56 protein-coding genes (1 of these 56 only partly in view) are annotated in these 56,252 nt (G+C 63.3%); 34 read left to right on the top strand and 22 right to left on the bottom strand.

Annotation, left to right across the window (positions count from 1 at the left end; translation table 11 throughout):
• Positions 1–157 precede the first annotated feature (157 nt).
• Positions 158–655 (bottom strand): MarR family transcriptional regulator, encoded by a 498-nt coding sequence (locus tag AAC014_RS04705; RefSeq protein WP_339704732.1) that lies wholly within the window; start codon positions 653–655, stop codon positions 158–160.
• 205 nt (positions 656–860) lie between these two features.
• Here AAC014_RS04705 and ectA point away from each other — a divergent pair, with 205 nt between their 5' ends.
• From ectA to AAC014_RS04650, 11 genes are all read left to right on the top strand, one after another.
• The gene (ectA, locus tag AAC014_RS04700) at positions 861–1,457 is read left to right on the top strand and encodes a diaminobutyrate acetyltransferase (protein WP_339705348.1); all 597 of its coding nucleotides are present in this window, start codon (positions 861–863) and stop codon (positions 1,455–1,457) included.
• Complete coding sequence (gene ectB, locus AAC014_RS04695; RefSeq protein ID WP_339704729.1) at positions 1,454–2,764, top strand: diaminobutyrate--2-oxoglutarate transaminase; 1,311 nt, start codon at positions 1,454–1,456, stop codon at positions 2,762–2,764. Before ectA ends, ectB begins: the two co-directional genes overlap by 4 nt.
• A gap of 21 nt (positions 2,765–2,785) precedes the next feature.
• Positions 2,786–3,199, top strand: coding sequence for an ectoine synthase (locus tag AAC014_RS04690; protein WP_339704726.1), 414 nt, complete (start codon positions 2,786–2,788; stop codon positions 3,197–3,199).
• Between the two features lie 21 nt (positions 3,200–3,220).
• Positions 3,221–4,135 (top strand): ectoine hydroxylase, encoded by a 915-nt coding sequence (thpD, locus tag AAC014_RS04685; protein WP_339704723.1) that lies wholly within the window; start codon positions 3,221–3,223, stop codon positions 4,133–4,135.
• Positions 4,132–5,568, top strand: coding sequence for an aspartate kinase (locus AAC014_RS04680; protein WP_339704720.1), 1,437 nt, complete (start codon positions 4,132–4,134; stop codon positions 5,566–5,568). Before thpD ends, AAC014_RS04680 begins: the two co-directional genes overlap by 4 nt.
• A gap of 17 nt (positions 5,569–5,585) precedes the next feature.
• Positions 5,586–6,809: an MFS transporter gene (locus AAC014_RS04675; protein ID WP_339704717.1), complete on the top strand. Its 1,224-nt coding sequence runs from the start codon at positions 5,586–5,588 to the stop codon at positions 6,807–6,809.
• Positions 6,727–8,184 carry an MFS transporter gene (locus AAC014_RS04670; RefSeq protein ID WP_339704715.1) on the top strand — a complete coding sequence of 486 codons (1,458 nt, stop codon included), beginning with the start codon at positions 6,727–6,729 and terminating at the stop codon, positions 8,182–8,184. Before AAC014_RS04675 ends, AAC014_RS04670 begins: the two co-directional genes overlap by 83 nt.
• Positions 8,185–8,818: 634 nt before the next feature.
• Complete coding sequence (locus tag AAC014_RS04665) at positions 8,819–10,807, top strand: NAD(P)/FAD-dependent oxidoreductase (RefSeq protein ID WP_339704712.1); 1,989 nt, start codon at positions 8,819–8,821, stop codon at positions 10,805–10,807.
• Positions 10,808–11,034: 227 nt separating this feature from the next.
• Positions 11,035–13,299 (top strand): TonB-dependent receptor, encoded by a 2,265-nt coding sequence (locus AAC014_RS04660; protein WP_339704709.1) that lies wholly within the window; start codon positions 11,035–11,037, stop codon positions 13,297–13,299.
• A gap of 72 nt (positions 13,300–13,371) precedes the next feature.
• Positions 13,372–14,277 (top strand): MBL fold metallo-hydrolase, encoded by a 906-nt coding sequence (locus AAC014_RS04655; protein WP_339704706.1) that lies wholly within the window; start codon positions 13,372–13,374, stop codon positions 14,275–14,277.
• Positions 14,277–15,527: a cytochrome P450 gene (locus AAC014_RS04650; RefSeq protein WP_339704703.1), complete on the top strand. Its 1,251-nt coding sequence runs from the start codon at positions 14,277–14,279 to the stop codon at positions 15,525–15,527. The genes AAC014_RS04655 and AAC014_RS04650 overlap by 1 nt, the downstream gene beginning before the upstream one ends.
• Positions 15,528–15,541: 14 nt before the next feature.
• Here the strand turns inward: AAC014_RS04650 and AAC014_RS04645 are convergent, their stop codons facing one another.
• Positions 15,542–16,714 (bottom strand): CaiB/BaiF CoA-transferase family protein, encoded by a 1,173-nt coding sequence (locus AAC014_RS04645; protein WP_339704700.1) that lies wholly within the window; start codon positions 16,712–16,714, stop codon positions 15,542–15,544.
• A gap of 160 nt (positions 16,715–16,874) precedes the next feature.
• Here AAC014_RS04645 and AAC014_RS04640 point away from each other — a divergent pair, with 160 nt between their 5' ends.
• The 6 genes from AAC014_RS04640 to AAC014_RS04615 all read left to right on the top strand — a co-directional run bounded on the left by AAC014_RS04640 (position 16,875) and on the right by AAC014_RS04615 (position 23,295).
• Positions 16,875–18,044, top strand: a complete 1,170-nt coding sequence (locus AAC014_RS04640) for an iron-containing alcohol dehydrogenase (protein ID WP_339704697.1) — start codon at positions 16,875–16,877, stop codon at positions 18,042–18,044.
• Between the two features lie 77 nt (positions 18,045–18,121).
• On the top strand, positions 18,122–18,709 hold the full coding sequence (locus tag AAC014_RS04635; RefSeq protein WP_121047984.1) for a TetR/AcrR family transcriptional regulator: 588 nt from the start codon (positions 18,122–18,124) through the stop codon (positions 18,707–18,709).
• Positions 18,710–18,790: 81 nt separating this feature from the next.
• Positions 18,791–20,428, top strand: a complete 1,638-nt coding sequence (locus AAC014_RS04630) for an AMP-binding protein (RefSeq protein ID WP_339704692.1) — start codon at positions 18,791–18,793, stop codon at positions 20,426–20,428.
• Positions 20,425–21,543: an LLM class flavin-dependent oxidoreductase gene (locus AAC014_RS04625; protein WP_339704689.1), complete on the top strand. Its 1,119-nt coding sequence runs from the start codon at positions 20,425–20,427 to the stop codon at positions 21,541–21,543. The genes AAC014_RS04630 and AAC014_RS04625 overlap by 4 nt, the downstream gene beginning before the upstream one ends.
• Before the next feature lie 448 nt (positions 21,544–21,991).
• On the top strand, positions 21,992–22,603 hold the full coding sequence (locus AAC014_RS04620; RefSeq protein WP_339704686.1) for a TetR/AcrR family transcriptional regulator: 612 nt from the start codon (positions 21,992–21,994) through the stop codon (positions 22,601–22,603).
• 155 nt (positions 22,604–22,758) lie between these two features.
• Positions 22,759–23,295: a TetR family transcriptional regulator C-terminal domain-containing protein gene (locus AAC014_RS04615; protein WP_339704683.1), complete on the top strand. Its 537-nt coding sequence runs from the start codon at positions 22,759–22,761 to the stop codon at positions 23,293–23,295.
• Here the strand turns inward: AAC014_RS04615 and AAC014_RS04610 are convergent.
• The 6 genes from AAC014_RS04610 to AAC014_RS04585 all read right to left on the bottom strand — a co-directional run bounded on the left by AAC014_RS04610 (position 23,292) and on the right by AAC014_RS04585 (position 30,184).
• Positions 23,292–25,163: an ABC-F family ATP-binding cassette domain-containing protein gene (locus AAC014_RS04610; protein ID WP_339704680.1), complete on the bottom strand. Its 1,872-nt coding sequence runs from the start codon at positions 25,161–25,163 to the stop codon at positions 23,292–23,294. The genes AAC014_RS04615 and AAC014_RS04610 overlap by 4 nt on opposite strands.
• Before the next feature lie 58 nt (positions 25,164–25,221).
• A complete protein-coding gene (locus AAC014_RS04605) occupies positions 25,222–27,321 on the bottom strand; it encodes a HAMP domain-containing methyl-accepting chemotaxis protein (protein WP_339704677.1) in 2,100 nt (699 codons plus the stop codon).
• Positions 27,322–27,442: 121 nt separating this feature from the next.
• Positions 27,443–27,877, bottom strand: a complete 435-nt coding sequence (locus tag AAC014_RS04600) for an HIT family protein (RefSeq protein WP_339704674.1) — start codon at positions 27,875–27,877, stop codon at positions 27,443–27,445.
• The gene (locus AAC014_RS04595) at positions 27,874–28,929 is read right to left on the bottom strand and encodes a CDP-alcohol phosphatidyltransferase family protein (protein ID WP_339705345.1); all 1,056 of its coding nucleotides are present in this window, start codon (positions 28,927–28,929) and stop codon (positions 27,874–27,876) included. Before AAC014_RS04595 ends, AAC014_RS04600 begins: the two co-directional genes overlap by 4 nt.
• Before the next feature lie 64 nt (positions 28,930–28,993).
• Positions 28,994–29,650, bottom strand: coding sequence for a sugar-transfer associated ATP-grasp domain-containing protein (locus AAC014_RS04590; RefSeq protein WP_339705342.1), 657 nt, complete (start codon positions 29,648–29,650; stop codon positions 28,994–28,996).
• Positions 29,651–29,698: 48 nt separating this feature from the next.
• Entirely contained in the window at positions 29,699–30,184 is a 486-nt protein-coding gene (locus AAC014_RS04585; RefSeq protein WP_339704671.1) for a hypothetical protein, read from the bottom strand.
• Positions 30,185–30,314: 130 nt separating this feature from the next.
• Between AAC014_RS04585 and AAC014_RS04580 the strand changes: the two genes are divergently transcribed.
• Together AAC014_RS04580 and AAC014_RS04575 are read left to right on the top strand one after the other, a co-directional pair.
• On the top strand, positions 30,315–31,100 hold the full coding sequence (locus AAC014_RS04580; protein ID WP_339704668.1) for a succinate dehydrogenase iron-sulfur subunit: 786 nt from the start codon (positions 30,315–30,317) through the stop codon (positions 31,098–31,100).
• Between the two features lie 84 nt (positions 31,101–31,184).
• Positions 31,185–31,526 (top strand): TonB family protein, encoded by a 342-nt coding sequence (locus AAC014_RS04575; RefSeq protein WP_339704665.1) that lies wholly within the window; start codon positions 31,185–31,187, stop codon positions 31,524–31,526.
• 174 nt (positions 31,527–31,700) lie between these two features.
• Here the strand turns inward: AAC014_RS04575 and fliN are convergent, their stop codons facing one another.
• From fliN to AAC014_RS04555, 4 genes are all read right to left on the bottom strand, one after another.
• Positions 31,701–32,030, bottom strand: coding sequence for a flagellar motor switch protein FliN (fliN, locus tag AAC014_RS04570; protein WP_339704662.1), 330 nt, complete (start codon positions 32,028–32,030; stop codon positions 31,701–31,703).
• Between the two features lie 29 nt (positions 32,031–32,059).
• Entirely contained in the window at positions 32,060–33,043 is a 984-nt protein-coding gene (locus tag AAC014_RS04565; protein ID WP_339704659.1) for a flagellar motor switch protein FliG, read from the bottom strand.
• Positions 33,040–33,864 carry a flagellar M-ring protein FliF C-terminal domain-containing protein gene (locus tag AAC014_RS04560; RefSeq protein ID WP_339704656.1) on the bottom strand — a complete coding sequence of 275 codons (825 nt, stop codon included), beginning with the start codon at positions 33,862–33,864 and terminating at the stop codon, positions 33,040–33,042. The genes AAC014_RS04565 and AAC014_RS04560 overlap by 4 nt, the downstream gene beginning before the upstream one ends.
• Before the next feature lie 207 nt (positions 33,865–34,071).
• Positions 34,072–34,368, bottom strand: coding sequence for a DUF1153 domain-containing protein (locus AAC014_RS04555; protein WP_121047996.1), 297 nt, complete (start codon positions 34,366–34,368; stop codon positions 34,072–34,074).
• 253 nt (positions 34,369–34,621) lie between these two features.
• Here AAC014_RS04555 and mnmA point away from each other — a divergent pair, with 253 nt between their 5' ends.
• Positions 34,622–35,731, top strand: coding sequence for a tRNA 2-thiouridine(34) synthase MnmA (gene mnmA / locus AAC014_RS04550; RefSeq protein ID WP_339704651.1), 1,110 nt, complete (start codon positions 34,622–34,624; stop codon positions 35,729–35,731).
• 3 nt (positions 35,732–35,734) lie between these two features.
• Here the strand turns inward: mnmA and AAC014_RS04545 are convergent, their stop codons facing one another.
• From AAC014_RS04545 to pdxH, 4 genes are read right to left on the bottom strand one after another with little or no spacing between them, the layout of a single operon-like run.
• Positions 35,735–36,436: an endonuclease/exonuclease/phosphatase family protein gene (locus AAC014_RS04545; RefSeq protein ID WP_339704648.1), complete on the bottom strand. Its 702-nt coding sequence runs from the start codon at positions 36,434–36,436 to the stop codon at positions 35,735–35,737.
• Between the two features lie 31 nt (positions 36,437–36,467).
• Positions 36,468–37,271: a PhzF family phenazine biosynthesis protein gene (locus tag AAC014_RS04540; RefSeq protein WP_339704645.1), complete on the bottom strand. Its 804-nt coding sequence runs from the start codon at positions 37,269–37,271 to the stop codon at positions 36,468–36,470.
• Positions 37,261–38,184 (bottom strand): cation diffusion facilitator family transporter, encoded by a 924-nt coding sequence (locus AAC014_RS04535; RefSeq protein WP_339704642.1) that lies wholly within the window; start codon positions 38,182–38,184, stop codon positions 37,261–37,263. Before AAC014_RS04535 ends, AAC014_RS04540 begins: the two co-directional genes overlap by 11 nt.
• The gene (pdxH, locus tag AAC014_RS04530) at positions 38,184–38,771 is read right to left on the bottom strand and encodes a pyridoxamine 5'-phosphate oxidase (protein WP_339704639.1); all 588 of its coding nucleotides are present in this window, start codon (positions 38,769–38,771) and stop codon (positions 38,184–38,186) included. Before pdxH ends, AAC014_RS04535 begins: the two co-directional genes overlap by 1 nt.
• A gap of 129 nt (positions 38,772–38,900) precedes the next feature.
• Between pdxH and AAC014_RS04525 the strand changes: the two genes are divergently transcribed.
• The 9 genes from AAC014_RS04525 to AAC014_RS04485 all read left to right on the top strand — a co-directional run bounded on the left by AAC014_RS04525 (position 38,901) and on the right by AAC014_RS04485 (position 45,316).
• Positions 38,901–39,242, top strand: coding sequence for a metalloregulator ArsR/SmtB family transcription factor (locus AAC014_RS04525; protein ID WP_339704636.1), 342 nt, complete (start codon positions 38,901–38,903; stop codon positions 39,240–39,242).
• A 3-nt stretch (positions 39,243–39,245) separates the two neighbouring features.
• Positions 39,246–39,686: an ArsI/CadI family heavy metal resistance metalloenzyme gene (locus tag AAC014_RS04520; RefSeq protein WP_339704633.1), complete on the top strand. Its 441-nt coding sequence runs from the start codon at positions 39,246–39,248 to the stop codon at positions 39,684–39,686.
• A 4-nt stretch (positions 39,687–39,690) separates the two neighbouring features.
• Positions 39,691–40,188 carry an arsenate reductase ArsC gene (locus tag AAC014_RS04515; RefSeq protein WP_339704629.1) on the top strand — a complete coding sequence of 166 codons (498 nt, stop codon included), beginning with the start codon at positions 39,691–39,693 and terminating at the stop codon, positions 40,186–40,188.
• On the top strand, positions 40,185–41,210 hold the full coding sequence (arsB, locus tag AAC014_RS04510; RefSeq protein ID WP_339704626.1) for an ACR3 family arsenite efflux transporter: 1,026 nt from the start codon (positions 40,185–40,187) through the stop codon (positions 41,208–41,210). The genes AAC014_RS04515 and arsB overlap by 4 nt, the downstream gene beginning before the upstream one ends.
• Before the next feature lie 96 nt (positions 41,211–41,306).
• Positions 41,307–42,269, top strand: a complete 963-nt coding sequence (locus tag AAC014_RS04505; RefSeq protein WP_339704623.1) for a DnaJ C-terminal domain-containing protein — start codon at positions 41,307–41,309, stop codon at positions 42,267–42,269.
• Positions 42,266–43,156 carry a YihY/virulence factor BrkB family protein gene (locus AAC014_RS04500; protein ID WP_339704620.1) on the top strand — a complete coding sequence of 297 codons (891 nt, stop codon included), beginning with the start codon at positions 42,266–42,268 and terminating at the stop codon, positions 43,154–43,156. Before AAC014_RS04505 ends, AAC014_RS04500 begins: the two co-directional genes overlap by 4 nt.
• Before the next feature lie 8 nt (positions 43,157–43,164).
• Positions 43,165–43,968, top strand: coding sequence for an enoyl-ACP reductase FabI (gene fabI / locus AAC014_RS04495; protein WP_293781128.1), 804 nt, complete (start codon positions 43,165–43,167; stop codon positions 43,966–43,968).
• Positions 43,965–45,035, top strand: a complete 1,071-nt coding sequence (gene aroC / locus AAC014_RS04490) for a chorismate synthase (RefSeq protein ID WP_339705339.1) — start codon at positions 43,965–43,967, stop codon at positions 45,033–45,035. Before fabI ends, aroC begins: the two co-directional genes overlap by 4 nt.
• On the top strand, positions 45,032–45,316 hold the full coding sequence (locus tag AAC014_RS04485; protein ID WP_339704617.1) for an acylphosphatase: 285 nt from the start codon (positions 45,032–45,034) through the stop codon (positions 45,314–45,316). Before aroC ends, AAC014_RS04485 begins: the two co-directional genes overlap by 4 nt.
• Here the strand turns inward: AAC014_RS04485 and AAC014_RS04480 are convergent.
• Entirely contained in the window at positions 45,313–46,053 is a 741-nt protein-coding gene (locus AAC014_RS04480; protein ID WP_339704614.1) for a class I SAM-dependent methyltransferase, read from the bottom strand. The genes AAC014_RS04485 and AAC014_RS04480 overlap by 4 nt on opposite strands.
• 11 nt (positions 46,054–46,064) lie before the next feature.
• Entirely contained in the window at positions 46,065–47,354 is a 1,290-nt protein-coding gene (locus AAC014_RS04475) for an adenylosuccinate synthase (RefSeq protein ID WP_339704611.1), read from the bottom strand.
• A 139-nt stretch (positions 47,355–47,493) separates the two neighbouring features.
• Between AAC014_RS04475 and AAC014_RS04470 the strand changes: the two genes are divergently transcribed.
• Entirely contained in the window at positions 47,494–48,507 is a 1,014-nt protein-coding gene (locus tag AAC014_RS04470) for an alpha/beta hydrolase (protein ID WP_339704608.1), read from the top strand.
• A 24-nt stretch (positions 48,508–48,531) separates the two neighbouring features.
• Here the strand turns inward: AAC014_RS04470 and AAC014_RS04465 are convergent, their stop codons facing one another.
• From AAC014_RS04465 to AAC014_RS04455, 3 genes are all read right to left on the bottom strand, one after another.
• On the bottom strand, positions 48,532–49,647 hold the full coding sequence (locus AAC014_RS04465; protein WP_339704605.1) for an ATP phosphoribosyltransferase regulatory subunit: 1,116 nt from the start codon (positions 49,645–49,647) through the stop codon (positions 48,532–48,534).
• A 133-nt stretch (positions 49,648–49,780) separates the two neighbouring features.
• Complete coding sequence (gene serA, locus AAC014_RS04460; protein WP_339704602.1) at positions 49,781–51,358, bottom strand: phosphoglycerate dehydrogenase; 1,578 nt, start codon at positions 51,356–51,358, stop codon at positions 49,781–49,783.
• 95 nt (positions 51,359–51,453) lie between these two features.
• Entirely contained in the window at positions 51,454–52,590 is a 1,137-nt protein-coding gene (locus AAC014_RS04455) for a phosphoserine transaminase (protein ID WP_339704599.1), read from the bottom strand.
• A gap of 148 nt (positions 52,591–52,738) precedes the next feature.
• Here AAC014_RS04455 and AAC014_RS04450 point away from each other — a divergent pair, with 148 nt between their 5' ends.
• On the top strand, positions 52,739–53,887 hold the full coding sequence (locus AAC014_RS04450; RefSeq protein WP_339704596.1) for an alpha-hydroxy acid oxidase: 1,149 nt from the start codon (positions 52,739–52,741) through the stop codon (positions 53,885–53,887).
• On the opposite strand, the gene AAC014_RS04445 is transcribed toward AAC014_RS04450, so the two are convergent.
• Positions 53,884–54,609: a GGDEF domain-containing protein gene (locus AAC014_RS04445; RefSeq protein ID WP_339704594.1), complete on the bottom strand. Its 726-nt coding sequence runs from the start codon at positions 54,607–54,609 to the stop codon at positions 53,884–53,886. The two genes, AAC014_RS04450 and AAC014_RS04445, sit on opposite strands and share 4 nt — an antisense overlap.
• On the opposite strand from AAC014_RS04445, the gene AAC014_RS04440 reads away from it, so the two are divergent.
• From AAC014_RS04440 to AAC014_RS04430, 3 genes are all read left to right on the top strand, one after another.
• A complete protein-coding gene (locus tag AAC014_RS04440; RefSeq protein ID WP_339704592.1) occupies positions 54,592–55,119 on the top strand; it encodes a hypothetical protein in 528 nt (175 codons plus the stop codon). The two genes, AAC014_RS04445 and AAC014_RS04440, sit on opposite strands and share 18 nt — an antisense overlap.
• A 75-nt stretch (positions 55,120–55,194) precedes the next feature.
• Positions 55,195–55,827, top strand: coding sequence for an extensin family protein (locus AAC014_RS04435; protein WP_339704589.1), 633 nt, complete (start codon positions 55,195–55,197; stop codon positions 55,825–55,827).
• A gap of 32 nt (positions 55,828–55,859) precedes the next feature.
• Positions 55,860–56,252: the 5' portion of an LOG family protein gene (locus AAC014_RS04430; protein ID WP_339704586.1), read on the top strand. 486 nt of this gene lie beyond the right edge of the window; the window shows 393 of its 879 coding nt (coding positions 1–393); it begins with the start codon at positions 55,860–55,862; its stop codon lies beyond the right edge, outside the window.

Here is a 56,252-nt window from a genome sequence, read left to right as displayed (position 1 = left end):
GGGCGGAACGCGGTCTCGCCGTGTTACGGAGAAAGCGGTATCGGGTTCTCGAAATCCACCATTTGCGCCTCGGCCTAGACTGAATCCCCACACACCCTAAACAGCCCAAGCCATTGCCCGATGTGATTGTCCGGTCGGACAAGGGCGATCCAAAAGGCTAACGGTTTTCCTGTGGTCGATCGCGGTCGATGGCGCCGGTATCGATCAGCGGTGCTGCATCAATGGCGCTGGCACCGAGAACGTCGCCGAGACGCTCCAGGGCGGCGAGGATCATCGCCTGCTCCCATATGGGCAGTTTCATGAAACCCGCGTTGAAACGCGACTGAAGCATGTCTGGCGCAGCCGCCAGCGCCGACGTGCCGGCCTCCGTGATGCTTACAAGGACCTGACGCTTGTCCTGCTCGCCCCGCCGACGGGCCACCAGTCCACTCGCAGTCAGGCGATCGAGAATGTTGGTGACGGTCGCATGGCCGAATTGAAGCGTCGATGCGATCGTGCCCGGTGTCACGTCCTCGCGACGCGCAATTTCCTGAAGAACGAGCATCTGGGAGGGGGTGAGCCCGGTTTCGGCGGCGAGCCGGCGTCCGCCAAGTTCACTCGCTCGCAGGATGCGTCGCAAAGCACGCAGGGTTTGGTTGGGTACACTGGCGCTCATAACGCTTGGCTAGCGCGACCATGCCGTATGGGCCAGCGCTATTATATTTCGGAACGTTAAATATAATTTTCATGCCTTTTTCATAGGATGGAAACCACATCCCCTCCTGAAAGGTTGATAATTCGAAGGTTTGTGCCTATATTTCCGCTCGAACCGGGTGAGAACATGATCACGTCGGATTAAAAGTATTTCGGGAGAATAAACAATTCAACCTCAAGAAAGCAGCGCGTTAACCGCGCCACGGCTGTCGACGACCGTTGCAAACGACCCCCGGCCGGACAAAGACATCAGCTTCCGGCCACCCGTTCCGGCGGATGCCGCACGGATTTCGGCTCTGATCGCCGACTGCCCACCGCTCGATACGAACTCCGTCTATTGCAACCTGCTCCAGTGTTCGGATTTTGCGGACACGTGCATCGTTGCGGAGCGGAGCGGCACGATCGTGGGCTGGATATCCGGCTACCGGCCGCCAGCTAAGCAGGACAAGTTCTTTGTATGGCAGGTCGCCGTCAGCGACTCGGCGCGAGGGGAAGGGCTCGGCGGCCAAATGCTCGATGCCTTGCTCGAGCGCCCCGCGCTTCAGGGTGTCCTTTCACTGACGACCACAATCACCGAGGACAACGCGGCGTCATGGGCGCTTTTCGAAAGTTTTGCAGGTCGCCATGGCGCGACGCTCCGGCGGACCCCGCGTTTCGAACGGGACCGCCATTTCGGCGGCGCGCATGAGACCGAATGGGAAGCCCGCATCGGCCCGTTGCCAACGGCCTATCGAAAGCTTTCCAAAACAAGGGAATTGATATGAAAATGACGACGAAGCCACAGCCAAGCAAATCGGACCCGGTTCCCGAAATTTATGCGCGGCGAGAATCGGTCGTGCGTAGCTACGCGCGCGCCATGCCGCGCCAATTCACGCGCGCGGAAGGTGTTTGGATGCACGACAGCGCCGGTGGCCGCTACCTCGATTTCCTTTCCGGGTGTTCCACGCTGAATTACGGACACAATCATCCCGTGCTTAAGCAGGCGCTGCTCGACTATATCGCGGCTGACGGCATAACCCACGGGCTTGATTTGCACACCGATGCGAAGGCCGATTTCCTGGAGGCGCTGGAGTCGCTCATCCTGCGCCCGCGCGGGCTCGAATATCGGGCGATGTTCACCGGTCCCACCGGTACGAACGCCGTCGAAGCCGCGATAAAGCTCGCACGCAAGGTCACGGGGCGGGAACTCATCATTGCGTTCAGCAACGGTTTCCACGGCATGACGCTGGGCGCGCTGGCCTGCACGGGCAACGCACAGAAGCGCGGCGGCGCGGGCGTGCCGCTTAGCCACGTCTCTCATGAACCTTATGATGGCTACCACGGCCCGGATGTCGACACGGCAGCGCTTCTGGAACAACGGCTTTCCGATCCATCGAGCGGCCTTGATGCGCCCGCGGCATTCATTGTCGAAACCGTGCAGGGAGAAGGCGGGCTGAATGCAGCGTCCCCCGAATGGCTTCGCCGCATTGCAGAGATCGCGAAGCAGCACGGTGCACTTCTCATCATTGATGATATCCAGGCGGGTTGCGGGCGTACGGGCGGATTCTTCAGTTTCGAGGAGAGCGGCGTAAAGCCTGACATCGTAACGCTCGCCAAGTCGCTCTCAGGCATGGGCCTGCCTTTCGCGCTCACGCTGTTTCGGCCCGAGCTCGATATCTGGTCGCCCGGCGAGCACAACGGAACATTCCGCGGCAACAATCACGCGTTCGTGACCGCTGCGGCGACGCTACGCCACTTCTGGGCCGATCCGGAATTCGTGCAGGACGTGCGGCAGCGAAGCGATCTGCTCGAACGCAGGCTGTCGCGCATTGCCGCCCGTCACGGGCTTTCAACGCGCGGTCGCGGAATGATGCGCGGCATTGATATGGGGTCGGGCGAGACTGCTTCGGCTGTGACCACGGCGTGCTTTGATCGCGGGCTTATCATCGAAACCAGCGGTCCGCATGACGAGATCGTGAAGGTCCTCGCCCCGCTCACCATCGATGCCGACGTGTTTGAGGCGGGGCTCGATATTCTCGAGACCACGGTCGGCGACGTGCTTTCACGAAGCTATGGCGTCGCGGCAGAATAATCAGAACAAGGAGAAAAATTGATGATTGTCCGCAGGCTGAAAGATGTCCGCGCAAGTGACCGTAATGTCCGTTCCAAGGGATGGGAGAGCGCACGGTTGCTGCTCAAGAACGATGGAATGGGCTTTTCATTCCACGTTACTCGCATGTACGCGGGCGAAGAATTGAAGATGCACTATCAGAACCATCTCGAAGCTGTTCTGATTCTGAAGGGCACCGGAACGATTGAGGACCTCGGGTCCGGCGAGACGCACGATCTTGCGCCTGGTGTGATGTACGCGCTGAACGCGAACGATCAGCATATCGTGCGGCCCGCGACCGATATCCTGACCGTGTGTGTATTCAACCCACCCGTCTCCGGCCGCGAAATTCACGATGAAAACGGCGCCTATCCTGCAAGCCTGGATGAGGCGCCCAAAGCCGCGGCTGCATCCTGAATGACGGCGGAAGGAGAAACCATGAGCGACCTTTACCCCTCCCGCCGGTCCGAGGAGGCCGGCATGTTTCCGCGCCGCGACCCCGTCGTCCACAGCACATGGACACCCGAAGCGCCGGTGAGCCGTGAACAGGCGGAGCAGTTCGACAAGCAAGGGTATCTGGTGCTGGAGGACGTTTTCAGTGCGCGGGAGATGGCTACGCTGCAGGCGGAGACGGTGCGCCTGCTCGGCGACCCGAGCGGCCTGCAGCGCGATACCATGATTACCGAACCCGGCGGTGCGGAAATTCGCTCCATCTTCGCCATCCATGCGCAAAGCCAGTTGATCGGACGGCTCGCGTCTGATGAGCGGCTTGCGGGCGTCGCGCGCTTTCTGCTCGGCGATGACGTTTATATTCACCAGTCACGGCTGAACTATAAGCCCGGCTTCCAGGGCAAGGAGTTCTATTGGCACTCTGATTTTGAAACCTGGCATGTCGAGGACGGGATGCCCCGGATGCGTGCTTTGTCGATGTCGATCCTGCTTGCGGAGAACACACCGCATAACGGCCCATTGATGTTGATGCCCGGATCCCATCACACATTCGTGTCCTGCGTCGGGGAAACGCCGGACGATCATTACAAGATGTCGCTGAAGAAACAGGAATACGGCGTACCGGACGAGGATAGCCTTGCGCGCCTTGCGCAGATGCATGGCATCGTGTCTCCGGTCGGAAATCCGGGGACCGTCATCATCTTCGACTGCAACACGATGCATGGTTCAAACGGCAATATCACGCCGTTCCCGCGCGCGAATGCGTTCATCGTCTACAACGCGGTGTCGAACCGCCTGCAGGCACCGTTCGGTGCAAAGACGCCGCGGCCCGATTTCATCGCGTCGCGGGACGTCGATCCGCTGTTTCCCGTGACTGACGATCTGGCGGCCTACGCGGCATGATGAGCACACATAGCGTCGAAAAGATCGGCGGGACCTCGATGGCGGCCACGGCCACGCTGTTCGATAACGTTTTGATCGCGGGACGGACTGGTTCGGAACTCTACAACCGCATTTTCGTCGTTTCCGCTTATGCTGGCATGACGGACTTGCTGCTGGAGCACAAGAAGAGCGGCGCGCCGGGCGTTTACGCGCGTTTTGCGGTGGGTAACGGCGATGACGGCTGGCGCGGTGCGCTCGAAGACGTACGCATGGCGATGCAGGAACGAAACGCGGAGATGTTCGCGCGCGCTTCGAGCCGCAGCGAAGCAGACATTTTCGTGGACCGCCGCATTGATGCGCTGAGGGCCTGTCTCGACGATCTTCACCGACTGCGCAGCCACAGGCGCTTTTGCCTGAAGGAGCAGCTCGTCACGGTACGGGAAATGCTCGCCGGGTTCGGCGAAGCGCACAGTGCACACAGCACGGCGCTTTTGCTGCGGGACCGGGGCATCAACGCCGTTTTCGTCGATCTGACACAATGCGACCAGAACGATATTGACACGCTGGACGCGCGAATTCTGAAGGCGCTGGAACCGATCGATCTGCGCACGCAGATGCCCATAGTCACCGGCTATGCGGGCTGCGAAGGCGGCATGGTCCGGCGTTATGCACGCGGCTATTCGGAAATGACTTTTTCGCGGATCGCTGTTCTCAGCAAGGCGCGCGAGGCGATCATCCACAAAGAATTTCACCTCTCCAGCGCGGATCCGAAACTTGTCGGTATCGAATGCGTGCAAAAGATCGGCCGAACAAACTACGACGTGGCCGACCAGCTCGCCAATCTGGGAATGGAAGCGATTCACCCGCGTGCCGGCAGAGGCTTGAGGCAGGCGCAAATTCCGCTGCGTGTGCGCAATACGTTTGACAGGCAGGATGAAGGCACGCTGATCTGCGGCGACTACGTATCGTCAACTCCGCGCGTCGAGATCGTCACCGGCATCCAAACCGTCCACGCCCTCCAGTTCTTCGAACAGGACATGGTCGGAGAGAAGGGCTATGATGCCACGATCCTCGATGTGCTGACACGCCATCGCGTCTGGATCGTCAGCAAATCATCCAACGCAAATACCATCACGCATTATCTTTCCGCTTCGTCCGAAGCGGTCGCGCGGGTCATTGCGGACCTTGAGGAGCGTTATCCTGGTGCGGCGATTTCGTCGCAGACCGCAGCGATGGTTTCCGTGATCGGAAGCGATATTTCCGAGCCCGGCCTCGTGCCCCGCGCGTTGAATGCGCTCGCGGAAGCAGGGATCGTCATGATCGCGATGCAGCACCAGATTCGTAATGTCGACGTGCAGTTCATCGTTGATTGCGATGATTATGCGCGGGCGATTACCGCGCTGCACGCGGCGCTTGTTGAACGCCGCAGCGGAGCCCATCAGGCGGCGGCCTGACGTCGGAGGTCAGGGCCTTGCTCCCATCACTCCTGCCGGTTCGCAGCCTGCTCGCGGCGATCTTCATGCTGATGGCGGGCGGCGGCGTGCTGTCGACGCTGACCAGTGTGAGGCTGGAGGAAAGCGGTGCTGGAACCCTGCGGATCGGCCTGGTGGCAACCGCCTATTTCGCGGGCTTAACCGTTGGGTCCCTGCACGTGCACAGAATCATCGCGGGTGTGGGGCATATCCGTGCGTTCACGGCGTTCGTGTCGTTATTCTCGGCAAGCACGCTTGCGTATGCACTGCATCTCGATCCGCTGATGTGGAGCGCACTGCGCTTCATAGACGGGCTGTGCATCGCAGGTGTGTTCATCTGCCTTGAAAGTTGGCTCAACGAGCGGGCCGCGCCCGAAACGCGCGGGCTGGTTCTCGCGGGGTACATGATCGCGCTTTATTCGGGCCAGGCGGCCGGACAATTCCTGCTAGGCATCGGCATGGCCGGATCAGGTTTCCCCTTCATCGTCGCTTCGATCCTCATATCGCTTTCTGCAATTCCCGTGGCGCTTACACGGATCACGGCGCCTGTTGTTGGCGTCGAAGAGCCACTCGCACTCCGTCGGCTCTACGATATCTCGCCGCTCGGCATCGTCGGCACGACGGTTACGGGGATCATGATGGGGGCATTCTACGGCCTTGGGGCTATTTACGCACGCAGGCTCGGCATGGATCTTGCCGCGACGGCGACCTTCATGAGCGCCGTCATTCTTGGAGGTGTGGCGCTGCAATGGCCGCTTGGGAAGCTATCGGACAGGTTCGACCGCCGCATCGTTATCGTCTTCACGTTCGGGGCGGCTGCGCTGACGAGTATGCTGCTTGCTTTCCTGGCCGCACCGGACGCCAAACTGCTGGCTGCCGGGGCGTTGTTCGGCGGTCTTGTCTTCGCGCTCTACCCCTTGTGCGTCGCGCATACCAACGACCACCTGAGGCCCGATGAGCGCGTCGCGGCGAGCGGCGGGCTGGTGCTATTTTACTCGGCCGGTGCCGCGGCGGGACCGATCGTGGGCGGCGGCGCGATGACGTTTGCGAACAATGGCCTGTTCCTGCTTCTGGCAACGTGCGCGGCCGGGGTTCTGGCATTCGGAATATGGCGCCTGCGGACGTCACCGCCGGTGCCGGATGCAGATCAGCAGGCCTATCAGACGTTACCACGCACCACGCCAATGGCGGCGACGCTGGATCCGCGCGGTTCCGAACAATGAAGGATGCCTCATGACCACTTCCCGAGCGGATAATGCCTTCGGCTCCGCTGTTCCGCCCGGCGGAACGGAAAATGTCCCGCCCAGCGTTCTGCGCCGCGCGATCACCGCGTCCGCCGTGGGCAACGCGACGGAGTGGTTCGACTATGGCATTTATGCGTACGGCGTGACCTATATCTCCGCGGCACTCTTTCCCGGCAGCATCGAGGAGGCCACGCTGTTCGCGCTTGCCGCCTTCGCGATCTCCTTTCTCGTCAGGCCTCTCGGAGGACTCTTCTGGGGGCCGCTTGGCGACAGGCTGGGGCGCAAGACGGTCCTTGCTTTCACGATTTTGATGATGTCCGGCGCGACCTTCGCTGTTGGACTCATTCCGTCCTATGACAGTATCGGCATATGGGCGCCCGTTCTCCTGATGCTGCTGCGTATGGTGCAAGGGTTTTCCACCGGCGGTGAATACGGCGGCGCCGCAACGTTCATGGCCGAATATGCGCCTGACGACAAACGGGGGTTCTGCGGAAGTTTCCTTGAAGTCGGTACGCTCGCCGGGTTCTCTTTCGGCGCCTTGCTTATGCTCGGCTTTTCGCTCTGGCTCGGTGATGCTGTGATGCATGATTGGGGTTGGCGCGTACCGTTCTTCGTTGCCGGTCCGATGGGTCTCGTCGGCATGTATCTGCGCGCGCGCATGGAAGACACGCCGATCTTTCGAGAAATCGAATGTGAAGGAAAGCAGGAGAAAGGCACCGCCGTTGAACTGCGCCACCTGCTGCGTGACTACTGGCGACCGCTCGTCGTGATGGGTGGACTCGTCATCGCGCTGAATGTCGTCAACTACACGCTGCTGAGCTATATGCCGACCTATCTTCAGCGCCGGCTCGGGCTGTCGCCGGACGATGCGCTGATCGTGCCGATTATCGGCATGTTGTTCATGATGTTTCTGCTGCCGTTCGCGGGCGCGCTTTCGGATAGGGTGGGTCGCAAGCCACTGTGGTGGGTTTCGCTCGTCGGCCTCTTCGTTGCGGCCGTGCCGCTTTACCATTTGATGGGTACCGGCCTCACCGGTGCGATCATCGGATTTCTGTTGCTTGGGATTCTTTACGCGCCGCAGCTCTCCACAATCTCCGCTACCTTTCCCGCGATGTTCCCTACCCAGGTTCGCTTCGCCGGCTTCGCGATCTCCTATAACATATCCACCTCGCTGTTCGGCGGCACGGCGCCGGCGTTCAACAGCTGGCTGATCCAGATAACCGGAAATACGCTGATGCCGGCCTATACGATGATGGCATCATGCGTCGTCGGGATGATCGCTCTGCACTTTCTTGCAGAAACAGCGGGCATGTCGTTGAGAGGAACGATCAAACCCGCCGAGCGACACCCATGAGTGTCGAGGCGGAGACGGCAGAGACTGCCGAGGGATAGCGGGGCTCATAGCGCAGAGAGCCAGAAGGTGACGGTGTTCGTTTTCGCTTCGTGACTCCCAAAAATCCCGAAAAGGGGACCGGATGGCCGCCGTTGTCGCCAGAAATTGGCGATGTTTATTCATGAGTAGTGCCTTTCCCCCTGAATTTATTGGGATGGCGGGCTTTTTGATTCGTGGCGCCAATGTGCGCAGAATTCACGCCTTGGCGTGCCGACTGTCTCCTGCATGAAAAGCAAGATTTTTTAGGTCTTTGCGTGTCGAAAGAGGTGCGCGCGGGTTGGTCTCTGTTGGCCGAAGAACCTTTTGTGGAGCAGTTGGCCAAGTCCACGCCTGTGTTCTTCCTTGTGAATTGGGGTGAACTTGGGCGTGCGAGAGGATTATTTGCCTCGCGCGGCTAAGCTAGACGGCGCGACGTGTCGCACACACATTTCCAAGGGGGTTCATTCTAACCCGCGGAAAAGCTTCTTGATTTCCGCTAGGCGCTGGAAACAGCCTACCATCCGGTATAGCTCAGCCGTGCTTTCGGGGCACGGCGCGTTGCGCGTTGACATGTTGTCATACCCAGCAGTATATTAAATGCACGCAACTGCCCTTCGTGGCCGCGCTGCAAGAGGAAATGAGATTGGAAAAAATTACCGACAGGCCTGCCGCGGGCGCGGGCGTCGACTATGCCAGGCTTCGCGCGGGCGTCGATCACGGTAATATTCCCTCTCTGCTGATGTGCCTCTTCCAGATGGCCGGTGACGCCAAATGGCTGGAGGAACCGTTCGCGCCGAAGCGTGGCAAAGGGCTTGACGACAATGATTCGGCGGGGCTTCCGGATGATCTTCAGCAGCTGATTCGGGATGCTGCCTACGACGCGATCGTGGCTTGGCTGAACGGACAGGATCTTGCGCTGCCGCGCCCCTCCAACGCTCAGCTTGCGCACATGCTGAGCGTTGCCATGGTCGAAGACGTGCCGGATGAATACGGGGATGTCATCGCTGCGACGATGAGGCTGGAAGGAGAGGTGTCAGTGCCTCGGCCTGAGCGGCCGTTGAGCGCAATCGTGATCGGCGCGGGCGTTTCTGGAATATGCGCGGCGATCAAGCTCGCCGAGATGGGCGTAGAGTGTAGAATCTTTGAAAAAAACACGCAGTTCGGCGGGACGTGGTGGGAAAACCGCTATCCCGGCTGCGGCGTCGATACGCCGAACCTCACTTATACCTTCTCGTTTCGCGGCGCCGACTGGTCCAAGTATTTCCCGCTGCGCGACGAGATTTCCTCCTATCTCGTCGAAACCGCCGCTGAGTACGGCCTGAATGATCGTGTCAGCTTCGAGACGACGGTTCAGAAGGCTGAGTGGGTGGAGAGCGAGAGCCGCTGGAAAGTCACCATCGCCGACAAGAATGGGCGGATCGCGCATCACTACGCAGACCTCATCTTCAGTGCGGTCGGTATATTGAACATACCGCTGGTTCCGAAGATTCCAGGGATCGAGGACTTCGCGGGCCGCGTTGTGCACACCTCCGATTGGCCCGAGGATCTGGATGTGTCGGGCAAGCGCGTGGCGGTCGTCGGAAACGGGGCTTCGGCCATGCAGGTTGTGCCTGCCATTGCCGAAAGCGTCTCAGAACTCACGATTTTCGCGCGTTCGAAGCAATGGGCCGCCCCATTCCCACAGTTCAGAAAGGCGGTGCCGGACGGTGTGCGCTATCTGCTCCAGACCGTGCCGCTTTACAGGGCCTGGTACGAGCAGCGCCTGTCGTGGACGTTCAACGACAGAGTGCACGGTACCCTGTTTAGGGATCCCGATTGGGACTATCCCGAGCGTGCCGTGAATGCGATCAACGACGGTCACCGCGAGTATTTCACGCGGTACGTGATGGACGAACTCGGCGATCGCCAGGACCTTCTGCCGCAAGTCCTTCCAGATTACCCGCCGTTCGCAAAACGTATGCTGCTGGACAATGGATGGTATCGTACGCTTCGACGGGAAAATGTGCGGCTGATCCCGGATCGCCTAGCCGAGATTCGGGGGGAGCAGCTCATCGCCGGGAACGGTGACAGCGTTTCAGCAGATGTTCTGATCCTGGCCACGGGCTTTCAGGCGGCGAATGTTCTTGGCTCTTACGATGTTGTCGGGCGCGGTGGGCGGGTGCTGCGCGACTTCTGGGACGGAGACAACGCCGCCGCGTATTTGGGCACCGTGGTTCCCGGATTTCCGAACTTCTTTATCCTGCTTGGGCCCAATGTGGGTTCAGGTCATGGCGGGAGCATGATTCGCTCGATCGAGAACCAAGCCCACTATGCGCTGAGGATTGTCGAGGAGATGGTACGGCAGGGCGCATCCGCGGTGGAAGTTCGCGAGCAGGTTTATGCCGACTACGCGAACAAAGTGGATGCCGCGCATGAAAAGCTCGTGTGGACCCACCCTGGCACGGAGAATTGGTATCGCAATGCGCGCGGTCGCATTGTTGCCATTACGCCATGGCGGAACGATGCGTTCTGGCGCATGACGCGGAAGGCCCACCCAGCCGAATTCATTTTCACGGGCGAGCGCGCAATTGCCCAGGAAGGCGAGGCGGCAGCGGCGAACGGCTAGCGCGGCCAGCCTCGCAGTGCGCTCACGCTCACGAGTGTTTATACCAATCAGTATGGAAAATTGAATCGCGCGCTGGGCTTTTTGCGGCCGCTTACCTCAACATTTTGAATTTGCGTGGTTTTATAACATCGGAGTTCAATGGATTCGAGCTATTGAACGCGCTTGCAAAATCTACTCACAAGTATATTCTTTGTGCATAAGCTATAAACGATCGGGGAGGTGCTGCTATGCGACGGAACTCATGTGTATTTGCATTCGGGGCTGGCCTTCTGGCGACTGCGTCGTTCTCGGGGCTCGCGCTGGCGCAACAGGTGCGGGGCGCTGATAGCGCCGATGAGCCGCAGGCTTCGGAAATCGTCATCACTGCGACGCGCCAGAACACGTCGCTTGCGGATACCGCGGCCGCAGTGTCGGCGATCTCCTCCCAGGATCTGGGGCCAGGCGGTATTCAGGACATCGGCGACCTTCAGTCTTCGGTGCCGAATGTGTCGATCGGCGACCAGTTCGGTGTGAACCGCACCTTCATTCGCGGCATCGGCATGACAAGCATCGATCTTGGTGCAGACGGTGCCGTGGCATTCCTTCAGGACGGCGCGATGATCTCGCGGCCGGCGGCGCAGCTCGCGGGTTTCTACGACCTTGCACAGATCGAGGTGCTGCGCGGGCCGCAGGGAACGCTTTATGGACGCGGCGCCACGGGCGGCGCCATCAATCTCGTTACCGCCAAGCCGACTGAAGATTTGTCCGGCTACATTCGCGGTACGTATGCGAATTACGATGCTGTTACGCTGGAAGGCGCCGTTGGAGGTCCGCTCATAGCAGACACGCTGCTCTTCAGGGTCGCGGGCAAGAGGGAAAAGCGCGACGGATACGGCAAGAACCTCTTCACAGGCTCCGATGTCGACAACCGCGATGCCTATGCGGTACGCGGCATTCTGGAGGCGCGCCTTTCGCCGGAACTGACCGCATCGCTGATCGTCGAGCACTATGAGGAAGATGACAACAACTACGCCTTCCATTACTTCGGTCCGACGATCGTTCCGGCGGAATCTCTGCCGCACAAGTTGCTCGGCGGTGAAACGATCTTTGATTATTATACCGCGCGCGGCGAGAAGCCGAACCTCCGGAACATCTATTCGGACGAAGACCCGATCAATAAGCGCAACGGCGAGAACTACACGGCTCTTGTCGAGTGGGATTCGGGTGATTTCAACCTGAAGTCGATCACAGCATACCGTGATTTCAGCCGCTTCAATCGGACCGATCTCGACGTTTCGGACGTCTGGATGTACGGTCAGAACAACTACGTCGAGGACGCCAACTCGTTCAGCCAGGAACTGCTGCTGAACTACAAGAGCGGCGGCCTCGATATCCTCGCAGGCGCGATGTATTTCGAGGAGGAGCTCTACGGCGAAGTCAAGGTGCCGACGATCAACCTCGGGCTTCTCTTCGGATTGCCGGCGGATACGTTCGACGACGGCAACTATTTCCAGCGCGGTACGGTCGATACGAAGTCTTACGGCGTCTTCGCGCAGGCGGCGTTCGATCTGACGTCTCAGCTGAGGGTCACGGCGGGTGCGCGTTACAGCTATGAACGGCGCAAAGGCGTCGGCCAGTTCACTTTCGAAGCGGCAGGGATCGATATTCCCACCGATCGAAAGAAGGGGTGGGGCGCGATTACGCCGAAGCTGCTCGTCGAATGGCGGCCGGCCGACGCTACGCTGATCTACGGTACGGTCACGCGCGGTTTCAAGTCCGGCGTTATAAACGTGGGCAGCGCGAACTCGGTGATCGATCCCGAATTCGTGTGGAACTATGAGGCAGGCTTCAAGCAGCAGCTTGCCGACAACCGCATCCTTTTGAGCGGTGCTGTGTTCTATTACGACTACACCGATCTTCAGGTCGGCTTCGTCAACGCGCAGAGCATCGTGGAAACGATCAATGCCGGCGCCGCGAAGAATTATGGCGCCGAGCTTGAGCTCAGCGGGCGTGTGAACGACAATCTTACGCTGAATGCCTACGCCGCCTATCTCAATGCGAAGTTCCAGGATTTCTGTAACGGCTACTATGGCGCGGCCGTCAGCCGGCCGGGAATTTCCTACGACGCGTGCCCATCGGATCCGGCGCTTGCTGATCTCGATGGAAAGCGCCTGCCAAACGCGCCGAAATTCTCGTTCGGTGCAGGCTTCGACTATACTGTGGACGTTGGCCCTGGCGAGCTGACACTTGGTGCCGACATGAGCTATCAGAGCAAGGTCTATTTCACCGAGTTCAACAACAGCGATGCGGCGCAGGGGGGATATGCGCTTGTAAACGCAAATCTCACCTACAAGCATGAGAGTGGCCTGTCCGCGAGCCTCTGGGCGCGCAACCTTACCGACAAGTTCGCGATCTCGAACAACATCGTGACGGCGCCAACCTTCGCACTCGTTCGGGTCGGGTCGGTCATCACGCCGCGTACCTATGGGTTCACGCTCGGCTACGCGTTCTGATCGCGTCGGTTTCGTGGTCCGGGCGTCGGGAACGCCGTCGCCTGGACACGATAACCGTGGGAGGCGCAAGGGATGGACAGGTTTCGTATCGGAGACATGACGCTTCATCGAATTGAGGAATGGCAGGGCGGCTTCGCGCCGCCCGCCGCGATGTTCCGGGGCTTCGACGAAGCGCTCTGGCAGCCGCATGAACATGAGCTTGTGCCGGACTATCACCAGCCGGAAACCGGACTCATCTATGGCTTCCTGCAAAGCTGGCTGATCGATACCGGCGCTGAAAGGATTCTGTTCGACACTGGCGCGGGGAACGACAAGGAGCGGCCGGGAATTCCGATCTTCGGCGGCCTGCAGACGGAATTTCTTGACCGGCTCGGCGCGGCGGGATTCCAGCCCGGCGACATCGACACGGTGGTCTGTTCGCACCTCCATATCGATCACGTCGGCTGGAACACCATACGCTCGGACGACGGATGGAAGGCGACCTTCCCCAATGCGCGATACATCCTGCCACTGGGTGATCGTGCTTACTGGGATCCGAATGATGACAGTGCGGGACCTTCGGCGACAGGCAAGGCGGTGAACGCCGGCGTGTTCGAAGACAGTGTTCAGCCGCTGATCGACCAGAACCGGGTGGAATGGGCCGAGGACGGGTTTGAAGTGCTGCCCGGGATCGATCTGTTTGCTGTCGCCGGGCATACGCCCGGTCATCTGGCCATGCGTGTTCTTTCCGGAGGCGATTCCGCCCTTTTCGTGGGCGATGTCCTTCACCATCCGATCCAGATCCATAATCCGGACTGGAACAGCCAGTTCTGTGAAGATCAGGATAGAGCGCGCGAAAGCCGCCGTGCTGTTCTCGAAGAAGCGGCGCAAAGGGGTTCGCTTCTCGTTCCCGCGCATTTCGGCGGTGTGCATGCCGTTCGCGTTTTGCCGGAAGGGTCAGTGTTCAGACCGGTCTATAGCCCTGAAAGGCTTGCATGATGGCGGATATTGCATCGGGACGTTGGCTTCAAAACTTCGCGATGGACCCGAGCGATACAGAACTGCTCGCCGATCCTTATCCCGCATTCGCCCTACTTCGCGAACATGATCCCGTGCACTGGTCGGATCACGGCTATTGGGTGGTGACGCGTTACGATGATGTTCGCGCGATCATCATGGATCGCCAGAACTTCGGACAGGGCGATTTCGAGCGGAATATTCGGCTTCTTTACGGCGAGGATTTCGATGTTTTCTCGCATCCCGCCTACCGCTGGCTCGCCGACGTGTTCGTATTTCAAGACCCGCCGAAACATACCCGGCTTCGCGGGCTCGTGACGCAGGCGCTCACGGCGCGACGTGTGCAGGCCATGCGCCCGCGCATTCAGGAGATAACCGATCGGCTGCTCGATAAGGTGATCGACGGTGGCCGCATGGAGTTCATCCACGATTTTGCTTACAAGCTCCCTACGGCTGTCATGTGCGAAATGCTGGGTATTGATGCTGATGAGGCGGATGACGATCTGCTCATGGCGCTCAACAAGGCGATCCAGGATAGTTTCCTCGTCCTGGAGATGCGGCCGCTTCCTGCAGACGAGTTGAAACTGGCAAACGACCAGATCTTGTTCCTGGAACGCTTCTTCAAGAAGGTTTTCGATCGCCGGCGGAGTGAGCCGCGCGATGACCTCGCTACGGCGCTTCTCGAGGCACGTGATAACGGCAACGGCCTTTCCGAATGGGAGATGACCACGGTTGCGATTGCGCTGTTCGGTGCCGGGTTTGAAACGACCGCCCACATGCTTGGCAACGGGTTGCTGACGCTGCACCGTCATCCCGGGGAGTGGGCGAAACTTGTAAGCGATCCTGCGCTCGCGGCGTCCGCATCCGAGGAAATCCTGCGTTTCGAAAGTTCGCTTACGATGACCTACCGCACCGCCTTTGCCGATACGACTTTCGGCGGGCGTACGATCGCGGCCGGCCAGCGTGTGATGGCGATGCTGGGCGCGGCCAACCGCGATCCGCGCGTTTTTAAAGATCCGGATGTCTTCGACATAACGCGCGACGGCCCGCGGCATCTGACGTTCGGCGGCGGTATTCATTTCTGCGTCGGCGCAGAACTCGCGCGCCTGGAAGGCGAGATCGGCCTTGCGACGCTCGCACAGCGACTCCCGACGATGCGCGTAGATATACAGAGTCCGCACTGGCGCGGGGTGCACTTTCGCGGCCTGACGGAACTTCAGATCGATTGGTAACCCGTCAACCGCATCTATTCAGCAGAAAGGCCGTCGCGGGCAACGAGAGCCCGAATCTCCACATCAGGAATGCCCCACGCTTTCAATGCGGCATAGCCACCTTGGCCGGGCAACGTAGGCGCACTGCGAATTTGTGCAGGCGTCCGCGAGAAACGCGGCGCCGGATTGGGCTCTGCGCGCTCCACGCCCGTGAAGACATTTCGGCTTACGTTTGCGGAGTGGCGGATGGCTTCTTCCTGCGTCAGGACCGGCGTCACGCACGCGTCGAGCGGCTCGAAAATAGCGATCCATTCATCACGGGTGCGTGTTTTGAACAGAGCTTCGAGCGTCCGAGAGCGATCCGGCCAGAGCGCGCGGTTCATGTGATCGGAAAAATCTGCGAGCTCAAGCCCAAGCCCGGCGATCAGCGCGGCATGGAATTGAGGTTCGATCGCGCCGACCGCGACGTAGCCTTCCGCGGTTTCATAGCAGCGGTAGAAATAGGCGCCGCCATCCAACAGGTTCGCGGCGCGCTCGGATGTCCAGAAGCCCATAGCCTTCCAAGCGTAAAGCTGGGTGAGCAGCAGGGCCGCGCCATCGATCATGGCGGCATCGATGATCTGGCCGCGGCTGCTCGACTGGCGCTCCACAAGGGCGGCCAGGATGCCCGAAACAACCAGCATTCCACCGCCACCAAAATCTCCGACGACGTTGAGGGGGACGGGGGGCGGGGCCTCTGCGCTGCCCATCATGTGGAGCCCCCCGGTAAGCGCCACATAATTGATGTCGTGCCCAGCCTTCTGCGCTAGCGGTCCACTTTGGCCCCAGCCCGTCATGCGCGCGTAGATGAGCCGGGAGTTGAGGGCCAACGCCTCGTCGGGGCCGAGTTGCAGCCGCTCCATGACGCCGGGGCGATAACCTTCGAGGAGAACGTCGGCCTTGCCGATCAGCGTCCGCGCAAGCGCGAGGCCATCGGCGGATTTGAGATCGAGCGCGATCGAACTGCGGCTGCGGTTCAGAAAGTCCTGCCTGCCATCACCCGGGGAAAGGCCGGCCTGGCCCTTGCGATCGATGCGCAGCACATCTGCGCCGTAATCGGCGAGCAGCATGGCGGCAAAGGGGGTAGGCCCAAGACCGGCGAATTCCACGATCCGAATGCCAGACAACGGCCCTGTCGCGCTCTTGGCTCCCTCTGTTGCCACGGTCATCCATTTCCAGCTGTATCGGCAATAGTCTTGTATCTTCGCCTACTGATGAGTATAATTTTGTCAAGCTGCGGATTGTGCGCCTCGCTGCCGTGAGGGTATTGAATATACTGGACAGTAGAATTTCACTGTGCCAGCATTCCAAAAAGATGCGGAGGGTGACATGGCTGGCACGACAATGGGTTTCACGTCGACCGAGCGCGTCGTAATCGGTCGGCCCGCGGCGGAGGCTATCGCGGAACAGGCGGCGCTTGCGGGCGCGCAGCGCGTGTTCATTCTTGCCGGCACAACGCTCGCGAATACGACGGACGCCGTGCGCAATGTTGAGGCAGCGCTTGGCGTACGCCATGCTGCGACATGGACCGGCATTCAGCCACATGCGCCACGATCAGGTGTTCTCGCCGGCGCAAATGCCGCGCGCGCGGCCAATGCCGATCTGATCGTTACGATCGGCGGCGGATCGGTGACCGATGCCGGCAAGATCATAGCGCTGCTGCTGAAGCATGACGTGCGGACGGTAGAAGGTTTCGAGCCGCTCAGAACCTATGTCACCGATGATGGCCAGGTCATAAACCCGATCACTGTCGGTCCCGATGTGCGCGTGATTTGTGTGCCGACGACGCTTTCGGGCGGCGAGTTCAATGCCCTGTCCGGGGCGACGGACGAGACCGTGATGCACAAACAGGGCTATGAGCACCGGAACATGGCGCCCATCGCCGTGGTGCTTGACCCGGAACTGACGCTGCATACGCCTGAATGGCTGTGGTTTTCGACAGGCGTGCGCGCAGTCGATCACGCGGTGGAGACGCTGGCGTCATACGCATCCAATGACTTCGCCGACGGCCTTGCGGACAGTGCGCTGCGTCTTCTCGTCGAAGGGCTGAGCCGCGTGAAGCGGGATCCCAAGGATATCGAGGGGCGCCTGAAGTGTCAGGTTGGTGCCTGGCAGTCGATGATTTCCATCATCGGCGGCGTTCCGATGGGGGCGAGCCATGCGATCGGCCATATCCTCGGCGGAACCTGCGACGTGCCGCACGGCTACACATCCTGCGTTATGTCGCCCTATGTGCTGGCGTGGAACGCCGAATACGACGATAGCCGCCAGAAGCGCATCAGCGCGTGTTTGGGCGAACCGGGAAGCACGGCCTCCGAAGCCCTGGACCGGTTTATCCGGACGCTGGGAATGCCCCGCACCCTTTCGGAAGTCGGTGTGGGCGAAGATCGCTTCCAACAGGTTGCCGAATACACCATGCTTGATATCTGGGGACGGACCAATCCACGTCCGGTGCGGTCCTCTGCCGATATACTGGAGATCCTGAGAAGGGCGGCATGAAGAGAGCAACGCGTAGCAAATTGGTCGAAGCGGCGCCCGCGGCGGGCTCAAGTCAAGTCCGGCCACGCGGTCGTCGCATGTCGAAGCCTGATGTCGTCGCGCTGAAACGGCAAGGCATCCTCGAAGTGGCAAGCCGCCTGTTCCACGAAAAGGGCTATGAAACGGCGACACTCGACATGGTGGCGGACGAGCTCAACGTCACCAAGCCGTACCTCTATACTTACTACAAGAACAAAGCGGAGATTCTGGCCTCGGTCTGCGCCGTCGGCGTCAGCGAATCTCTCGATGCGCTGGATCGGGCAGCGGCTGCACCAGGAAATTCAGTCGATCAGCTCCGCGCTGCGCTGCGGGAGGTCGCCGCCATCATCATCGATCGCATGGAATATATCGTCGTCTATCAGCGCGAGATGAAAAACCTCACCAACATCGATGCGCAGCAGATTCTGCGCCTGCGGCATGAATTCGATCTCAGGATCGCGCGCCTTGTGGAGCAGTGTCGTGCAGACGGCCTCGTGACGCTTCACGACGCTGCGGCGATGTCGGTCTGGATGGGCGGCCTGCTGTCGTGGATTCCGAACTGCTACTGGCGGGGTAGCCGCCGGAAGAGGGACGATGTCATCGAGCAGGTCTCTCATGCGTGTATGCGGTTGATCGGCCTCGACTGAGGCAAGCGCGCAGGGATGCGTGCCCATCGGTTGGAGCGTTTCCAACCGCAACGACAAACAAATGGACGAGGGGAGTTTCTCATGGCTGACCGCGAGGACACCGCGCGCGATTTTCACGATCCACGTATTCCGAACAGGAACGAATGCGTTCTGCGCTACCTGATCGATCGCTGGGCGGTGGAGCGTCCGGAAAAGACCCACGTGATTTTCGAAGATGGCGAAGAATGGAGCTTTCAGGATCTGCGCCGGCGCGTGATCGAGAAGGCCGCAGGCCTCCAGGCTCTTGGTATCCGGCAGGGCGATCACGTCGCTGTCTGGCTTCCAAACGGCCCCGACGCGCTTCTGGCTTTCTATGCCATCAACTACATCGGCGCGGTTTTCGTACCATTTAACACGGCCTATCGCGGCGGGCTGCTCGCCCATGTCGTGGCGAATTCCGGAGCGAAGGTGATTATCGTTCACCCGGAGCTTGCGCCCCGCCTTTCCGAGATCGACATGGCGGGCCTTGAGCGGGCCGTGCTGACGACGGCGCTGGACGCGCCGCATTTCGGTCTGCCGACATCTCGCTTTGACGATCTCTCGGGCACGGAAGCGGCGCTGCTACCGCTCGAACGGCCGATCGACCCGTGGGACATCCAGTCGATCATCTACACCTCGGGCACGACGGGTCCTTCGAAAGGGGTGCTGTCGTCCTATCTTCACATGTTCTCCAATGCCGGTCCCGAAAGCTGGCCGATGGTGACGGAAGACGACCGCTACATGACGGTCGCGCCGATCTTCCATATTGGGGGTATGGGGCCGCCTTTCGTGATGCTCGCGCGCGGTGCATCTGTCGCAGTGGTCAACAGCTACTCCACCGACACGTTCTGGGATGTGGTGCGGAAGACGGAAACCACAGTGGTTTTCCTGCTCGGCGTGATGGCGACCTTCCTCATTAAACAGCCGCCTTCGGAGCGCGACCGCGACCACAAGGTGAAGTTGGCATTCATGGTGCCGTTCACCGATGACGCGCCTGCCTTCAAGGCGCGGTTCGGCATCGATATCTATACGATCTTCAACATGACGGAGATTTCCTCTCCGATCGTGTCAGAAGCGAATCCGACAAAGCGGGGAACGTGCGGTCGCCCGCGCCCTAACGTCGAGGTCCGTCTCGTCGATGCGAACGACTGCGAGGTTCCGGTCGGCGAGGTTGGCGAGATGCTTGTCCGCACCGACCGGCCTTGGGGCATGAACAGCGGCTACAACGCAAACCCGGTCGCGACTGCGGAGGCGTGGAGGAACGGCTGGTTTCATACCGGCGATGCGTTCCGCATGGATGAAGACGGCTATTTCTACTTCGTCGACCGCATGAAGGATGCGATCCGGCGCCGCGGCGAGAACATCTCTTCGTTCGAGGTGGAAGCGGAGGTTTGCGCGCACCCCGCCGTACGCGAATGTGCAGCGATCGGCGTGCCGAGCGAATATTCCGAAGACGAAGTGATGATCGTGGTGGCGCCTGTGCCCGGCAGCACGATCGATATGACCGAGCTGACCGAATTTCTTGTGGCGCGGATGCCCTATTTCATGGTGCCGCGATACATACGGGTGATGAGTGCGCTGCCGAAGACACCGTCGGCCAAGGTGCTGAAGGGCGATCTGCGGAAGGAGGGTTTGACTGCCGACACGTGGGATCGCGAGAAGGCCGGGATACGCGTTCGCCGCGAGGCGCTGGCGCAATGACGGTTTCGCCTCGGCATCCCGTTTATTCAAACAATCGGCTCAAGCTTGGCGTATTCTGCGCCAACACCATGCCGGCGCTCACGACCGTGCCGGAGCTGTTCAAACCGAACTGGGCGGAATGTTTGCGCATTGCGCAGATGGCGGATGAAGCCGGGCTTGAAGCCATTGTGCCGATCGCACGCTGGAAGGGCTATGTAGACGGCGATTTCCAGCACGCCTCCCATGATGTGATCGAGCCTTTCACCTATGCTGCGGCAATCGCGCAGGCGACGCGCCGCATCGGGGTGTTCGCGACGACACATGCACCAACCGTGCATCCGCTGATCGTGGCAAAGCAGGCGGCGACGATCGACGCCATTTCCGGCGGGCGGTTCGGCATGAACGTTGTCGGCGGCTGGAATCGCCGTGAGTTCGATATGTTCGGCATTGAAATGCTGGGTCACGAGGAGCGTTACGCGTATCTTGCAGAGTGGCTGACGCTCATCCGCCGCCTCTGGTCGGAAACGTGTGAGTTCGACGTCGACAGCCGCTGGTTCAGCATGAAAGGCGCACTATCCCGCCCGCAACCTCTACGAGGCGGTGCGGTGCCGATCATGAATGCGGGCTTCTCCGAAACGGGGATGCGCTTCGCGGCTCGCCATTCAAACATGGGTCTCATCGGTCTGTTCGGCGAGAACCCCGACCAGTGGAAGGCTCAGGTCGCAAAATATAAAGCGCTGGCACGGGATGAGTACGGGCGCGACGTTCAGGTCTGGACCAACGCCCAACTCGTGCTGAAGGATACGGAGGCCGAAGCTACCGATTATCTGCGCTACTATTCCGAAGATCGGGCAGACCATACCGCCATTGACGGCTTCATTTCCACGCTGGCGCGTGAAAACGGCGTGGCGGAAGATTCCGACCAGATGCGCTTCATGCGACGCACAGTTGCCCTGGGGTCTGGGATGCCTGTTGTCGGCAGTGCGGAAACCGTGGCTGCGAAGCTCGTCAGCGTGGTCGAAGCGGGCGTCGACGGTGTGATCTTCAGCGCGATTGACTATGTCGATGCCTTGCAGCGGCTTGCACGGGATGTGCTGCCGCGCCTTGCTGCAGCTGGTGTCAGGGAAGGCGCATAGCTCTTCTGTCTTTGCCCTCAGTTCCATGCGTCGCCGCTGCATTTGACCGCACCATTCGAGAACGATTCGCACCGAAATGCATGGAGCGAGCGCGTGTGCTCCGCATTGGGGAGGACGAACCACGTTCGGTCGTTGTCGGTCTCCTTTACACTTTGAAGACAATGCTCGCGCCGTATCGCCGGAAATGCGCGCATTAAGGCGATTGGCCCTCTTCTTGCTTTCCAACTGAAAGTGGCGGATTCGTGTGCCTGTAGGCATGTGTTTGAGTTCGCAATCAAAACCGGCCCCCGAGAGCGGGGCTCGCCCGGCGTGCTGCAACCCTGCATTTGCCGAACACTTTTCTGCGTCTTGTTAACTATTCGCTTGCTACTGCTTTCATCGCTGTTAGCATCCGCGCCGCTCGCGCCCGCGGGTATATAACAGTAACCATCGCTTACCCGGGGGCGGCATGCCGAAGCCCATTTCTGAAATTCGCAAGCCTGAGATCGTTCAGGCTGCCATCAAGGCGATTGGCCGCGAAGGCCTGCCCATGCCCTCCTACGATTCGATCGCCAAGGAAGCGGACATGTCGCGGCAGCTCATCCGGCACTATTTCCCGGAGCCTGAAGGCCTTATGGTCGCAGTATGCGATGCACTGGCGGCGAGCTACCGTGACTGCCTGATGAAAGGCATCATCGAGGCTGCCACGACCGAGCGCCTGCCGATGTTCCTCGATTTCTATTTCGACTTCCTCGCCGGGAATGAGAAACCGAGGGACGATGGCGTTTACGACGCCATGTTCTCGCTTGCGGCAAGTTCCGAGGCGATACGCATGAGCCTCAGCGGGCAGTATAACCTGCTCCAGTATACGATCGCGCACGAGATTCAGATCAGCAACCCGACGCTGAGCCAGAAAGCGTGCCGGGAGATCGGCTTTCTGTTCGTGACGTTGATGTACGGCCACTGGAAGATGGTGGCGACGTTGGGCTTTTCGGAAGATTATAATCGGGTGACGCGTGAAGCGGTCGACCGGCTGATTGCGTCTTACGTGCAAAACTACCACGATCCCGATCTGGACTGAGCGGGGCTGCCGGCTTTGGCTTGCGTGACTGGCCTGGAGCCTGCGATACGTCTGCCTTGATAGCGAAGGCAGATATGGCGTCCACGACAGAAGACACGAAAAGGCGCCGCGCGCGTCGACAGACGCCGGATCTTCGGCGTCAGGATTTGCTCGCCGTGACAATCAGCTGCCTTGCACAGCTGGGTCCGCGCGGCACGACGGGGCGCGAAATCTGCCGCCGGGCAGGCGTGTCGCACGGCCTGCTGCGCCACTATTTCAGCAATCCCGACAATCTGCTGCTCGAAACCTATCAGGAGCTTTGCGACAGCTTCATTGCGCGTTTCGAGCAGGAACTCGCAGCCGGGCATGAGGACCCCTGGAAGACGATCGACCGGCTGTTCGAGGTGCATTTCAGCGACGAATGGTCGAACCCGGACATCCTCGGCGCCTGGATCGCCTTCTGGACGCTCGTCCGCAACAATGCCGAATTCGCGGCGGTCAGCGTAAGTTATAATGCACGGCTGCACGCCCTGCTCGATCAAGCCGTGGAGCGGCTTCCCGCTGGGCCAGTGCCACCGCGCGATATCGTGGCGCTCGTTTCCGCCACCATGGACGGGTTGTGGCTGGACTACAGCCTCTCGTCGGAGCGATTGACGCGCGCGCGTGCGCTCGATCTTGCCAGGACGATGCTGCGGCGGTTGGCACCGGCCTAAGCCGCGATCTCCAACGCTTCCGAAGCGACGAGCCACTCCGCCTCGATGGCGGTGATCCGGTCCGAGAGGTCGGCGCGAAGCTTCATCAGCTCGGTCATCGTCTTTTTCGCGTGAGCAGGTCCCGCCGACGAGGGGTCGAACATGGCGCGGTCGACAGCGCTGCGTTCGGCACTGAGCGAAGCGATCTCGGCTTCGAAAGTCTTCACGGCGGCGCGCAGACGCTTTTCCTGCTCGCGCGTGTCGGCGGAAGCTTTGCGGGATCCCTTGCGGTTGCCTTGGGCATTGCCGCCCGCTGACCGGTCGCCGGACTTGCCGAGTACGAAATCGGTGTAGTCCTCAAGACTCCCCCCGAAATCCTCGGCGCGACCGTCATCGACCAGAACCAGTCGGTCTGCGGTCAGCTCGAGCATGTGGCGATCGTGGCTGACGAGCACGACGGCGCCTGAATATTCGTTCAGCGCCTGCACCAGCGCCTCGCGCGAATCGACGTCGAGGTGGTTGGTCGGCTCGTCGAGGATCAGCATGTGCGGCGCTTCGCGCGTGATGAGCGCGAGCGCCAGCCGGGCGCGTTCGCCGCCCGAAAGCTTGCCGACTTTCGTCAGGGCCTTGTCGCCGGAGAAGCCGAAACGGCCGAGCTGGGCCCGGACGGCGCCGGGCGTCGCGCCCTTCATAATGCGCGTCATGTGCTCGAGCGGCGTGTCGTCGGTGTCGAGTTCTTCGACCTGATACTGCGTGAAATAGCCGACGCGCATCTTGCCCGCGGTGCGCATGTCGCCCTCCATCGGCGGCAGCTGCGCGGCGAGCAGTCGGGCAAGCGTGGTCTTGCCGTTGCCGTTGCGCCCGAGCAGCGCCACGCGGTCGTCGGGGTCAAGGCGCAGGTTGAGGCGCGTGAGGATCGGATTGCCTTCGGTGTAGCCCACCGACGCCATGTCGAGCGTGACGAGTGGCGGCTTCAGCTCGCTGGGGTTGGGAAACGCGAAGCTGAGGCTGGGGTCTTCGGCAATGGCTGCGATCGGCTGCATTTTCGCCAGTGCCTTGGCACGGGATTGGGCCTGCCGCGCGGTGCTCGCGCGGGCGCTGTTGCGGGCGATGTAGTCCTGCAGCTTTTCGCGCTGGCGGGTCTGCGCGTTTCGCGCGGCCTCGATCTGTGCGAGGCGCTCGGCGCGCTGCCGCTCGAACGCGTCGTAGCCGCCCGGGTAAAGTGTGATCTTGCCGCCTTCGAGGTGCAGAATGTGATCGACGACATTGTTGAGAAGGTCGCGTTCGTGACTGATGATGATCATCGTCGCGCGATAGGTCTTCAGGAAGTTTTCGAGCCAGAGCGTCGCTTCGAGGTCAAGGTGGTTCGATGGCTCGTCGAGCAGCAGCAGGTCGGGTTCGGAGAAGAGCAGGGCGGCGAGCGCGACGCGCATCTTCCAGCCGCCGGAGTAGCTGTCGAGCGTGCGGCCCTGCATCTCTTCGTCGAAGCCGAGGCCGACGAGGATACGCGCGGCGCGTGCCTCTGCAGTCCACGCATCGATCGCGTTCAGCCGCTCGTGGATTTCGGAAATGCGGTCCGGGTCGGTCGCGGTTTCAGACTCGACGAGCAGCGCGGCGCGTTCGGTGTCCGCGGCCAGCACGGTTTCAAGCGGTGTCGCGGTACCGGCGGGCGCTTTCTGCGCGATATAGCCCATACGCGAGCGGTTCGCGGTTTCGATCTCGCCGCCGTCGGCTTCGAGCAGGCCGCACATCACGCGCATCAGCGTGGATTTGCCCGCACCGTTGCGCCCGATCAGGCCGACACGGCTTCCCGTGGGCAGCGACGCGGTCGCGCCGTCCAGAATAATGCGGCCGCCAAGCCGCACGGTGATGCCGTTGATGTTGAGCATGGCCGGGGGCGATACACGATGTTTAGGCGCTTGTCAGCGGTCCGTTGTAAAGGCTTTCCTATGCTGCGCGGACGCGGGCGAGGAAACGGTCGACCTCTGTGGTGAGCGTGCTTGCCTGCCGGTTGAGGTCGGCGGCGGCATCAAGCGCATCCTTTGCTGCGATGCCTGTCGCTTCGACGCCGGAGCGGACCTGGTCGATGTTGCGCGCGACGGCGTGCGTGCTGTCGGAGGCCTGATGCGTGTTGCGCGCGATTTCGGACGTGGTCGCGGCCTGCTGTTCGACGGCGGCGGCGACGGTGGCGGCGATGCCGTTGATTTCGCCGATCGTGGAGACGATTTCCTCGATCGCACCTACGGTTTCGCGCGTTACCGACTGGATCGCGCCGATGCGCTCGTTGATGTCGATCGTCGCTTTTCTGGTCTGGTTCGCGAGCGCCTTGATCTCGCTTGCGACGACTGCGAAGCCGCGTCCGGCTTCACCTGCGCGGGCTGCCTCGATTGTCGCGTTGAGCGCAAGCAGGTTGGTCTGCTCGGCGATTGAATTGATGAGGCCGACGATCTCGCCGATTTTTTCGGCATCTACCGAGAGGCCGGCAACGATCTCGTCTGTAGCGCGGGCGCGGGACACGGCCTGCTCCGACATTGCCGAAGATTCGACAACGCGGTGCGAGACCTCGGCGAGCGAGCGGGCCATTTCCTCGGATGCATTGGCAACGGTGAGCGCGTTATGGCTGGCTTCCTCCGCGGATACGGTCACATCGGTGACGAGCACGGCACTACTGCGTGCTGCATCGCTTACCTGCTGCGAGCCCGCCGCGATCTGGCGCGCGGCGCTATCGACAGCAGCGACGACATGGCGGACGCTGGTTTCGAAAGCATTGGCTAGCTCGTTAAGCGCCGCGCGTTTCTCGACAGCGGCTTGCTGGCGCTCGGCTTCGCGTTCGGCGCGGGCGGTTTCCTCGCGTTCGCGTTCGCGGCGTTCGGCTTCCAAAGCGGCACGGCGGCGCTCTTCGACTTCGGTCGCGTTTTCCTTGAACACTGCCACCGCCCGCGCCATGTCGCCGACCTCGTCGCGCCGCTGTGCGCCTTCGATGCGCGTGCCGGTTTCGCCGCGGGCGAGCGCGAGCATCGCGTTCGCCATCGTTGCGATCGGGCGTGCGATGAGATGGTTGGTGAGGAGGCCCGCAACGATCGACACACCGATACCAGCGGCACCAGCAAGAAGCGTGATGACAATGGCACCGCCGGCGGCTGCTTGTGCGGCGAAATCGGCCGTACCCTGCTGATCGGCGATCGCTTTGGAGAAGGCCTGCACGTTGCGTTCGAACGCTGGGCCGGTCTTGCCGAGCAGCCGATCAACAGCGGCGTCGCGGTCGGTGGTGCGGCGGACGATTTCGTCGAACGCCTTGTCGTAAGCGACGAGGCTGACGATGATGCCGTCGGCCTTGCGGATAAGTTTTGGATCGGTGAGGCCTTCGAAAACGCCGTTCAGCGCATCTTCGAGGTTGAGGAGGTCCGATTTGGTCTGCTTGACGATCTCAGGCGAGGGGGCGGAGAGGTAGCGGTTCACATCGACCCGCAGCAGCGAATAGGTTTCGAGCGCAAGCGCTGCGTTATAGGCGGTCTGGTGGTCGCCCGCACCGTGGCTGGCCGTGACGATATCGTGGAGCGCGGCGCCGATTTCCGGCCCCTTGGCTTCGATCGCGCCAGCCACGAGCTGATTGATCTCGGTCTGGTTCTCGACAATGCCGCGGAACTCGGTGCGGAACACGCCGCGCAGCCGGTCGATGCGCGCCAGCGTGGCCTCCTCGCCGACGATCGTGGCTCCGTCTTCGGCGCGCCTCAGTGCCTCCTTCGCCGCATCGAGGCTCTGGTTGACCTCAGCAACGAGCGAGGCCTCGGGGCGGATCACATAGTCCTTGATGCGGCCCTGTGCCGTCATCGCAGTGGTGTGTGCGTGCGAGATCGAACGGGCGCTGTCGGCAAGGCGGGTGACTTCGGACACGGTGGACCGGGTGACGAGCAGCGAACCGATGGCGACCATCGCGAGGACCGCCATCGCGAGCCCGCCGATGCCGTAGCTCACCAAAACCTTCTTGCTGATCTTCCAGTGGGTTATGATCGCGGTGAAACGCGACACGTCAACGCGCGCGATCAAATCCCTGAAACGCTCCATAGCCAGCACAAGCCCCATACACCGGGAAAAGCGGCACATCCGGTTCCCGCCCGACACGCATACGGTGGGCGGTGTTTCATCATGGTTAAAATTGCGCGGGTTTTCAGCGTGCGGGCCAGAAACCTTTGAGCCATGCCGAAACGGCAGCGATTCCGGCCGTGTCTAAGTCCACCGCTTCACCGAGCGCAGGGAGTTTCGGCCAGCCTGCGTCCGGGAACGCGCGGCCTTCGAAGCTGCGGCTACCTTCGTAGCGGGGGATGACGTGGGCGTGGACGTGGGGGTCCACCATCATCAGCATCAGGTAGTTGAGTTTTGTGTGATCGACGGCGGCGCGAAGCGCGGTCTCGATATCGCGGCTAACGTTCGCGAGGTCCGCATAGGCGGCGGGTTCGAGGTCCGCGAAGGCCGTCGCATCCGACTTCGCGGCGAGCACGAGGCTGCCGAGCGTGGGCTGCGCGGGGCGCAGCAGCACGACCCAGTGGTCGTACTCGGCCACCAGCGTCGCCGGATAGCCGAAGCGGCGGATGGTGTCGTTCATGCCGCACTCCCGTCGCTGAGCCACGAGGTGAGCGCCCCGCGCCGCCGCGCGGCGATTGCCTGAAGCAGACGGATGAAATGGAAGACGAGGCTGAGCACTGTCCACGCCGTCACCGCGAGAAGCCCGAGATCGGGGCGCGAGAACAGCATACTGACGAACAGGATCACCATGTTGGGGTTGCGGCGCGCAGTGATCAGGCGGAAATCAGTGTCGACCTTCTGCCAGACGTGGATGTGCATTCTGAAGACGTGGATGAAACAGCCCTCGATGAACCGCTGAAGCACATAGCCGCCGACCATCACGCCCATCACCGTCCAGAACACGGGCGGATCAAGCGCGAGGCCGTGCGCGGCGAGGCCGACGCCCCATGCATACCACCAGAAGGGCGGATGCACGAGGTCGAGCCCGTGATCGAAGATGTCGCCCCACCATGACGAGGTGATCGTGCAGCGCGCAAGCTTGCCGTCGACGGTGTCGAGCACCATGAAGGCGAGGCCTGCCGCCATACCGGCCCAGTAGTGGCCGTCCCAGAACAGGAACGTCGCCCATACGCAAAGCGCCGCGCCGATCGTCGTGACCATGTTGGGGGTCATGCCGATGCGCGCGGCGATGCGGGTGAGGACGAGCGCCCATTCGGGCCACAGGTATTTGGTGAGGATGTCGGTGACGCCCTTGTAGGCACCGAAATAGCTTGCGCGCTCGATGGCGCGGACGTTGGCCGGGACCAGCTCGATGAGGAACGGGCTTTCGCGCTTTCGGAGCGCGGCGTTGTAGATGGTGATGCCGTCTTCATAGGCGGTGACCGCAAGGCCTTCCGCCCAGGCATCGCTGCCGGCGTCGATGGCGTCGCGCACGGCTTGGGCCTGCTCCGGCGCTGTGTTCACGAGCACGGGGCGGCCGCCGAGGGTGAGGGCGGTGCCGGGACGCTGAGTGATCCAACCGAACCACTGCGGGTCGAAGGCGAAGCGGGTGTCGGCGACGATGACGCCCGACTGATCCGCCTGGGGGGCGCGCGCCGCCGCGATACGCCGAATCCGCTCGGCGGAAGACATGCCCCAGATCGGCGTTTCGTTCTTTCCTGCGAGAAGAAGCGTCGTTGGCGTGTCCACAGGTCTCTCAGTCGATTTGCAGCCCAGCGGTGCTTATAGACTGAGAGGAAAGGGGCGCAAGTTTGGGGGCGGGCAGATACTGACCATCCCACTGCAGCGGGGCGGCATCGGCCCACGCGCTTGCGGGTAGGGCTTCGAGCGCCTGCAGATAGGCGCGGCCGACGGCGAGCGCAGACAGGCCGCAGGCGTTCGTGAACTGCGTGAGTTGGTGGCCAGGGTTCCAGTTGCCCTCGATGAGCACGGGTCCGCAATCGGCAAGGCCGATATCCCAGCCGATGAGACCATAGCCGGCGCCGATCGCGGAGTGCGCCGCGATGCCGAGCCGGGCGGCGGCGTCGGCAAGGTCGCCGAGCGCGATGTGTTCCAGCGAGACGCCGGTTGCGGGGTGACGCCCTACGCAAAGGATACGCCCGCCCGCCTTTCCGATGACGTCTCCGGCAGCGCCATCCACGACGGCGGCGGCAAGGCCGCCACGGCTGAAATTATCGACCGGCCCCGATCCGCCGCCGATGCGCAGCACGAGCCCGTGCGCGGCGAGCGTTCCGCCGAGACGGAATGTGTGCACGCGCAGCGTCGGGAGCGCGCCCGGGGAGATGTCCGACAGGCGCGGCGCCGTGCGCATTGCCTGCTGGAGGAGGCCGCCGCGGCTGACGACACGCGTCAGATGCGCGGCCAGCGTGCCGGCTTCGAACCGCGTTCCGTTGCTGTCCGCTCAGCCCTGCGCGATGCGCCGGTAGCGTGCGACGCCACGCCCGCGCGAGCTATAGTTCGGCTTGGCGACGATCTCGCCATGCCGTTCGAACCAGGCGGCCACGGCGGCGGGGGAGGACGGGCCGGAAAAGGTTTCGGGCGCCGGCAATCCCGCGTTCGCCACAGCCGCCGCGAAGCTGCGCTTATCCTTGAGCAGGCTGGAGGCGAGCGGGATGGCGGCGGGGTTGAGAAGCCGATGGATGCCGCGGCGATAGAGCTGCGACAGATAATGCGCGGGGTCAACGATGCCCGCAAGCAGGCGTGCCTCGTCTTCTGGGATGCCGAGCGCGCGGCAGCGGGCGTCGCGCGTGCCGCGCACCGCCAGTTTCCCGAGACCGGCGGCGAGTGCCCGCTGGCGCGGCGTCCAGTGCCGGATCAACTGTTCGTGATAGAAGCCGAGCAGCGGGTCGCCGTCGAAGACCGTGGGCAGGGGGCGTGTGGTGATCATTGCCCGCCGCCCTATCGCCGCCATGTGACGGCTTGAGGACTTATTGCGGGACGCCGCGCTTTTTCCAGTTTTTTCCGCCACGCGATTGCGCTAGGCAGCACGCGCGAGAGAACATGGAGAGACGCGCGCGATGGCCGAATTCACGCTTCCGAAGAACAGCAAGGTGAACGGCAAGGGCAAGGTGCACAAGGCCCCCGAGGGCGCGACGCATATCAAAACGTTCAAAATCTACCGCTGGTCGCCGGATGACAGCGCGAACCCGCGCATGGACAGCTACGAGCTCGACCTCGACAGCTGCGGGCCGATGGTTCTCGATGCCCTCATCAAAATCAAGAACGAGGTCGACCCGACGCTCACCTTCCGCCGCTCGTGCCGCGAGGGCATCTGCGGTTCGTGCTCGATGAACATCGACGGTTCGAATACGCTCGCTTGCACGAAGCCGATCGACGAGGTGAAGGGCGACGTGGCGATCACGCCGCTGCCGCACATGGAGGTCGTCAAAGACCTCGTGCCCGACTTCAAGCACTTCTACGCGCAGTACGCCTCGATCAAGCCGTGGCTGCAAACGGTGTCAACGACGCCTTCGGGGAAGGAGCGCATCCAGTCGCCGGAAGACCGTGAGAAGCTCGACGGGCTGTATGAGTGCATCCTGTGCGCCTGTTGCTCGACGGGCTGCCCGAGTTACTGGTGGAACTCCGACAAGTTCCTCGGCCCGGCAATCCTGCTGCAGGCCTACCGCTGGCTCGCCGACAGCCGTGACGAGATGACCGGCGAACGGCTTGACGAGCTTGAAGATCCGTTCCGGCTCTATCGCTGCCACACCATCATGAACTGCGCGAACGTTTGCCCGAAGGGCCTCAACCCGGCGAAGGCGATCGGTGAAATCAAGAAGATGATGGTGGAACGCCAGCTCTGAGGTTTCCGCTGCGCCTTTGCCAAGGCGACCATTTCCCAGGCGGAATAAACCCTTTGGCAAGACTTGGGCCGCTAGCGTGCGCCCATGGAAGGGTGGATCCATAAAACTGCGTTCGCCGCGCTCGTTCTCCTCGCTTCGGCGGGGACGGCGTCTGCTGCGGATTGGAGATCGACCGTCACGCGGCTTATTGCCGCGCAGCACTCCTATCCGCGCAGTGCCCAGATCCGGGGCGATGAGGGCACTGCGAAGGTGCGGATCAGCGTGGATGCCGGGGGCACGATTACCGGCGTCGAACTCGTCGAGCCGACGGGATCGAAAATTCTCGACCGGGAAGCCGTCCGCATCCCGCAGAAAATCGGCTCCGTGCCGCCGCCGCCGGGCGGCCCCGCCAAGCTGGTAATCCCGATCTCCTGGAAACTGACTTAGGGTGTGCGGATATTCAGCCCATGCCGGGCTGCATACGGCGGCTTCCTGCGCTTCCGGTGCTCAACGTTAAGTGCATTCCGCTCCGATTCTCGGAATCCACCATTTTCGCCTCGCCCTGAACTGAATCTCCACACACGCTGGAGTGCGCCGCCTGAAATCTGACGCAGAACGGCTTCAAGCGTCCTGCTTCACGATTTCCGTCATGGTGACGCCGAGGTGATCATCGACGAGCACGACTTCGCCGCGGGCGACGAGGCGGTCGTTCACGAAGATGTCGATTGCTTCGCCGACGCGCCGGTCGAGCTCGATCACCGCGCCGGGTGCGAGTTTCAGGAGCTGGCTGACTTCCACAGCCGATCGGCCGAGTACGGCCTGCACGCGCACCGGCACATCGAACACGGATTCGAGCTCCACCGCGCCGGCCAGGCCATCGGCCGCCTCTTCGGGAGAGACTTCCGCCGCATAGGCGCGGGTGGGTTCATAATCGGGACGCAGGTCGTCCATCTTGCTTCTCCCTGGGTAAGACGCAGGCATCAGAACACGTACTCCTCGCTACCGTCGCGGTTGTCGGCGAGAGCGATCTCGCCCGCGTCCGCGAGCTGTTTTGCTACCTGAACGATCGCCTGACGGGCTTCCTCTGCCTCGCGCAGGCGAATGGGGCCCATCAGCTCCATATCCTCGCGCAGGATGCGCGCGGCGCGCTCCGACATGCTCATGAAGAAGAATTCGCGCAGCGCTTCGCCCGCGCCCTTCAGCGCCGCGGCGAGCCGGTTCTTGTCGATATTGCGGAGCAGAGTCTGGATGCTGGCGGCATCGAGACGCGCCAGATCCTCGAACGTGAACATCAGCGTGCGGATGCGCTCTGCAGCATCGAAGGCGCGGTCTTCGAGCGCCAGCATGAAGCGTGCCTCGGCATCGCGGTCGAGGTGATTGAAAATCTCGGCCATCACTTCGTGCGCGTCGCGGCGCGCGCTGTGCGCGGGGTTCGAGAGCAGGTCGGCGCGCAGCGTCTCCTCGACGGTATCGAGCACATCCTGCCGCACGGCGCCGGCGCGGAGCATCCTGAGCACGACATCCATCGCGGTGTCGTCGGGCAGGCGCGAGAGCACGCGCGCGGCCTGCTCGCGTCCGATCCGGCCGAGCACGACCGCAGCCGTTTGCGGGTGTTCGCCGCGAAGATAGGCGGCGAGAACGTCTTCGCTAACGTTGCCGAGCGTGTCCCACGTCGTCTCGTTCGCAGTCCTGGGCGTTTCCAAAGCTGCGGTGCCGGAGACTTCGCCTGCGAAGGTGGCGAGCAAGCGCTCCGCGAGCGGGGCGGGAACCGGGCCGATCTGCGCCATCGCGGTGCTGAGCGCCCGTGCCTCCTCATTGCCTAGGTGCGCCCAGATCGCGCCGCCATGTTCACGCCCGAGCGCGACCATCAGCGCGGCGGCACGCTCGACCCCGGTGAGCGCGGAGAGCGGTTCTGCCGGTGCGGCAAGCGGCTCGGTGCGCAGGGCTGCGGCGCGCGCGCTCATGCGGACATCCATTGGCGGACGATGGCGGCGGCAGCGGCCGGGCGCGCGGCGACGGCGTCACCCGCGCGGCGAAGCGCGGGACTGCGTGCGGCATCGCTCGTAAACACGACGGCTGCGGGCTGCGATGGTTCCGCAGGCCGTGCAGGCTCGGACGTCACGACGGGCGTGTGCTTTCCGAACATCCGCAACATCAGGAACAGCACGGCGAGCGCAAGAATGCCCACGAGGAGCGCGCGCCCGAACGGCAGAATCTCGTTCATCGCGCCGGAAAACGCCGGTGCAGCCTCAGCGGGCGCGAAACGCACGGTCTCGACGGTCAGTGAGTCGCCGCGCATCGCGTCGAAGCCGACGGCGCCCTTCGCAAGGCGGGTGAAACGCGCGAGTTCGGCCTTCGTGCGCGGCTGGTAGCTGACGCCGTCCGGCCCTTTGACATGATGACCGTCGACCATGACCGACACGGTGAGGCGGCGAATCTGGCCGCTGCTCCTTATGGTGGTCGTCTCGCTGCTGTTCGTACCCGGCTCTCCGGCCTCCGAAACCTGCCGCGTCTGATCGGGTTCTATCTCCGCAGAGACGACGGCGCGCACGTTGTCGCGGCCGACAATCGCGCCGATCATCGCTTCGACCTGTTCGCGAAGCCGCGTTTCGACGCGGGCCTGGCGATCGGAAACAGGCGCGGTTGCAGTGGCAGCAACGGGGTAGGGATCAGCCGATGCGGGGACCGAATCGCGCAGCAGCACAAGGCCGAGCAGCGCCGCGGCCGCGCAGAGCACGGCGATCAGCAGCAATTGCGGCTTCCCGTTCTGCTCCAGCGCTTTCAAGTCTGGCGCTTTCTGGGCCTGTTCCACGCGCACACGATTCCCGACTTTTAAACAATGCGGAACTGTGGGGCGCGGATGGTGAAAATGGCGTAAAGAAATGGCGCTGCGGCGGGCCGGACGCAGAAAGGGCGGCAGACGTCCCCCGAAGTCTACCGCCCTTTGGCAGGCGCCCGCACAGGTAGGGGGCGCCGGTTGGCTAATATGGTGTCAGGCGCTTTCGCGGTCGTAGAGCGCTCGGTAGTGCTGAACCCGCGTGACGCGGAGGCCGGGCATACCAACGCGGTCCACGGCGCGCTCCCACGCCGCGAATTCCTCCGGGCTGAGGCCATAGCGCTCGCAGGCGTCGTCCGCAGAGATAAGTCCGCCCTTCACCGCAGCCACGACCTCCGCCTTGCGGCGCACCACCCAGCGGCGCGTGTCCGAAGGCGGCAGCGTGTCGAGCGTAAGCGGCTCTCCGAGAGGGCCGATTACCGATGCAGGGCGAAACTTTTGATTTTCCATCATTATTCTTTTGGCTCCAACACTACGCGACTGCCTTGTTGATGCACCCTAACGCCAGACCCTTAAAAGAACGCCTAAACGCCAAGGTAAATTCTGCAGCAACAGAGCTTAACGCGACCCTTCCCGACTTAGTGTTTGAAATTGTTATACGTGCCCTTAGCGAATCACCGGGGGTGATGAACCGCAAGCGCGCTCGTCGGCATTACATACGGGGCAGAACGTGCAAAAATCGTAAGCGGCCTCTATATGCCCGGGCATGAGCAGCATTCCCGACCTTGCGGGCCTTCGGCCCGGTGCACGCGTTGTCGTGGCCATGTCCGGCGGCGTCGACTCGAGCGTTGTCGCGGCGCTGGTGAAAGAAGCGGGCTACGAGACGATCGGGGTCACGCTCCAGCTCTACGACCACGGTGCTGCGGTGGGGAAGGCGGGCACGTGCTGCGCGGGGAGCGATATCCACGACGCACGCCGTGTCGCCGACCGGCTGGGTATCCCGCATTACGTGCTCGACTATGAAAGCGCCTTCAAGGACAGCGTGATCGAGGCCTTCGCCGACGAATATGTGCAGGGACGCACGCCGATTCCCTGCGTGACATGCAATCAGACGGTGAAGTTCCGCGATCTCCTCTCCGTCGCGCGCGACCTCGGCGCCGATGCGATGGCGACGGGGCACTATGTGCGGCGGGTTGATGGTGCGAACGGGCCGGAGCTGCACCGCGCAGTCGATCCGGCGCGCGACCAGAGTTATTTCCTGTTCGCGACGACACACGAACAGCTCGGTTATCTGCGCTTTCCGCTCGGTGGCATGGAGAAGCCGGCGGTACGCGAACATGCGCGGCGATTCGGGCTCGTGGTGGCGGACAAGCCGGATAGCCAGGACATCTGTTTCGTGCCCAACGGCGACTATGCGGGGATCGTGCGCAAGCTGCGCCCCGAAGCGGGCGAGCCGGGCGAGATTGTGGACATGGGCGGGGCCGTGCTCGGGAAGCATCGCGGCCTCATCCACTACACGGTCGGCCAGCGGCGGGGCCTCGAGATCGGCGGGCTTGCCGATCCGCTCTATGTCGTGCGGCTTGAGCCGGAGACGCGGCGCGTCGTCGTCGGTCCGCGCGCGGCGCTGGGTGTTGCGGCGGCTGTGCTCGGCAAGATCAACTGGCTCGGCTCTGATGTCGCCGCCGGCATCGATGTTCTCGCCAAGGTCCGATCGATGGCAAAGCCCGCACCCGCGCGCTTCGACGGCAGCCGAGTCACCTTTGCGTCGCCCGAATATGGCGTGGCGCCGGGGCAGGCGTGCGTGCTCTACGACGGGGAGCGCGTGCTTGGCGGCGGCTGGATCGATAGCACGGTTTCGGCGCTGGTCGCGGCCTGACCGCTAGCTGCTCCGCGCCACCTTCGCCCACACCGGCAGGTGATCGCTGGCACGCTTCGCAGTGAGCGAGGTGTGGACGCCGCTTTCTTCCACCTTGAAATGGTCGGAAACGAAGATGCGGTCGAGCGTACCGAGCGGGCGACGCGTCGGGAAGCTGGGGCCGCAGTCCGCGCACTGGTGGTGACGCTGGAATTCCTTCAGCGCCTTGCTGTTGATCATCCAGTCGTTGAGGTCGCCCATCAGGATGCTGGGCAGCTGCGTCGTGCGCTCGCCGAGGTGGTCGACGAGCATCTTCGCCTGCCGCGCGCGATAGATCCCGGTAAGATCGAGGTGCATCCCGACGACGCGCACCGGCTCCCCGCGTACGACGAGGTCGGCAAGCACGGCGCCGCGTGGCTCCAGCATCGGTAAAAACAGCGGTTCGCCGTGGATGATCTCGTGGTCCTTGCGCACGAGGATGGCGTTGCCGTGCCAGCCGATGCTGTTCGGGCGATTCTCGATGGGCACGGCGCGATAGGGGCTTTCCGCCTCGATCATATCGCGCGGAATCGCGCTCGCCCGTTCTCCGAGCCGGCGGTCGGCCTCCTGAAGCGCGATGATATCCGCGTCGAGTTCATTGAGCACGGCGAGCACGCGATCGGGCTTGCGGAGGCGATCAAGGCCGATGGCCTTGCGCATATTGTAGCTGGCGACGCGGATGGTCATGCGCGGGAAGATAGGCGCGCGGCGATGCTCTTCAAAGGGTGAAGCTGCCTTCGATCACTGTGACGCAGGTTCCGCCGAGCACTGCGCGCTCGCCTTCGAGGCGGCAGGCGACGCGGCCGCCGCGGGCGCTGGCCTGGAATGCCTGGAACGCTGGCTTGCCCAGCCGCTCCGCCCAATAGGGCGTCAGCATGGCGTGCGCGGCGCCGGTGACAGGGTCTTCGTCGATCCCGGCACCCGCCGCGAAGACGCGGCTGACGACGTCGAACGCGCCGTCGCCGGGTGCGGTGACGACGACGAGGTGGTTGCCGACCTCGCGCAGGAGGCCGAAATTCGGCTTCATGGCGCGGACGGATGCGGCGTCGGGGACGATGTAGAGCCAGTTTCCGCCCGGATAGGAAAGGACGGCTTCGGGCGTCAGTCCAAGCGCCTGCTCCACGCGCGGGTCTGCCGCATCGGGCGTCGGGCGGCGCGCGGGCAGATCGAGTTCGTAGCCCCCATTGGCACGCCGCACTTCGAGCACGCCCGCAAGCCGCGTGCGGAACCGGATGCGGTCGAGATCGACGTCGCGCGAAAGAAGATAATGCCCGCTCGCGAGCGTCGCATGGCCGCAGAGGTCCACCTCGATCGCGGGCGTGAACCAGCGCAGATCATAGTCGGCGTCGGCCGCGTCAGACGGGATGAAGAAGGCGGTTTCGGCGAGGTTGTTCTCCTCGGCAATCGCCTGCAGCACGTCGTCGGCAAGCCACACTTCGAGCGGCATCACGGCAGCCGGATTGCCCTCGAACGGGCGTGCCGCGAAGGCGTCGATCTGGGCGAAGGGCAGCTTATTTGGCATGGCTCTCTTCCTGCACGGGATGCGTATCGAAGTGTCCGCTCGGGTCGACGTGGACGAGGATATCGCTGCCCGGGAAGGCTTCCAGCACGCGCGCCTCGACGACATCCACGATGTCGTGTGCGGCCTGCACGGTCATGTGCGGATCGACCCAGATGTGGAACTGGATGAAGTCGGTATGCCCGGCATGGCGCGTCTTCAGCTCGTGGATCCCTTCAACGCCGTCCGCTGCGCAGACGAGCGCTTTCAACTGTTCGCGCTTCTCGTCCGGCCATTCCTTGTCCATCAGCATGTCGAGCGCGTGCTGCGCAGTCTTGAACGCGCCCCAAACAAGCCAGAGCGCGATGAACACGCCGAACAGCGGGTCCGCACCGTGCAGCCCGAGCATTGCATCGAGAACCAACGCCGCGATGACGGAGAGGTTCAACAGCAGGTCCGACTGGTAGTGCATCCGGTCCGCCTCGATCGCGAGCGAACCGGTGCGGCGGACGATGAGGCGCTGGTAGGAAACGAGCGCCAGCGTCACCAGAATCGCGAAAATCGAAACGCCGATGCCGAGTTCTGCTTCGGCAGGCGGGGCCGCGTTCGCGAACGCGTGCACCGCGCGCCAGCCGATGCCGATGGCGGAAGCGGTGATGAACATGGTTTGCAGCAGCGCCGCGATCGGCTCCGCCTTGCCGTGGCCGAAGCGGTGGTCGGCGTCCGCGGGCTCGGCGGCGACGCGCACGCCGATCAGCGTGATGATCGACGCGATGAGATCAAGGACGGTGTCGGCAAGCGAGCCGAGCATGGCGACGGAGCCTGTCTCCATCGCGGCCCAGGTCTTGACCGTGCCAAGGATGAGAGCGGCGGAGAACGATGCGATGGCGGCGCGGCGCGTGAGCTTGCCCCGGGCTTCAAGCCTTTCGGCGTCCATCACGGATACTGCATGGAGCGCGCCCAGCCGCTGCCGTCGCGGTCGTAGATGTAACGCTCGTGCAGACGGTCGCGCCGGTCCACCCAGAATTCGATTCGCGAGGGCACGAGGCGGTAGCCCGACCAGTGCGGCGGACGCGGCACGTCGCCGCCTTCGAACTTGGCTGTGAACTCGGCGACGCGGCCTTCGAGCGTCGCGCGGTCGTCCAGCGGCTGCGACTGGAAGCTCGCCCACGCACCGATCTGCGAGGCCCGGGGCCGGACCGCGAAATAGGCGTCGGCCTCTTCCGCTGTCACCGGTTCCACGGCACCGTCGATACGGACCTGACGGCGCAGCGACTTCCAGTGGAAATTGAGATGCGCGCGCGGGTTCGCGGCAAGCTCGCGGCCCTTCCGACTCAGCGTGTTCGTGTAGAAGGTGAAGCCCTTGGGATCGACGTCCTTCAGCAGCACGATCCGCACCGAGGGGCGCCCTTCGGCGTCCGCCGTGGCAAGCGACATGGCGTTGGCGTCGTTGAGTTCGGAGGCGGACGCCTCCTGGAACCAGTGGCCAAAGAGTTCGAAGGGGTCGTCGGGAAGCGTCGTCATGGGCGGCTTCATAGACCCTGCAACGCCGGGAGGGAACCGCATGTCAGAACAATTCGACAATCATCGAAATGTGGATTGACGAGCTCATATGATTCGATAATTCTGGAAATATAGAAAGGTGAGTCGGCCATGAGTATCAAGACCAGCGAAACGGCGATCGCGGCACTCTCCGCACTGGCGCAGGAGCACAGGCTTGCGGCGTTCCGCCTGCTTGTCGAAGCCGGACCGGAGGGGCTTCCCGCCGGCACAGTTGCCGAGGAGCTGGGTGTTCCCCCATCTTCGCTTTCGTTCCATCTCGCGCATCTGGAGCGCGCGGGACTGGTTGCGAAAACCCGGCTCGGGCGGACGCTGATCTACAGCGCGCGTTTCGAAACGGTTCGCGGACTCGCTGACTATCTTCTCGAAAACTGCTGCGGCGGGCGTTCGTGCGCCGATACCGCGGCCCCTGAACGTCTCGCTAAAGGAGCCTGACCGATGAAACGTCTGCATGTTCATGTCGCTGTGCGCGACCTTGAAGCCTCGACCCGCTTTTATTCGGCGCTGTTCGCCGCAGAGCCGACTGTGGTGAAAGCCGACTACGCCAAGTGGATGCTCGAAGATCCGCGCGTTAACTTCGCCATTTCCGCGCACGACGGTGCGGCGCCGGGTCTGTCTCACCTCGGCATCCAGGTGGAAAACGCGGACGAGCTGGCGGAAGTTTACGGACGGCTGCAGAAAGCGGATCGCCCCGTGCTCGACGAAGGCGCGACGACATGCTGCTACGCCAAGTCGACCAAGAGCTGGATCGCCGATCCGCAGGACATTGCCTGGGAGACGTTCCTGACCACGGGCGATGCCGTCGATTACGGCACGGGGCCGGAACTCAGCCGTATTGCGGCCGATCCGGCCGCCACCGGCCAGCGCTGCTGCGGGTGAGACGATGGAGCCCTACAACGTCCTGTTTCTCTGCACTGCGAACTCGGCGCGGTCGATTCTGGCCGAAGCCATCCTGAACCAGATCGGGGAAGGGCGGTTTCACGCGTTCAGCGCGGGCAGTCACCCGCGCGGAGCAGTGAACCCGGTAGCGCTCGATGTGCTGCGCAGTCTTGGGCATCCCGTCGAAGACCTTCGCTCCAAGAGCTGGGACGAATTCGCGCAGCCAAACGCGCCGAAGCTCGATTTCGTGTTCACGGTCTGCGACAACGCCGCGGGCGAGGTCTGCCCGATCTGGCCTGGGCAGCCGATGACGGCGCACTGGGGCATCCCCGACCCCGCTGCCGTCGAGGGTAGCGATGCGGAAATCCACGCCGCGTTCTTCGATGCCTATCGGCAGCTCAGGAACCGCATCTCGCTGTTCACCGCGCTTCCCATCGCGTCCATCGACCGGCTGGGCCTCAGGCATCGGCTGGAGGAGATCGGGAAGGGCGGCGTGGCATGAACCTGTTCGAACGCTATTTGACGCTGTGGGTGATCGCTTGCATCGCGGCGGGCATTCTTCTCGGTTCAGCGATGCCGGGGCTGTTCGCGGCGATCGCGGGGGCGGAGCTTTACAACGTCAACCTGCCCGTCGCCGTGCTCGTGTGGCTGATGATCATTCCGATGCTGATGAAGATCGATTTCGCCGCGCTAAGGCAGGTCGGCGCGCACTGGCGCGGCATCGGCGTCACGCTGGCGCTAAACTGGGCGATAAAGCCGTTCACGATGGCGGCGCTCGGCTGGCTGTTCATTGGCTGGCTGTTCCGCCCGTTGCTTCCCGAAGTGGAGATCGAATCCTACATCGCGGGTCTGATCCTGCTCGGCGCAGCGCCCTGTACGGCGATGGTGTTCGTGTGGAGCAACCTCTGCAAGGGCGAGCCGCATTTCACGCTTAGCCAGGTCGCGCTCAACGACGCGGTGATGGTTTTCGCCTTCGCGCCGATCGTCGGCCTGCTGCTCGGCCTCTCCGCGATCACGGTGCCGTGGCAGACGCTGCTGATTTCGGTGGGGCTCTACATCGTCGTGCCGGTGATCATTGCGCAGGCCGCGCGCACGCGGCTGATCGCATCCGGTGGGGACGCACGGCTGCAGCGCGCGCTCGCCGCGATCCAGCCGATGTCGCTGGCCGCGCTGCTGGCGACATTGGTGCTGCTGTTCGCTTTTCAGGGCGAGCAGATCCTCGCGCAGCCACTTGTCATCGCGCTGCTCGCGGTGCCGATCGCCATTCAGGGCTATCTGATCTTCGGGATCGGCTATGTCGCGAACCGGGCGTTCGGCGAGGCACACTGTATCGCAGGGCCCTCCGCGCTGATCGGCGCAAGCAACTTCTTCGAGCTTGCGGTGGCGACGGCGATCAGCCTGTTCGGCATCACCTCGGGCGCCGCGCTCGCCACGGTGGTGGGTGTGCTGATCGAGGTGCCGGTTATGCTGTCGCTCGTCGCGATCGTGAACCGCTCGCGCGCATGGTACGAAAAGAGCGCTTGATCGCCTCTTGCGACGCTGGAATTCCTCCCTATCTCCAGTCTGTTGCATTTTGGCAACAGTGGATTTTCCGGAGGCATTGTGGTGAGCGTAGGGACGATGAGCGATCTCTATTCGACCCTTGGTGTAAAGCGCGGCGCGAGCGATGCGGAAATCAAGTCCGCATACCGCAAACTGGCCAAGGAACTGCACCCCGACCGCAACAAGGACAACCCGAAGGCGTCGGAGAAATTCTCCGAGGTGACGGCCGCCTACGACCTGCTTTCCGACAAGGACAAGCGCGCACAGTACGATCGGGGCGAGATCGATGAGCAGGGCAATCCCAAGATGCCGTTCGGGTTCGGCGGCGGCGGTGGCGCCGGGCCGGGCGGCGGTTATTCGCGCACGTACAACACGGGCGGCGATGATTTCAGCTTCACGGGCGCTGCCGACGACATCCTTTCCGAGCTTTTCGGGCGCGGACGGGGTGGCGGTGCTGGCGGCGGCGGGTTCGGGGGGTTCGACTTCGGCGGCCGCTCAGGGCCGCGACAGCCGCCTGCGAAGGGCCGCAACGTCGCCTACAAGCTCGCCGTGGACTTTGCCGAAGCCGCCGAACTGAAGCCGCAGCGCGTGACGCTCGCTTCGGGCAAGACGGTGGACCTGAAACTGCCTGCTGGGTTTGTCGAAGGCCAGCAGATCCGGCTTGCCGGGCAGGGAGAGGCGGGGCCGGGCGGCAACGGTGACGCGATCGTCACGCTGCGGGTTTCCCCACACCGGTTCTTCAAGCGCGACGGCGATGATATCCGCCTCGAACTGCCGATTCGGCTCGACGAGGCCGTGCTTGGCGGGAAGGTGAAGGCGCCGACGACGAGCGGATCGGTGATGCTTTCCGTGCCGCCGGGGTCATCATCCGGCAAGGTGCTGCGCTTGAAAGGCAAGGGTTTCCACAAGAAGGATGGAGGGCGCGGCGACCTTCTCGTGACGCTCGAAATCGTGATTCCCGAGAGCGACGCCGCGCTGAAGGCGTTCGCGGAAGGCTGGGACAGCGGCAAGGCGCACGATCCCCGCGCCGGGATGGCATGATCCGTTTTTTCGCGCGTCTGCTCGAAGAAGAGCGGCGCGCGGTTCGCGTCGCCCTTCGCGTCGTGAAGGGCGTGTGGGACGATGGCTTCATCCATGCCGGGAACCTTGCCTATCTTTCGATGCTGGCGCTGTTTCCGTTCTTCATCGTGCTCGGGACGTTTGCAGGGATGCTCGGCCGGTCGGACGCGGGGCTTGAAGCGGTCGAGGGCTTTCTGCGAACTCTGCCGCCGTCGGTTGCCGGGATCGTCGGTCCGCCCATCGAGGCGGCGATGCAGGGCTCGACCGGTATTCTTACCTTCTCGATCCTCGTGGGGCTGTGGACCGCTGGAAGCTACATCGAGACGATCCGCGACATCCTGCGCCGCGCCTATCACACGCAGTATGCGGCGCCCATCTGGCAGCGCAGGCTTGGCAGCTTCGCGGTGATCCTCGGAAGTGTTTTCCTGATGCTGGCGGCGTTCGCTGCGCAGGTGATCGTGGTGACCGCCGAAGAATTCGTCGCGCGTTTCGTACCGTGGATCGACACGATCGAGGAGATCATCGACATCGGGCGGCTCGGGCCTCTGGTGGTGCTGTTTCTCGCGCTTTACCTGCTGTTTCACAGCCTCACCCCGGCAAGTTTCCGAAAGCGCGGGCCGAAGTGGCCGGGCGCGGGGGTTACAGCGGGTGTGTGGGTCGGCGCGACGCTGATTTTGCCGCGGCTGCTCGCCGACGTTTCCACTTACGACCGCTTCTACGGCCCGCTTGCGGGCGTCATGATCACGCTCCTGTTCTTCTTCATCGCCGGCATGGGATTCGTGATTGGCGCAGAGCTGAACGCGGCGCTGGCAATGGAACCCGAAAGTGGGCAAAAGGACGCGGAATCGGGGGGACAACCGAAAGGCTGAAAGCAGATATGGCTGGATTGATGCAGGGAAAACGCGGGCTGATCATGGGGCTCGCGAACGAACGCTCGCTGGCGTGGGGGATAACACAGGCGCTTGCTGATCAGGGCGCGGAACTGGCCTTCAGCTATCAGGGCGAGGCGCTGGAGAAGCGCGTGCGGCCTCTGGCTGAAAGCGTTGGATCGGACTTCCTGATCGAGTGCGATGTCTCCGACATGGCGGGGCTGGATACGGCGTTCGAGACGCTCGCGGCGCGGTGGCCGACGATCGATTTCCTCGTCCACGCGATCGGCTTTTCGGACAAGAACGAGCTGCGCGGTCTCTATGTGGACACTAGCCTCGAGAACTTCCTGCTGACCATGAATGTGTCGGCCTATAGCTTCGTCGCGGCGACTCGCAGGGCGCGCGCGATGATGCCGAACGGCGGCTCGGTCCTGACGCTCAGCTACTACGGCGCCGAGAAGGTGGTGCCACACTACAACGTCATGGGTGTCGCGAAGGCCGCGCTTGAAACGAGCGTGAAGTATCTCGCGATGGACCTCGGGCCGGAGAACATTCGCGTGAACGCGATCTCCGCCGGGCCGATCAAGACGCTCGCGGCGAGCGGCATCGGCGACTTCCGCTACATCTTGAAGTGGAACGAACTGAACAGCCCCTTAAGGCGCAACGTCACCATCGAAGACGTCGGTGGCTCGGCGCTCTACCTGCTCTCCGACCTCGCGAGCGGCGTGACGGGTGAGATTCACCATGTCGACGCCGGCTACAACGTGATCGGCATGAAGGCCGAGGACGCGCCGGACATTGCGCTCGCCTGATGTTCAACAGCTTCGGGCGCATCTTCCGATTCACGACGTGGGGCGAAAGCCACGGCCCGGCGCTTGGTGTTGTCGTCGACGGTTGCCCGCCGGGAATCGCGCTCTCCGAAGCCGACATCCAGCCTTGGCTCGATAGGCGGAAGCCCGGCCAGTCGCGCCACACGACGCAGCGGCGGGAGCCTGATGAGGTGAAGATCCTCTCCGGCGTGTTCGAGGGGAAGACGACGGGCACGCCGATCTCGATGATGATCGAGAACGTCGACCAGCGCTCGAAGGACTACGGCGACATCGCAGAGAAGTATCGCCCCGGCCACGCCGACTATACCTATGACGCCAAGTACGGGTTTCGCGACTATCGCGGCGGTGGGCGGTCCTCGGCACGGGAGACGGCGGCGCGCGTGGCGGCGGGGGCGGTGGCGCGCAAGGTGATCGCGGGTGTCGGCATCCTCGGCCATGTCGTGGAGATCGGTGGCGACCGCGCCGAGCGTTTCGCCGCGCATGAACTCCCGAACAACGATTTCTGGTGTGCCGATCCCGAAGCCGCGAAGCGCTGGGAAGTGCTGCTCGACAGCGTGCGCAAGTCCGGTTCATCGGTGGGCGCGGTGGTCGAGGTGTTCGCGAGCGGGGTTCCGGCGGGCTGGGGCTCGCCGCTCTACACGAAGCTCGACGGCGAACTGGCGGCGGCGATGATGTCGATCAACGCCGTGAAAGGCGTCGAGATCGGCGACGGCTTCGCGGCAGCGCGCCTGCGCGGCGAGGACAATGCCGACCGGATGCGGCCGGGCGCAGAGGCGGGTGACCCGCCGGTGTTCGATACGAACCACGCCGGCGGCGTGATGGGCGGCATTTCCACGGGGCAGGACGTCGTCTGCCGCATCGCGCTGAAGCCGACCTCCTCGATCCTGACGCCGGTGCAGACGGTCACGCGCTACGGCGAGGCGGTCGAGGTGATGACCAAGGGACGCCACGACCCGTGCGTCGGCATCCGCGCCGTGCCGGTTGCCGAGGCGATGATGGCGTGCGTGCTGGCTGATGCCTTCCTGATGCACCGCGCACAGGTGGGATGACCGACCGAATCGCGCGGCGGCTGCGCATTCACGGCCGCGTGCAGGGCGTGTGGTTCCGGGCATGGACGCTCGAAACCGCGCAAAGGCTTGGTCTCGATGGCTGGGTGCGCAACCGCATTGACGGCTCGGTGGAGGTGCTCGCCGTGGGCTCTGCCGAAGCTATCGAAAAGCTGATCACTGCCTGCCACGAAGGCCCGGCCGCCGCAAAGGTGGAGCGCGTGGAGGTCGAGGACGCGCAAGGTATCGTGCCGCGCGGGTTTACGAAGAAGCCTACGGTTTAGGCGCGGCGCTCGCCGATGAGCGTACCCTTGATGCCGCGCACGTAGCGCCAGTCGAAGTCCGGCCAGTCGCGCCGCCAGCGCCGCGCGATCATGCGTTCGCCGGGACGGGCGGCATCGTCCAGTATGATCTGCCCGCCGGGCGCTACCCGGTCGAACAGGCCATCGGCGCTGCCGCGGGTGAACGGGTGGATCGTCCACGGCGGACCATCGATGACGAGAAGGTCTATCTGTTCCGGCAGGTCGCCGTGGCGATACCAGAGGCCGGGCCACTTCGCGGCCGGAACGAGCGCGGCGGTGCGGAGATCGGCGGCGAGGCCGTGTTCGGCAAGCCAGCGCCGGGTCGCCGCCACGAAATCAGCGTGCTGATCGAAGCTGATGAGCGCGCCGCCGCCGGCCTTGCGGAGCGCTGCCGCGATGATGAGCGTGGAGGCGCCCATGCCGAATTCAACGACGGTGTCGGGGCACAGGCGGATGATGTCGTCGGCGAGCTGGGTTAGGAAGCCGACGTCGGCTTTCCAGCTGCCGAGATGCGGAAGCGCGGTGCGCGGAAGACCCAGACGGTCGAGAAGCGCGAACTTCGCGGTGAGCCGCCCGCCCCAGAGACTCCGCAGCAGCCAAGGCCACTGGATAAGCGCAAACGCGATGACTGTGAGCCGGTTACGCCAGAGCTGCGGCGGCGCCAGCGCGGACAGATCCATCGTTCGTGGTCGGATCGCCGTGCGTTCGCGCGAAGTCATGTGGCCGAAGCCTAGTCTGCGAAGGGGTCCGTCACAAGGATGGTGTCTTCGCGCTCGGGGCTCGTTGAGACGAGCGCCACCGGGCAGCCGATGAGTTCCTCGATACGGCGGACATATTTGATCGCCTGCGCGGGAAGCTGCGCCCAACTGCGGGCGCCCGCGGTTGATTCGTGCCAGCCGTCGAACGTCTCGTAGATCGGCTTCGCGGCGGCTTGCGCGGCGGGATGCGCCGGTAAATGATCGTAGTTAACACCGTTCACATCGTAGCCGGTGCAGATCTTCAATTCCTCGAAACCGTCGAGCACGTCGAGCTTGGTGAGCGCGATGCCGGTGACGCCGGAGACGGCGATCGACTGGCGCAGCAGCGCCGCGTCGAACCAGCCGCAGCGGCGCTTGCGGCCCGTGACGGTGCCGAACTCGTGGCCGCGTTCGCCGAGGCGCTGGCCGGTCGCGTCGTCCAGCTCGGTGGGGAAGGGGCCGGAGCCGACGCGCGTCGTGTACGCCTTGACGATGCCGAGAACGTAGCCGGTCGCCGAGGGGCCGAGGCCGGAACCGCCGCTCGCGGTGCCCGCGATGGTGTTCGAACTGGTGACGAACGGATACGTGCCATGGTCGACATCGAGCAGCACGCCTTGCGCGCCTTCGAAGAGGATGCGCTTGCCCGCGCGGCGGGCCTCGTTGAGGCCGACCCATGCAGGGCCCGCGTAGGGCAGCACCTCGGGCGCGATGGCTTCAAGGTCGGCGATGAGCGCGCCGCGGTCGATCGGATCGACACCGAAGCCTGCGCGCAGCGCATTGTGGTGCGCGAGCAGGCGGTCGATCTGCGGGCCTGCCTCATCGAGGTGCGCGAGGTCGCAAACGCGGAGCGCGCGGCGGCCCACCTTGTCTTCATAGGCCGGACCGATACCGCGCCGGGTGGTGCCGATCTTGCCGGCGCCGCTCGCGTCCTCGCGCAGCGCGTCGAGATCGCGGTGGAAGGGGAGAATGAGCGGGCAGGTTTCGCTGATGATGAGATTTTCCGGGCTGATCGCAACGCCCTGGCCGCGCAGCTTCTCGATCTCGGCCTTCAGATGCCAAGGGTCGAGCACGACGCCGTTGCCGATGACGGATGGCGTGCCGCGCACGATGCCCGAAGGCAGCAGACTCAGCTTGTAGGTGTTGTTGCCGACGACGAGCGTATGGCCCGCGTTGTGACCGCCCTGGAAGCGCACGACGACATCGGCGCGCGCCGAAAGCCAGTCGACGATCTTGCCTTTGCCCTCGTCGCCCCACTGGGCGCCGATCACGGTCACGTTGGCCATTTCGGGGACGTCTCCATTCAGCGTCGATACACGGCGGCACTCACTAGGGTTGTCGCGCCGATGCGTCCACGGCTTTTGCATGGGAGGCGAAGGTTATTCGCTCTATCACGCGTATGGTACACGAAGGCTGGGAGATGAAATGCGGGCAAAGCTGATTCTGGGAGCGATGGCGCTCGTGCTGGCGGGCGTGACGGCGGAGGCACAGCAGCGGCCGCGCATGGGCGGCGGGCTGATGGCCTGCCGCGCCGACATGGAGACGCTGTGCGGCAGCGACAAGGCGAACAAGCTCAAGGTCCGCCAGTGCATCATCGAGAATCGTGACAAGGTTTCGGAGGACTGCAGGCGCGCGCTCGATGCGCTGCGCAACGGCCCCGGCGCGGGAGCGATGCCGACTGTAACGGTGAGCTACGGCAATGATGCGCGGCAGGCGATCGACTTTTACCGCGCGAAAGGTGCCGCTCCCGCGCCGCTCATCGTGTTCATCCACGGCGGCGGGTGGAGCCTTGGCGACAAGCGGCAGGCTTCCGGGCGGAAACCTGAGCATTTCACGGACGAGGGTTATGCCTTCGCATCGATAAACTACCGGCTGGTGCCGAACGCGACTGTTGAGCAGCAGGCGGCGGACGTTGCGTCCGCGATCGACATGCTGCGGTTCCGCGCGGCGGAATACGGCATCGATCCGAACCGTATCGCGCTGATGGGACATAGCGCAGGCGCACACCTCGCCGCGCTGGTGACGAGCGATCCACAATATCTGAAGGCGGCGGACGTGCCGATGGGCGCGGTGAAGGCTGTCGTGCTGCTGGACGGCGCAGGGTATGATGTGCCTGCGCACATGAAGACGGGCGGCCCGATCGTGCAGAAGCTCTATGGCCCGGCGTTCGGCGACGATCCGAAGCGGCAAGCAGCACTATCGCCGATGACGCACACCGCTCCGCCGAACGCCGCTGCGTGGCTGGCGCTTTATGTCGAGGGGCGCGACGCTTCGCTCGGCCAATCACGGGCGTTGGTGCAGGCGCTTGAAAAGGCGGGGGCGAAGGCGCGGGCGGTGGCTGTGCCGGACAGCAGCCACCGTGAACTCAATCAGGATTTAGGTGCGGACGGCGACTCTGCGACCGCCGACGTTGATGCATTCCTGAAGGCGGCTTTGTAGGGATTTGACGCTGACGTCAGGGCTTCAAAGCTTGATGATCTCGCCGTTCGAAAGGCTGTAGTCACAGCGCAGGCGCGTGGGCGTGTCTGCCTCGGTGAGTGCGGCGATGGTGGTCCAGCCCTCCGTGCGGAGCTGCGCGGCGTGCGCGGCTTCGCCAAGCGGCACGAACAGGCGGCGGCGGCGCGAGGCGCCGAGGCCTGCGTCGACAAGGCCGTCCACATAGAGCGAGAAGCCCACCGCCGTCTCCTCGCCGCCGCCGGGGTGGCGGACGAGATAGGTGCCGCCGCGCCCGACTTCGCCGCGCACACCTGCCGCGAACACGGAAAAGCCGATCCACGTCTGGTATTCGAAGCCGTGGCGCTCGGTGGGGTCGATGGTGACGGCGGCGTGCGGGGCAGCCGTGGCGACCAGCCGTTCGAGGCCGGAAATGCGCGTGTCGAGCGCACCGCCCGCGTTCAGTGCTTTCAACCGCGCCAAGGCCGCTTCCGCAGGTCCGGCGGCTTCGATGAGCGCGCCGTATCGTGATGCATCCAGGCCTTGAAGCGCGGCGGCGTCCTTGCCGTCGAGCGCGGTTTGCACGTCGGCGAGCGGCGCAGCGACCGGCCAGGGTCCTCCGGCTAGCGTGCCGACGAGATCGGGGAGGGTGAGATCGACCGACATGTCGGTGAGGCCCGCCGCGGCGAGGGCTTCGAGCGCGATGCCGAGGAGTTCGGCGACGGCATCGACGTGATCGGAGCCGATCAGCTCGGCGCCCATCTGCATCGCCTCGCGCTGCGGACCGACCTGCGCCGGGCGCACACGGAGCACGGGGCCGCCATAAGCAAGCCGCAGCGGGCGCGCGATGTGCGCCATGCGCGTGGCGGCGATGCGGCCGACCTGCGCGGTAATATCGGGGCGAAGCGCCAGCGTACGCTGCGACAGAGGATCGACGAAGCGAAGCAGATCCTGCGGGCGCGCGGAGGACAGGCGGGTGACGAGACTGTCTTCGAACTCGACGAGCGGCGGCGAGACGCGCTCGTAGCCATGCGCCGAAACCTGATCCAGCAGCGTGCGGAGCAAGTCGGCGGCCGCTTCGGCTTGCGGGGGCAGGCGGTCGCGGAAGCCTTCGGGAAGCAGGCCCTTGGAGATCGGATCGGTCATGGTCGCCCGGCTCTAGCGGGGTGGGGGGATAGAAACAAGATTGAGGGTGTTTGTTTGCGCCTCTCCCCGACCCTCTCCCCGGCGGGGAGAGGGAGAGGATAAGAGTCCGGCATCGCCGGAACGGCGCTGCGCGCTAGAAGCGAAGCGCTTTCACGTCCTTCACGCCGTCCAGCTTGCAGATTGTCCAGAGCAGCGGGTCGTCGATAGCGCCATCCACCGACAGCAACAGGATCGCCTCGCCGCCCTGGCCGCGGCGGCCGAGGTGGAAGGTACCGATATTGACGCCCGCTTCGCCGAGCGCGCTGCCGACCTTGCCGATGAAGCCCGGCTTGTCCTCGTTCGCGATGAACAACATCGAGCCGTCGAGGTCGGCCTCGACCTTGATGCCGAACAGTTCGACAAGGCGCGGGCGTTTCATGCCGAACAGCGTGCCCGCGACCGAACGCTCGCCTTCCTCGGTCTTCACCGTCACGCGCAGCAACGTGTGGTAGTCGGTTTCGCGTTCGTGGCGGACTTCCGCGATGCCGATGTCGCGCTCTCGCGCAATATGAATGGCGTTAACCATGTTCACCGTGTCCGAAATCGGCCGCATCAGGCCGGTGATCACGGCGCTCGTGATCGGCTTGATGTTGAGCTCGGCCGCAGCACCTTCCACCTCGACAGTGACGTGGCTGATCGCGCCCTTGGCGAGCTGGCCCGCAAGCAGACCGAGCTTTTCGGCAAGCTCGATGTAGGGGCGGACCTTCGGCGCTTCCTCGGCGGAGAGCGACGGCACGTTGAGCGCGTTGGTGACGGCGCCCGACAGCAGGAAGTCCGAGATCTGCTCGGCGACCTGGATGGCGACGTTCACCTGCGCCTCGTCCGTGGATGCACCGAGGTGCGGGGTCGAGATGAAGCCGGGCGTACCGAACAGCGGGCTTTCGTGCGCGGGTTCGTTCACGAACACGTCGAGCGCGGCACCGGCGATGTGGCCCGAATCGAGCAGTTCCTTGAGAGCCGCCTCGTCGATGAGGCCGCCGCGTGCGCAATTGATGATGCGGACGCCCTTCTTCGTCTTCAGCAGGTTTTCGCGGCTGAGGATGTTGCGCGTCGAATCGGTGAGCGGCGTGTGCAGCGTGATGAAATCGGCACGCGCGAGGAGCTGGTCGAGCTCTACCTTCTCGATGCCGATGTCCTCGGCACGTTCCGGTGTCAGGAACGGATCGAACGCGACGACCTTCATCTTGAGGCCGAGCGCGCGTTCGGCGACGATCGAGCCGATGTTGCCCGCGCCGATGAGACCGAGCGTCTTGCCCGTGACTTCGACGCCCATGAAGCGGTTCTTTTCCCACTTGCCGGCCTGCGTGGAGGCGTCCGCCTCTGGCAGTTGGCGAGCGAGCGCGAACATCAGCGCGATGGCGTGTTCGGCGGTGGTGATCGAGTTGCCGAACGGCGTGTTCATCACGACGACGCCCTTCGCGGACGCAGACGGGATATCGACGTTGTCGACACCGATACCGGCACGGCCGACGACCTTCAGGTTGGTCGCCGCTTCAAGGATATCGGCGGTGACTTTGGTGGCCGAGCGGATGGCGAGGCCGTCGTACTGACCGATAATCGCCTTCAGCTCGTCCTTGGTGAGGCCGGGCTTCTCGTCGAAATCGACGCCGCGCTCCTTAAAGATAGCGGCGGCCTTCGGAGACATTTTATCGGAAATTAGAACCTTGGGCATGGGATGTTGCTTTCCTCATCGTCATACCGGCGAAGGCCGGTATCCATTCGATCAGTGGGATGGACCCCGGCCTTCGCCGGGGTGACGGTTTCAATTCAGTGCGAAACGACTTGTGCGAAGGCCCAGTCGAGCCACGGTGTCAGCGCCTCGATGTCGGCGATTTCGACCGTGGCACCGCACCAGATGCGCAGGCCAGCCGGGGCATCGCGGTAGCCGTTGATGTCGAGCGCCGCGTTTTCCTTTTCCAGGAGCGAGGCGATCTTCTTCGGCGTTTCGGCGTCAGCGCGCGGGTCCGTGATCTTCAGGCAGACGCTGGTGTTCGATCGCGTTGCGGGATCAACCGCAAGGTTTTCGATCCACGGCGTCTTGTCGACCCATGCATTGAGCGCAGCGGCATTGGCGTCGGCGCGGGCGGCGAGAGCTTTCCAGCCGCCGAGACCGTCCGCCCATTCGAGCGCGTCGATATAGTCCTCGACGCAGAGCATCGAGGGGGTGTTGATCGTCTCGCCGACGAAGATGCCTTCGATCAGTTTGCCGCCCTTGGTCATGCGGAAAATCTTCGGCAGCGGCCATGCGGGCGTGTAGGTTTCAAGCCGTTCGACCGCGCGCGGGGAGAGGATGAGCACGCCGTGCCCGCCTTCGCCGCCCAGTACCTTCTGCCACGAGAAGGTCGTAACATCGAGCTTGTCCCACGGCAGATCCTGCGCGAATGCGCCGGAGGTCGCGTCTGCGAAGGTCAGGCCCTCGCGGTCCGCCGGGATCCAGTCGCCGTTCGGCGCGCGGACGCCCGAGGTCGTGCCGTTCCAGGTGAAGATCACATCGCTCGCGAAATCGACGGCCTTGAGGTCCGGCAGTTCGCCGTAGGGCGCCTTCACCACCGTGGGATTCAGCTTCAGCTGCTTGGCAACATCGGTGACCCAACCTTCACCGAAGCTTTCCCACGCGATCGTCGTAACCGGGCGCGTGCCAAGCATCGACCACATCGCCATTTCCACCGCGCCGGTATCCGAGGCGGGGACGATACCGATGCGGTAATCGTCCGGCACGCCGAGCACCTTGCGGGTGAGGTCGATGGCGAGCTTCAGGCGCGCCTTGCCGAGCTTGGCACGGTGCGAGCGGCCGAGCACGTCGAGATGGAATTTCATGGGATCCCAGCCGGGGCGCTTGGCGCAGGGGCCGGAAGAAAACTGGGGGCGGGCGGGCAGGATGCCCGGCTTCGTAACGTCAGTCATAATCTCTCCTCACAGAGAGCGCGCGCCGCGTTGGGACGGCGTGGCCCGCCGCCGCTCATAGAGATGCGCGGGAGAGAGTCAAATGGCCATTTTGTGGCAAGGCATCCCGATGCTACAGGCGGGGCGATAAGGTTCGGGGGAATTGTCAATGCGTCTCAGTGATTGTCACAACATCGCGGATTTCCGCAAACTCGCGAAAAAGCGCCTGCCCGCGCCCGTGTTCCACTACATTGACGGGGCGGCCGACGACGAGATTACGCTCGCGCGGAGCACGGCAGCGTTCAATGACTGCGACCTGGTGCCGCGCGTTCTCGCGGGTGTGGAGACGGTGGACATGTCCACCACGCTGTTCGGCAAGCGCATCGAGATGCCGCTGTTCCTCTCGCCGACAGCGCTTCAGCGCCTTTTCCACCACGACGGCGAACGCGCCGTGGCACGCGCAGCGGAAAAGTTCGGGACGTTCTGCGGAATCTCCAGTCTTGCGACCGTCAGCCTCGAGGAGATCGGCCGTACGATTTCCACGCCCAAGCTATTCCAGTTCTATTATCACAAGGATCGGGGCATTAACCGGGACATGATCCAGGCGGCAAAAGCCGCCGGGTTCGATGCGCTGGCGCTCACCGTGGACACGATTGTCGGTGGGAACCGCGAACGCGATTTCCGCACCGGCTTCACCACGCCGCCGAAGCTGACGCCCTCCAGCCTGCTCAGTTTCGCGACGCATCCTTCGTGGACGCTGAACTACTTGCTCCGCGAGCGATTCGAGCTTCCGAACCTCAAGAATCACATCAAGCAGGGCAGCAATACGGCGGTGACGGTGAGCGAATACTTCACCTCGCTGCTCGACCAGACGATGGACTGGAAAGCCGCCGAAGCGATCCGCGCCGAATGGGGCGGGCCGTTCTGCCTGAAGGGGGTGATGTCCGCGGAGTGCGCGCGCCGGGCGATCGATATCGGCGCGAGTGCGATCATGATTTCCAATCACGGCGGGCGCCAGCTCGATGGGTCGCGCGCGCCGTTCGATCAGCTCGCGGAGATCGTTGATGCTGTTGGCGACCGGCTGGAGATCATCCTAGACGGCGGTGTGCGGCGCGGCACGCACGTGCTGAAGGCCCTGTCGATGGGTGCGCGTGCGGTTTCCGGCGGGCGGCTCTATCTCTATGCGCTCGCGGCAGCCGGGCAGCCGGGCGTCGAACGTGTCCTCGGCAAGCTGCGCGGCGAGATCGAGCGCGACATGAAACTGATGGGGGCACGCACGCTGGCGGACCTTTCGCGGGAAAACCTGCGGTTTCGTTAGGCCGCGGCTGGAATTCCGTTCCGCTCGTCGTCGATCTGTGCGGCGATACCGCCGCCACTGCGCTTGGCGGTGTAAAGGGCTTCGTCGGCGCGACTGATGAGGGGTTCGAGATCCTCGGCGCGGTCGTCTGAAACGGCGTAGCCGATGCAGGTGGAGAGTTTCGCGACCCGCCCGTCGAGCCGGAAGGGCTGGCGGATCGCCGCTTCGATGCGCCGAGCGAGAACGGCTGCCTCCTCCGGGTGCTTCATGCCGCACTGGACGACGGCGAACTCGTCGCCGCCAAGCCGCGCAGCCTTATCGGATTCGCGGATGATGTAAGCCAGGCGCTTGCCGACCGCCGACAGCAGGGCGTCGCCCACCGGGTGACCAAACTCGTCGTTGACCGCCTTGAAGCTGTTGAGATCGAGACAGTGCACCGCGACGAGCCCGGCGTGCGGATTGAGCGTTACATGCTCCTCGAACCATTCGCGAAGTGCGAGGCGATTCGGCAGGTCGGTGAGGCCATCGGTGCGCGCCAGATTGCCGAAAGTAATGCGTCGGCTGATTTCCCGCACCGTGAAACGGTAACGATCGAGCAGGTTGCGGATGCCGCCGACGAGCAAGGCGGTCATCATCGCCGATGTCGCCCAATATAGTTCGCTTGCTACCATGAAACTGGAAACAAGGCCGGGGACCAAGCCGATGACCATGCTGGCGATGGCGAGATGCGGACGCGGCGCCATGCCAGCGACAACGCCTGCACCGTATCCCACGAGCAATACGGCGGTGAACAGGTGGGCTTCGTTTGCAGGCAGCATAAACACGCGGGCGCCAAAAGCGCCCAGGCACACTGCAAAACCGATGTATGCGAAGGCGAATTGGCGTTCCAGACACTGGGCGCGCTCGACGCCGAGACCCGGATCAAACGCTTCCCGGCGCCCGATAAGAGCGACGGCGAGGCGGCTGACGGCCATAAGCGTTCCAGCGGCGACAATAACCGCAAGAGCCGCGTCGCCGGTTTCCCGAACAACCATTATGCCGCCCGCGACGAAACCGACGCTCATGATCAGCGGAGGGATCAATGCCGCGTAGATGCTGCGCACAAGATCCACATAGATCCCGTCGAGCACGGTTTCTGCCCTTGGAAAAAAGGCTCGTTTCATACGCTACTTAAGCACTCCGCGACGATTACTCAGCTCTCTCAGGAGCAAATGGGAGGCAAGGTTTCCCGATGGGGATTGAGGCAAGGTTAACGTTACCGCCAAATACGACGGGCCGAAAAACGGCTGGTTGGTTGCGGGTGGCGATCCCGGCGTTAAAAGAGGGGCATGCTGGGCCGCGTTCTTTCCGCCTTGTCGCTTATTGCCGTCGCAGCCTGTTCGAGCGGTTCTCCGCCGGTTTCCGGCCAGAAACCCGTATCGCAGGGGCCGGACAACGCGACCGCCTGCTTCGCGCGGCTCGATCGTTTGCAGGGGATGAAATACCGGAAGCTCGACCCCCATGTCGAAGGACAATGCGGATATGACAACGCCGTGTTGCTGCTTGATATCGGCGTGCCCGTCGCCGGATTGAAAGCCGTTTCGTGTCCAGTCGCCGAGTCGCTCTATCGATGGGTACATCAGGGCGTGCGTCCGGCGGCGCGTGATCATTTCGGAGCGGACGTCGTGCGCATCCAGAGCTACGGCAGCTATGCCTGCCGGACACGCAACAGCCAGCCGGGCGCGCGGCTTTCCGAACATGCGCGTGCGAACGCGGTCGATATCGCAAGCTTCACGCTGGCGAACGGCCGTACGGTTGCGGTAAAATCGGGATGGCGCGGGGCGGCGGACGAGCAATCCTTCCTGCGCGCCGCCCACCGTGCGGGTTGTGCGCCGTTCAACATCGTTATCGGCCCCGACGGCGACGCCTTTCATCAGGATCACTTCCATCTCGATATGGGCCGCGGGCCATATTGCCGCTGACGCAGGCTGCTTTCGGCGCTAGAGACCCCCGCATGGACGATAAAACCAAAGTTTCGCGCCGCACCTTCCCCTCAGCGGAAGAAGATGCAGCGGTTGCCGAGAAATCGACGCCGATCCCGCAAACCGAGCATCCGAGCTATCGCCTCGCGTTCCAGGACAAGGACTTCCTGCTGCGCGAGGAGCTGCGGCCGGTCCGTTTCCAGCTGGAATTGCTGAAGCCCGAGATGCTGTTGAAAGAGCACGGCATCGCCTCGACATTCGTGCTTTACGGCTCGGCGCGCATCCCGTCCCCGGAAACGGCGGACGCGCTCGTCGCTGCAGCGCGGACGGACTGGGAAAAGCGGGTCGCCGAGCGGCTGCGCGCCAAGGCGAAATATTATGCGGAAGCCTACAAGCTTGCCTATCTCGTCTCGTCACTGCCACGC

The organism is uncultured Sphingosinicella sp. (assembly GCF_963974575.1).
In the GTDB taxonomy this organism is placed as follows: Bacteria; Pseudomonadota; Alphaproteobacteria; order Sphingomonadales; family Sphingomonadaceae; genus Sphingosinicella.
The sequence above is the reverse complement of the archived record's forward strand: the minus strand, read 5'-3'. Positions and strand labels throughout refer to the sequence as shown.

Excerpts from the sequence above, each read along its gene's own strand:
- AAC014_RS04545 (WP_339704648.1), bottom strand. The coding sequence starts at position 36,436 with ATGACCATCCGCGTCGCCAGCTACAATATGCGCAAGGCCATCGGCCTT.
- AAC014_RS04635 (WP_121047984.1), top strand. The coding sequence starts at position 18,122 with ATGTCGAAGCCTGATGTCGTCGCGCTGAAACGGCAAGGCATCCTCGAA.
- mnmA (WP_339704651.1), top strand. The coding sequence starts at position 34,622 with ATGAGCAGCATTCCCGACCTTGCGGGCCTTCGGCCCGGTGCACGCGTT.
- AAC014_RS04440 (WP_339704592.1), top strand. The coding sequence starts at position 54,592 with ATGCGGACGCGGCGCCATGCCAGCGACAACGCCTGCACCGTATCCCAC.
- AAC014_RS04515 (WP_339704629.1), top strand. The coding sequence starts at position 39,691 with ATGGAGCCCTACAACGTCCTGTTTCTCTGCACTGCGAACTCGGCGCGG.
- AAC014_RS04580 (WP_339704668.1), top strand. The coding sequence starts at position 30,315 with ATGGCCGAATTCACGCTTCCGAAGAACAGCAAGGTGAACGGCAAGGGC.
- AAC014_RS04505 (WP_339704623.1), top strand. The coding sequence starts at position 41,307 with ATGAGCGATCTCTATTCGACCCTTGGTGTAAAGCGCGGCGCGAGCGAT.
- AAC014_RS04555 (WP_121047996.1), bottom strand. The coding sequence starts at position 34,368 with ATGATGGAAAATCAAAAGTTTCGCCCTGCATCGGTAATCGGCCCTCTC.
- AAC014_RS04690 (WP_339704726.1), top strand. The coding sequence starts at position 2,786 with ATGATTGTCCGCAGGCTGAAAGATGTCCGCGCAAGTGACCGTAATGTC.
- AAC014_RS04705 (WP_339704732.1), bottom strand. The coding sequence starts at position 655 with ATGAGCGCCAGTGTACCCAACCAAACCCTGCGTGCTTTGCGACGCATC.
- AAC014_RS04535 (WP_339704642.1), bottom strand. The coding sequence starts at position 38,184 with ATGGACGCCGAAAGGCTTGAAGCCCGGGGCAAGCTCACGCGCCGCGCC.
- AAC014_RS04480 (WP_339704614.1), bottom strand. The coding sequence starts at position 46,053 with ATGACTTCGCGCGAACGCACGGCGATCCGACCACGAACGATGGATCTG.
- AAC014_RS04575 (WP_339704665.1), top strand. The coding sequence starts at position 31,185 with ATGGAAGGGTGGATCCATAAAACTGCGTTCGCCGCGCTCGTTCTCCTC.
- AAC014_RS04600 (WP_339704674.1), bottom strand. The coding sequence starts at position 27,877 with ATGAACGACACCATCCGCCGCTTCGGCTATCCGGCGACGCTGGTGGCC.
- AAC014_RS04655 (WP_339704706.1), top strand. The coding sequence starts at position 13,372 with ATGGACAGGTTTCGTATCGGAGACATGACGCTTCATCGAATTGAGGAA.
- pdxH (WP_339704639.1), bottom strand. The coding sequence starts at position 38,771 with ATGACGACGCTTCCCGACGACCCCTTCGAACTCTTTGGCCACTGGTTC.
- serA (WP_339704602.1), bottom strand. The coding sequence starts at position 51,358 with ATGCCCAAGGTTCTAATTTCCGATAAAATGTCTCCGAAGGCCGCCGCT.
- AAC014_RS04500 (WP_339704620.1), top strand. The coding sequence starts at position 42,266 with ATGATCCGTTTTTTCGCGCGTCTGCTCGAAGAAGAGCGGCGCGCGGTT.
- AAC014_RS04595 (WP_339705345.1), bottom strand. The coding sequence starts at position 28,929 with ATGTCTTCCGCCGAGCGGATTCGGCGTATCGCGGCGGCGCGCGCCCCC.
- AAC014_RS04445 (WP_339704594.1), bottom strand. The coding sequence starts at position 54,609 with ATGGCGCCGCGTCCGCATCTCGCCATCGCCAGCATGGTCATCGGCTTG.
- AAC014_RS04485 (WP_339704617.1), top strand. The coding sequence starts at position 45,032 with ATGACCGACCGAATCGCGCGGCGGCTGCGCATTCACGGCCGCGTGCAG.
- AAC014_RS04470 (WP_339704608.1), top strand. The coding sequence starts at position 47,494 with ATGCGGGCAAAGCTGATTCTGGGAGCGATGGCGCTCGTGCTGGCGGGC.
- ectB (WP_339704729.1), top strand. The coding sequence starts at position 1,454 with ATGAAAATGACGACGAAGCCACAGCCAAGCAAATCGGACCCGGTTCCC.
- AAC014_RS04640 (WP_339704697.1), top strand. The coding sequence starts at position 16,875 with ATGGCTGGCACGACAATGGGTTTCACGTCGACCGAGCGCGTCGTAATC.
- fabI (WP_293781128.1), top strand. The coding sequence starts at position 43,165 with ATGGCTGGATTGATGCAGGGAAAACGCGGGCTGATCATGGGGCTCGCG.
- AAC014_RS04630 (WP_339704692.1), top strand. The coding sequence starts at position 18,791 with ATGGCTGACCGCGAGGACACCGCGCGCGATTTTCACGATCCACGTATT.
- AAC014_RS04525 (WP_339704636.1), top strand. The coding sequence starts at position 38,901 with ATGAGTATCAAGACCAGCGAAACGGCGATCGCGGCACTCTCCGCACTG.
- AAC014_RS04450 (WP_339704596.1), top strand. The coding sequence starts at position 52,739 with ATGCGTCTCAGTGATTGTCACAACATCGCGGATTTCCGCAAACTCGCG.
- AAC014_RS04650 (WP_339704703.1), top strand. The coding sequence starts at position 14,277 with ATGGCGGATATTGCATCGGGACGTTGGCTTCAAAACTTCGCGATGGAC.
- AAC014_RS04465 (WP_339704605.1), bottom strand. The coding sequence starts at position 49,647 with ATGACCGATCCGATCTCCAAGGGCCTGCTTCCCGAAGGCTTCCGCGAC.
- AAC014_RS04540 (WP_339704645.1), bottom strand. The coding sequence starts at position 37,271 with ATGCCAAATAAGCTGCCCTTCGCCCAGATCGACGCCTTCGCGGCACGC.
- AAC014_RS04610 (WP_339704680.1), bottom strand. The coding sequence starts at position 25,163 with ATGCTCAACATCAACGGCATCACCGTGCGGCTTGGCGGCCGCATTATT.
- fliN (WP_339704662.1), bottom strand. The coding sequence starts at position 32,030 with ATGGACGACCTGCGTCCCGATTATGAACCCACCCGCGCCTATGCGGCG.
- thpD (WP_339704723.1), top strand. The coding sequence starts at position 3,221 with ATGAGCGACCTTTACCCCTCCCGCCGGTCCGAGGAGGCCGGCATGTTT.
- arsB (WP_339704626.1), top strand. The coding sequence starts at position 40,185 with ATGAACCTGTTCGAACGCTATTTGACGCTGTGGGTGATCGCTTGCATC.
- AAC014_RS04520 (WP_339704633.1), top strand. The coding sequence starts at position 39,246 with ATGAAACGTCTGCATGTTCATGTCGCTGTGCGCGACCTTGAAGCCTCG.
- AAC014_RS04625 (WP_339704689.1), top strand. The coding sequence starts at position 20,425 with ATGACGGTTTCGCCTCGGCATCCCGTTTATTCAAACAATCGGCTCAAG.
- AAC014_RS04455 (WP_339704599.1), bottom strand. The coding sequence starts at position 52,590 with ATGACTGACGTTACGAAGCCGGGCATCCTGCCCGCCCGCCCCCAGTTT.
- AAC014_RS04585 (WP_339704671.1), bottom strand. The coding sequence starts at position 30,184 with ATGATCACCACACGCCCCCTGCCCACGGTCTTCGACGGCGACCCGCTG.
- AAC014_RS04680 (WP_339704720.1), top strand. The coding sequence starts at position 4,132 with ATGATGAGCACACATAGCGTCGAAAAGATCGGCGGGACCTCGATGGCG.
- AAC014_RS04565 (WP_339704659.1), bottom strand. The coding sequence starts at position 33,043 with ATGAGCGCGCGCGCCGCAGCCCTGCGCACCGAGCCGCTTGCCGCACCG.
- AAC014_RS04660 (WP_339704709.1), top strand. The coding sequence starts at position 11,035 with ATGCGACGGAACTCATGTGTATTTGCATTCGGGGCTGGCCTTCTGGCG.
- AAC014_RS04620 (WP_339704686.1), top strand. The coding sequence starts at position 21,992 with ATGCCGAAGCCCATTTCTGAAATTCGCAAGCCTGAGATCGTTCAGGCT.
- AAC014_RS04645 (WP_339704700.1), bottom strand. The coding sequence starts at position 16,714 with ATGACCGTGGCAACAGAGGGAGCCAAGAGCGCGACAGGGCCGTTGTCT.
- AAC014_RS04435 (WP_339704589.1), top strand. The coding sequence starts at position 55,195 with ATGCTGGGCCGCGTTCTTTCCGCCTTGTCGCTTATTGCCGTCGCAGCC.
- AAC014_RS04670 (WP_339704715.1), top strand. The coding sequence starts at position 6,727 with ATGCAGATCAGCAGGCCTATCAGACGTTACCACGCACCACGCCAATGG.
- AAC014_RS04475 (WP_339704611.1), bottom strand. The coding sequence starts at position 47,354 with ATGGCCAACGTGACCGTGATCGGCGCCCAGTGGGGCGACGAGGGCAAA.